54 protein-coding genes (2 of these 54 running past the window's edge) are annotated in these 57671 nt (G+C 30.8%); 30 read left to right on the top strand and 24 right to left on the bottom strand.

The features are described from left to right. The 4 genes from Q7I96_00785 to Q7I96_00770 form a co-directional block, all read left to right on the top strand. On the top strand, nt 1-418 hold the 3' portion of the coding sequence (locus Q7I96_00785; protein ID MDO9626144.1) for a hypothetical protein. 26 nt of this gene lie to the left of the window's left edge; 418 of the gene's 444 nt are visible here — the last part of the coding sequence; its start codon lies off the left edge, out of view; its stop codon occupies nt 416-418. A 480-nt stretch (nt 419-898) separates the two neighbouring features. Then, a complete protein-coding gene (locus Q7I96_00780; GenBank protein MDO9626143.1) occupies nt 899-2443 on the top strand; it encodes an MFS transporter in 1545 nt (514 codons plus the stop codon). Between the two features lie 148 nt (nt 2444-2591). After that, nucleotides 2592-2918, top strand: coding sequence for a heavy metal-binding domain-containing protein (locus Q7I96_00775; GenBank protein MDO9626142.1), 327 nt, complete (start codon nt 2592-2594; stop codon nt 2916-2918). Nucleotides 2919-2954: 36 nt separating this feature from the next. Beyond that, nucleotides 2955-3797, top strand: coding sequence for a heavy metal-binding domain-containing protein (locus Q7I96_00770; protein ID MDO9626141.1), 843 nt, complete (start codon nt 2955-2957; stop codon nt 3795-3797). A gap of 86 nt (nt 3798-3883) precedes the next feature. On the opposite strand, the gene Q7I96_00765 is transcribed toward Q7I96_00770, so the two are convergent. The 5 genes from Q7I96_00765 to msrA form a co-directional block, all read right to left on the bottom strand. Continuing rightward, nucleotides 3884-4066, bottom strand: a complete 183-nt coding sequence (locus tag Q7I96_00765; protein ID MDO9626140.1) for a hypothetical protein — start codon at nt 4064-4066, stop codon at nt 3884-3886. An 86-nt stretch (nt 4067-4152) separates the two neighbouring features. After that, nucleotides 4153-4596: a hypothetical protein gene (locus Q7I96_00760; protein ID MDO9626139.1), complete on the bottom strand. Its 444-nt coding sequence runs from the start codon at nt 4594-4596 to the stop codon at nt 4153-4155. Nucleotides 4597-5237: 641 nt separating this feature from the next. After that, nucleotides 5238-6119, bottom strand: a complete 882-nt coding sequence (locus tag Q7I96_00755) for a thiamine pyrophosphate-dependent enzyme (GenBank protein ID MDO9626138.1) — start codon at nt 6117-6119, stop codon at nt 5238-5240. A 12-nt stretch (nt 6120-6131) separates the two neighbouring features. After that, nucleotides 6132-7880, bottom strand: a complete 1749-nt coding sequence (locus Q7I96_00750) for a 2-oxoacid:acceptor oxidoreductase subunit alpha (protein ID MDO9626137.1) — start codon at nt 7878-7880, stop codon at nt 6132-6134. A 126-nt stretch (nt 7881-8006) separates the two neighbouring features. Beyond that, entirely contained in the window at nt 8007-8522 is a 516-nt protein-coding gene (gene msrA / locus Q7I96_00745) for a peptide-methionine (S)-S-oxide reductase MsrA (GenBank protein MDO9626136.1), read from the bottom strand. A 317-nt stretch (nt 8523-8839) separates the two neighbouring features. On the opposite strand from msrA, the gene Q7I96_00740 reads away from it, so the two are divergent. The 5 genes from Q7I96_00740 to Q7I96_00720 all read left to right on the top strand — a co-directional run bounded on the left by Q7I96_00740 (nt 8840) and on the right by Q7I96_00720 (nt 17880). Continuing rightward, entirely contained in the window at nt 8840-11128 is a 2289-nt protein-coding gene (locus tag Q7I96_00740; protein MDO9626135.1) for a phospholipase D-like domain-containing protein, read from the top strand. A gap of 568 nt (nt 11129-11696) precedes the next feature. Further along, entirely contained in the window at nt 11697-12929 is a 1233-nt protein-coding gene (locus tag Q7I96_00735) for a Mur ligase family protein (GenBank protein ID MDO9626134.1), read from the top strand. Between the two features lie 5 nt (nt 12930-12934). Then, on the top strand, nt 12935-15985 hold the full coding sequence (locus tag Q7I96_00730; protein MDO9626133.1) for a Mur ligase family protein: 3051 nt from the start codon (nt 12935-12937) through the stop codon (nt 15983-15985). A gap of 22 nt (nt 15986-16007) precedes the next feature. After that, the gene (locus Q7I96_00725) at nt 16008-17138 is read left to right on the top strand and encodes a hypothetical protein (protein MDO9626132.1); all 1131 of its coding nucleotides are present in this window, start codon (nt 16008-16010) and stop codon (nt 17136-17138) included. Nucleotides 17139-17208: 70 nt separating this feature from the next. Next, entirely contained in the window at nt 17209-17880 is a 672-nt protein-coding gene (locus tag Q7I96_00720; GenBank protein MDO9626131.1) for an NTP transferase domain-containing protein, read from the top strand. A 143-nt stretch (nt 17881-18023) separates the two neighbouring features. Here Q7I96_00720 and Q7I96_00715 read toward each other — a convergent pair whose 3' ends face one another. Together Q7I96_00715 and Q7I96_00710 are read right to left on the bottom strand one after the other, a co-directional pair. Then, nucleotides 18024-18710, bottom strand: coding sequence for a DUF169 domain-containing protein (locus Q7I96_00715; protein MDO9626130.1), 687 nt, complete (start codon nt 18708-18710; stop codon nt 18024-18026). A 190-nt stretch (nt 18711-18900) separates the two neighbouring features. Then, nucleotides 18901-19608, bottom strand: coding sequence for a hypothetical protein (locus tag Q7I96_00710; GenBank protein MDO9626129.1), 708 nt, complete (start codon nt 19606-19608; stop codon nt 18901-18903). Nucleotides 19609-19823: 215 nt separating this feature from the next. On the opposite strand from Q7I96_00710, the gene Q7I96_00705 reads away from it, so the two are divergent. The 3 genes from Q7I96_00705 to dmpI all read left to right on the top strand — a co-directional run bounded on the left by Q7I96_00705 (nt 19824) and on the right by dmpI (nt 21964). Further along, nucleotides 19824-20420, top strand: a complete 597-nt coding sequence (locus Q7I96_00705; GenBank protein ID MDO9626128.1) for a hypothetical protein — start codon at nt 19824-19826, stop codon at nt 20418-20420. A gap of 621 nt (nt 20421-21041) precedes the next feature. Continuing rightward, complete coding sequence (gene csa3, locus Q7I96_00700; GenBank protein ID MDO9626127.1) at nt 21042-21635, top strand: CRISPR-associated CARF protein Csa3; 594 nt, start codon at nt 21042-21044, stop codon at nt 21633-21635. Between the two features lie 143 nt (nt 21636-21778). After that, on the top strand, nt 21779-21964 hold the full coding sequence (dmpI, locus tag Q7I96_00695; GenBank protein MDO9626126.1) for a 4-oxalocrotonate tautomerase DmpI: 186 nt from the start codon (nt 21779-21781) through the stop codon (nt 21962-21964). Nucleotides 21965-22079: 115 nt separating this feature from the next. Here dmpI and Q7I96_00690 read toward each other — a convergent pair whose 3' ends face one another. From Q7I96_00690 to Q7I96_00675, 4 genes are all read right to left on the bottom strand, one after another. Continuing rightward, nucleotides 22080-24956, bottom strand: a complete 2877-nt coding sequence (locus tag Q7I96_00690; protein ID MDO9626125.1) for an ATP-dependent DNA helicase — start codon at nt 24954-24956, stop codon at nt 22080-22082. A gap of 327 nt (nt 24957-25283) precedes the next feature. Next, nucleotides 25284-25544: a hypothetical protein gene (locus Q7I96_00685; GenBank protein MDO9626124.1), complete on the bottom strand. Its 261-nt coding sequence runs from the start codon at nt 25542-25544 to the stop codon at nt 25284-25286. Nucleotides 25545-25709: 165 nt separating this feature from the next. Next, nucleotides 25710-26081 (bottom strand): DUF6508 domain-containing protein, encoded by a 372-nt coding sequence (locus tag Q7I96_00680; protein ID MDO9626123.1) that lies wholly within the window; start codon nt 26079-26081, stop codon nt 25710-25712. 302 nt (nt 26082-26383) lie between these two features. Then, a complete protein-coding gene (locus tag Q7I96_00675; GenBank protein MDO9626122.1) occupies nt 26384-26743 on the bottom strand; it encodes a protease inhibitor I42 family protein in 360 nt (119 codons plus the stop codon). Between the two features lie 224 nt (nt 26744-26967). On the opposite strand from Q7I96_00675, the gene Q7I96_00670 reads away from it, so the two are divergent. Continuing rightward, on the top strand, nt 26968-27348 hold the full coding sequence (locus tag Q7I96_00670; protein MDO9626121.1) for a hypothetical protein: 381 nt from the start codon (nt 26968-26970) through the stop codon (nt 27346-27348). A 153-nt stretch (nt 27349-27501) separates the two neighbouring features. Here Q7I96_00670 and Q7I96_00665 read toward each other — a convergent pair whose 3' ends face one another. Then, nucleotides 27502-29595 (bottom strand): tetratricopeptide repeat protein, encoded by a 2094-nt coding sequence (locus Q7I96_00665; GenBank protein ID MDO9626120.1) that lies wholly within the window; start codon nt 29593-29595, stop codon nt 27502-27504. A 191-nt stretch (nt 29596-29786) separates the two neighbouring features. On the opposite strand from Q7I96_00665, the gene Q7I96_00660 reads away from it, so the two are divergent. Then, nucleotides 29787-31286 (top strand): MBL fold metallo-hydrolase RNA specificity domain-containing protein, encoded by a 1500-nt coding sequence (locus Q7I96_00660; GenBank protein MDO9626119.1) that lies wholly within the window; start codon nt 29787-29789, stop codon nt 31284-31286. Between the two features lie 190 nt (nt 31287-31476). Here the strand turns inward: Q7I96_00660 and Q7I96_00655 are convergent, their stop codons facing one another. Continuing rightward, nucleotides 31477-34191, bottom strand: coding sequence for a right-handed parallel beta-helix repeat-containing protein (locus tag Q7I96_00655; protein ID MDO9626118.1), 2715 nt, complete (start codon nt 34189-34191; stop codon nt 31477-31479). A gap of 368 nt (nt 34192-34559) precedes the next feature. On the opposite strand from Q7I96_00655, the gene Q7I96_00650 reads away from it, so the two are divergent. Together Q7I96_00650 and Q7I96_00645 are read left to right on the top strand one after the other, a co-directional pair. Further along, on the top strand, nt 34560-34904 hold the full coding sequence (locus tag Q7I96_00650) for a hypothetical protein (protein MDO9626117.1): 345 nt from the start codon (nt 34560-34562) through the stop codon (nt 34902-34904). Further along, nucleotides 34901-35278 (top strand): DUF2283 domain-containing protein, encoded by a 378-nt coding sequence (locus Q7I96_00645; GenBank protein MDO9626116.1) that lies wholly within the window; start codon nt 34901-34903, stop codon nt 35276-35278. The genes Q7I96_00650 and Q7I96_00645 overlap by 4 nt, the downstream gene beginning before the upstream one ends. Nucleotides 35279-35377: 99 nt before the next feature. On the opposite strand, the gene Q7I96_00640 is transcribed toward Q7I96_00645, so the two are convergent. Continuing rightward, the gene (locus Q7I96_00640) at nt 35378-35629 is read right to left on the bottom strand and encodes a hypothetical protein (GenBank protein MDO9626115.1); all 252 of its coding nucleotides are present in this window, start codon (nt 35627-35629) and stop codon (nt 35378-35380) included. A 187-nt stretch (nt 35630-35816) separates the two neighbouring features. Here Q7I96_00640 and Q7I96_00635 point away from each other — a divergent pair, with 187 nt between their 5' ends. Further along, a complete protein-coding gene (locus Q7I96_00635; protein MDO9626114.1) occupies nt 35817-36329 on the top strand; it encodes a hypothetical protein in 513 nt (170 codons plus the stop codon). 76 nt (nt 36330-36405) lie between these two features. Here the strand turns inward: Q7I96_00635 and Q7I96_00630 are convergent, their stop codons facing one another. The 6 genes from Q7I96_00630 to Q7I96_00605 form a co-directional block, all read right to left on the bottom strand. After that, nucleotides 36406-36795, bottom strand: a complete 390-nt coding sequence (locus Q7I96_00630) for a DUF2283 domain-containing protein (GenBank protein MDO9626113.1) — start codon at nt 36793-36795, stop codon at nt 36406-36408. An 11-nt stretch (nt 36796-36806) separates the two neighbouring features. Beyond that, nucleotides 36807-37058, bottom strand: a complete 252-nt coding sequence (locus Q7I96_00625) for a hypothetical protein (protein MDO9626112.1) — start codon at nt 37056-37058, stop codon at nt 36807-36809. Between the two features lie 373 nt (nt 37059-37431). After that, nucleotides 37432-37680, bottom strand: coding sequence for a RhuM family protein (gene rhuM, locus Q7I96_00620; protein MDO9626111.1), 249 nt, complete (start codon nt 37678-37680; stop codon nt 37432-37434). 52 nt (nt 37681-37732) lie between these two features. Further along, nucleotides 37733-38470 (bottom strand): RhuM family protein, encoded by a 738-nt coding sequence (gene rhuM, locus Q7I96_00615; protein MDO9626110.1) that lies wholly within the window; start codon nt 38468-38470, stop codon nt 37733-37735. 360 nt (nt 38471-38830) lie between these two features. After that, the gene (locus Q7I96_00610; GenBank protein ID MDO9626109.1) at nt 38831-39343 is read right to left on the bottom strand and encodes a DUF1802 family protein; all 513 of its coding nucleotides are present in this window, start codon (nt 39341-39343) and stop codon (nt 38831-38833) included. 5 nt (nt 39344-39348) lie between these two features. Then, nucleotides 39349-39762, bottom strand: a complete 414-nt coding sequence (locus tag Q7I96_00605; GenBank protein ID MDO9626108.1) for a DUF365 domain-containing protein — start codon at nt 39760-39762, stop codon at nt 39349-39351. Between the two features lie 264 nt (nt 39763-40026). Between Q7I96_00605 and Q7I96_00600 the strand changes: the two genes are divergently transcribed. Genes Q7I96_00600 through Q7I96_00580 form a run of 5 tightly spaced genes read left to right on the top strand, consistent with a single transcriptional unit; the run spans nt 40027 to nt 51092 of the window. Beyond that, nucleotides 40027-43278 (top strand): helicase-related protein, encoded by a 3252-nt coding sequence (locus Q7I96_00600; GenBank protein MDO9626107.1) that lies wholly within the window; start codon nt 40027-40029, stop codon nt 43276-43278. Between the two features lie 5 nt (nt 43279-43283). Continuing rightward, nucleotides 43284-44027 carry a DUF4391 domain-containing protein gene (locus Q7I96_00595; protein ID MDO9626106.1) on the top strand — a complete coding sequence of 248 codons (744 nt, stop codon included), beginning with the start codon at nt 43284-43286 and terminating at the stop codon, nt 44025-44027. Then, on the top strand, nt 44028-46226 hold the full coding sequence (locus Q7I96_00590; GenBank protein MDO9626105.1) for a hypothetical protein: 2199 nt from the start codon (nt 44028-44030) through the stop codon (nt 46224-46226). After that, nucleotides 46207-48117 (top strand): site-specific DNA-methyltransferase, encoded by a 1911-nt coding sequence (locus Q7I96_00585; protein ID MDO9626104.1) that lies wholly within the window; start codon nt 46207-46209, stop codon nt 48115-48117. The genes Q7I96_00590 and Q7I96_00585 overlap by 20 nt, the downstream gene beginning before the upstream one ends. A gap of 14 nt (nt 48118-48131) precedes the next feature. Continuing rightward, nucleotides 48132-51092 (top strand): DEAD/DEAH box helicase family protein, encoded by a 2961-nt coding sequence (locus Q7I96_00580; GenBank protein ID MDO9626103.1) that lies wholly within the window; start codon nt 48132-48134, stop codon nt 51090-51092. 42 nt (nt 51093-51134) lie between these two features. Here Q7I96_00580 and Q7I96_00575 read toward each other — a convergent pair whose 3' ends face one another. Then, entirely contained in the window at nt 51135-51347 is a 213-nt protein-coding gene (locus Q7I96_00575; protein MDO9626102.1) for a KTSC domain-containing protein, read from the bottom strand. A gap of 171 nt (nt 51348-51518) precedes the next feature. Between Q7I96_00575 and Q7I96_00570 the strand changes: the two genes are divergently transcribed. After that, entirely contained in the window at nt 51519-51686 is a 168-nt protein-coding gene (locus tag Q7I96_00570; protein ID MDO9626101.1) for a hypothetical protein, read from the top strand. A 56-nt stretch (nt 51687-51742) separates the two neighbouring features. Here Q7I96_00570 and Q7I96_00565 read toward each other — a convergent pair whose 3' ends face one another. Continuing rightward, nucleotides 51743-52573 carry a nuclease-related domain-containing protein gene (locus Q7I96_00565; protein MDO9626100.1) on the bottom strand — a complete coding sequence of 277 codons (831 nt, stop codon included), beginning with the start codon at nt 52571-52573 and terminating at the stop codon, nt 51743-51745. A gap of 219 nt (nt 52574-52792) precedes the next feature. Here Q7I96_00565 and Q7I96_00560 point away from each other — a divergent pair, with 219 nt between their 5' ends. From Q7I96_00560 to Q7I96_00545, 4 genes are all read left to right on the top strand, one after another. After that, nucleotides 52793-53047: a hypothetical protein gene (locus Q7I96_00560; GenBank protein MDO9626099.1), complete on the top strand. Its 255-nt coding sequence runs from the start codon at nt 52793-52795 to the stop codon at nt 53045-53047. 145 nt (nt 53048-53192) lie between these two features. Then, complete coding sequence (locus Q7I96_00555; GenBank protein ID MDO9626098.1) at nt 53193-53537, top strand: hypothetical protein; 345 nt, start codon at nt 53193-53195, stop codon at nt 53535-53537. Further along, complete coding sequence (locus Q7I96_00550; GenBank protein MDO9626097.1) at nt 53527-53904, top strand: DUF2283 domain-containing protein; 378 nt, start codon at nt 53527-53529, stop codon at nt 53902-53904. The genes Q7I96_00555 and Q7I96_00550 overlap by 11 nt, the downstream gene beginning before the upstream one ends. A 491-nt stretch (nt 53905-54395) precedes the next feature. Continuing rightward, a complete protein-coding gene (locus Q7I96_00545) occupies nt 54396-55397 on the top strand; it encodes a hypothetical protein (GenBank protein MDO9626096.1) in 1002 nt (333 codons plus the stop codon). Between the two features lie 219 nt (nt 55398-55616). On the opposite strand, the gene Q7I96_00540 is transcribed toward Q7I96_00545, so the two are convergent. Together Q7I96_00540 and Q7I96_00535 are read right to left on the bottom strand one after the other, a co-directional pair. Further along, nucleotides 55617-55937, bottom strand: coding sequence for an HRDC domain-containing protein (locus Q7I96_00540; GenBank protein ID MDO9626095.1), 321 nt, complete (start codon nt 55935-55937; stop codon nt 55617-55619). Nucleotides 55938-56026: 89 nt separating this feature from the next. Further along, complete coding sequence (locus Q7I96_00535; GenBank protein MDO9626094.1) at nt 56027-56422, bottom strand: hypothetical protein; 396 nt, start codon at nt 56420-56422, stop codon at nt 56027-56029. 203 nt (nt 56423-56625) lie between these two features. Between Q7I96_00535 and Q7I96_00530 the strand changes: the two genes are divergently transcribed. The 3 genes from Q7I96_00530 to Q7I96_00520 all read left to right on the top strand — a co-directional run. Next, nucleotides 56626-56772, top strand: a complete 147-nt coding sequence (locus tag Q7I96_00530; protein ID MDO9626093.1) for a hypothetical protein — start codon at nt 56626-56628, stop codon at nt 56770-56772. 9 nt (nt 56773-56781) lie between these two features. Then, nucleotides 56782-57069 carry a type II toxin-antitoxin system RelE/ParE family toxin gene (locus tag Q7I96_00525; protein ID MDO9626092.1) on the top strand — a complete coding sequence of 96 codons (288 nt, stop codon included), beginning with the start codon at nt 56782-56784 and terminating at the stop codon, nt 57067-57069. 313 nt (nt 57070-57382) lie between these two features. Next, on the top strand, nt 57383-57671 hold the 5' end (the start) of the coding sequence (locus Q7I96_00520; GenBank protein MDO9626091.1) for an Ig-like domain-containing protein. 452 nt of this gene lie beyond the right edge of the window; 289 of the gene's 741 nt are visible here — the first part of the coding sequence; its start codon is at nt 57383-57385; its stop codon lies beyond the right edge, outside the window.

Raw genomic sequence — 57671 nt, 5'->3', positions numbered from 1 at the left:
AGGAATATTACCTGTATCATTTGCAGACAATAATCAAGAAAAGACTAAATTTAAATTAAATGAATCTAATACTCACGTTAAAGTTGACAAGGCCGTAGAAGTAAATGGGGCCTATAAATATAAGAAGTACAAAAAGTACAAAAAGTACTCTTATAAGAAATCCAGTGGATATCGTTACAGTAAAATTGGAGACTGTTGGGCAATGAGTAACTACCTTTACAAAAAATTAACCAAAAAAGGTACTAAAGCTAGAATTGTCCAGTATAAAACCAAAATGTCTTCCAGACACAGGTCCGTCCAATTATATAAAAATGGAAAATGGGCAGATTATAATTACAAGGCCAATGGTATTAATAAGATATATAATGCCACTTCCAGTAAACCCGGTATGAAAGTAATTGCCACTTCTAAAGTATGAATTCATACTCTTTAAAGAGAAAGTAAATATATTCTTTCTCTATTTCTATTTATTTTATAAATGAGTTTTAATTCAATCATTAGAATATGATTGATTATTTTTTATTTTACATATTTTTTAATAGGTTCTATTTTTATTCCAATTTTTGAAAAATATTTAGTTCTGATTAAATTGATGAATTAATTTTCTTAGTGTTTTATTTTCAATTTTATTGTTGTTGAAAGTTTTTTTAAATACTTCCGTATTGGTTTTGGGCATTCATAGAGCAATATATTTTTAAATAAGTCTGTATTGGCCTTATAGTAACGTTATAGTAATATATATTAACTTACAAGTTCAAAGATTAATCTATAATTTTAAATTTAGAATAAATATAGTAACCAAATTTGAATTAGGAAATAATCTTTTTGAACTTTGATAAATTGATTCATGTATTATAAAATGAAATTTCAATGATTTTAATGATGATAAGGGGATATCATGGCCGATAACGATCAGTATAAGTGGGGAGTAGTATTAGTTGCCTGTTTGGCAATTTTTATCATAGTTTTAGACACATCTGCAATGAATGTGGCGATAACAACATTGGTAGTAGAATTAAATACAACTTTGTCTGAAATCCAGGGTATTATAGCATTATATGCTCTGATAATTGCTTCTTTTATGTTATTAGGGAGCAAACTCCAGGATATCATGGGAAGAAAAAAGACATTTTTGATAGGATTAGGTATTTATGTTATCGGAACAACTATAGCCACTTTTAGTACCTCTGCAACCATGCTTCTTATAGGATGGGCGATTTTCGAAGGTATTGGTGCTGCTTTGATTTTCCCAGCCACCACAACTCTGGTGGGATCCAGTTATAAAGGCAAAGATAAAATAACTGCTTTTAGTATTTGGGGTGGAGTAGCAGCAATGGGGGCAGCTATAGGCCCTATTATCGGTGGAATATTTACCACATATTTAACCTGGAGATTAGTATTTGGATCAGAAATAGTAATTGTGGCTGTAATTTTCTTGCTCAGACATTACCTATCTGAATCAACACCCACTCTCCAATGGAAAGATTTGGATATTTTAGGAGCAGTGCTTTCCATAATATCTTTAGTATTGATAGTTACGGGTATATTATTCCTCAGCGACCCCATGAACTGGGCATATGTAACTGTGTTACTAGTTTCAGGATTAATTCTCTTTGCAGTCTTTTTATTATGGCAGAGAAGGAGAATTAATAAACATTCACAACCACTAATTGATATATCCCTTTTAAAGAATCGTCTATTTGGTTTAGGTACTATTAACTCAGTTATACAGCAAATACCTCTAGCAGGATTTCTTTTTATTATACCTGTATTCCTCCAGCAAGTCATTAAACTCAATGCTTTCAACACCGGATTTGCTCTTTTACCAGCATCAATTACTATTCTAGTGGTGGCCATAGTAGGTGCCCGGTTATCAACCCTTATGGACTCTAAATATGTGGTTATGATTGGTTTTCTTATCTCAGCAGCAGGAATGATAATACTGGCCCCAGTATTTAATGTAAATACTCAAATATCAGATATCATTCCAGGATCAATAGTCTTTGGTGTAGGAATAGGCCTTCTAATGTCACAGTTAACTAATCTTGCCATGTCCGCTGCCAGAGATGACCAAGAAACTGATGCTTCTGGTTTATTCAACTCATTTAAGAATTTAGGTTATTCTATTGGAACTGCATTAATCGGTGTTTTCCTTATAGTGGGGATGTTTTGGGGAATTAGTGCAGGAATAGCATCTACAGGGCAGGCTGGGAATATGACAAACGAGGAAATACAAAGTAATGTTATATTTAACTACTTTGAAAAGATGCAAACCGGCACACCTCCGGAAGTATCGCCACAATTACAGCCGTATACTACGGAGATTATTAATTCGTCCATTAGTTCTGCAATGAAGCAATCATTCTATGCTATGGCATTAATCATGATCTTAGGATTTATAACCAGTATTTTTATTCCAAAGAGAAAAGAACCTAATCCCTAGTTTGGATAAATTATTTTATCCTATGGACCAAATAAATTAGATATAATCATGAAATAGATAAAATACGAAATATATAAAAGAATTCAAAACAATTGTTAAAAAAATATAATATTATTAAAATAGTTTTATAAATTTTAGGGAGAATTAGATGCTAATTATAACTACACCAAACATTGAAGGGAAAGAAATAACTGAATATCATGGATTAGTAACCGGGGACTCTCTTTTGGGAGCAAACCTCTATAAAGATATGTTTTCAGGAGTCAGAGATGTGGTAGGTGGAAGAACCTCCAAGTATGAGGAAGAGCTTTCCAATGCCAGACACATGGCTCTTAATATTGTGCAAGAAAAAGCAGAGAAAATGGGTGCCAATGCTGTGGTGGGAATTCGGGTGACTTATCATAATCTCGGGGGAACCATGGGAAATACTATAATGGTAACTATATCTGGAACTGCAGTTTCATTTAAGGAATAATTTATCATATTAACTTAATTCTTGAGGTGAATCTTTTTGCTTGCTTCTGAGAGAAATTTTTTCGTAGAAAAACGTTGGGCATTGGTGGCCATAGGCCTGGGAGTTTTAGTAGGTTTTCTTTCCGCCCTAATATGTGTTAGATGGCATTTAATTATTTTTGGATTTAATATAATGTATATTATTTCTCCTTTAATGGCTGGATTTGTGGAGACCGTCATAGCCCGTAAAAAATACGGTAAAAGTACAGGAGCTATTAGTGCTCTTTTAACATTCATTTTAATCAATATTTATGGCTGGTTTGTTTACCCTCGCTTAGCAAAAGAACCAGTTACACTTAGTTTAATTACTGTAGTTGCCATATTACTTACCATACAAGCAGCATTCCCCATATTAGTGAATCATATTCTTTTCGTAGTTGTTCTGGGTACCATCAGGAAGATTATTGAATTTTTAGTCTTTGTTCCTTCAAAAATTATGAGAAAACCTCCTGAAGTCAGGGTATTGGAGGATATTAATGAACAATCTGAGGACCAGATTTTTCTGGATGAACTAAACATACCTTTATTGTCTGTTGCTCCGGCTGATGGAGGAAAAATAAAAAAATATATGGGTTTAGTTGGTGGAGAAGCTGTAGCTCAAGAAAAAGGACCTGAAAATATGGTTTCAAAGATTACCAAGGTAATTGAACCTATGCAACTTGATGATATTGATTTAAGTGAGGCTAGAAAACTGGCCATATCTAGAATGCTTGAAGAAGCTGAATCAATGGGTGCCAATACTGTTGTTGAAGTTTTAATTGGCTATGTTTCCATGGGTGGATTACAAGGAACTGCATTTATTGTAACTGCCACTGGAACAGCAGTTCTATGTGATAAATGAGTAATTAATAGCGTAAGTCATTCAAAAATTATTAATAATATTTTTAAATTTTTTTTGCTTTTTAAAAATAGAAATTATAAAAGAAATTAGTATTTATTTTTATTCCTACTTCGGAATATAAAAAAGGCCACAATGCCCAAAATTATTAAAATTACTACTATAAAAGCTATTATTCCAAAGATTCCTATAAATCCTAATTTTCCCAAGAAGCCCAGTTTTACTAAACCCCCTGATTTCAATCCTCCGATTTTTAGTGCTGTAATAAACATCTAATCACCTCTTTTTATAAAATATAACTTTTTAATAATTAAATTTTATATCAGTATTAACTTATTATCTAAAATATGGGTTCTTATTAAAATTCACAGTACTCATCCACTTCATCATTCAAAAGGCTCTTTATGGATGCTGCAATACAGGATGCACTCCAACCAATAACACCATTACTGAGCTTTTCTAATTCTTCCGGAACATTTTCCATTCCATAGGGCCGAATAAGGAGCACTGGTTTTTCCAACTCCTGGGCCAAATTCAATACAGTCATTATTAGATTTTTATAGGTGGGATACAGTCTTGATAGGACAATTACTTGGTCAGCATCAGTAATCTGGCCTTTAATCACGGTTTTTAACGCATCCATATCTGCTGTTCCAGAAAGACTATTATCTGAATGATTCTCATAGTTAAAATCATGGGCATCTTCCAGCCTTCCAGTAAATCGCCGGTATTCTTCATCAGTTTCCGAAACTTGAGTAATGAACAGATGATAAGTTTTTTGATCCATTTCTTCTTCAAACATGAGTTTTAGCACCTTTTCATTCTTTAGAGCATATTATTTTATAAGTTAATACTATTTATTTGATACGAAGTAATAATAAATATTAAACCTATTTATTAAATTATTAGTTATTATTTATTAACGTATATTGTAAAGATTTTGGTTACAAAAATTAGATTTTAAATATGAATATTACAAAATAAAAAAATTCAAAATAGAATTAACGGGTTAAAAGAAATGCAGAAGCAATATCGAATATTGCAATCAATGTTGCTGCAGCTGCTATAAATGGATTACTATATAATCCTGTCTTTCGTCATCACTTTTTATCCAGGACTCATCAGTTCCTACTATTTTCCTTCAAAAACTAAAGATTATTATATATTTAGTTATAAATATGTTAACTGTAGGTCCATGATTGATATTCTAAACCATATTCTTCATGGATCTGCTATTATAAATTTATTATCATAACTTCTGGTTGTAAATGTTCTTTTATATTGGCCATACACTCTTAGTATAAGATATATTTGATTTTCTTTAATTAAAAAATTGCTTGGCTAATTATCATAATTAATAATTTTTTTGATATGAAAAATAAAAAAGTGTTAAAATAATAGGTTAATATACAACAAATCACATAAAAAATAAAAATTAAAAGATTAAATAGACCTTTTAGACTCAATTAATTCCTTTAATTTATTCTTATCCACGTTCCGAGTAAATAATGGAGAATCATCTTCATTATAAACAGAAATATTCTCTTCAAAGGTCTTAACACCCTCTTTAACATAAAAAATTCCCAATGGAAACTTTCCTTCTCCATCATGAGGGCCTTCAATAGCTCTTTTAAAGGCCTCCACTTTATCATCAGCAACATAAGAGTCTTCCAAATAATAAGAATTCTCTTTAAACCATTGGAATGTATTTACTTTGTTAAAGGTCACACAGGGCTGGAATATATCCACCAAAGCATATCCCTGATGATTAATGGCATTTTTAATGATTTCTTTGGTTTGATTGATATCACCAGAGAAGGCCCTAGCCACAAAGGTAGCTCCTAAGGATATAGCTACTGACAATGGATTGAATGGCTCTTCAAAAACTCCATCCACCTGGAAGGATGTTTTAAAGTGGGATTGGCTGGTGGGTGAGGCCTGTCCCTTGGTTAATCCGTAAACCATGTTGTTGTGGACGATATTGGTAATATTAGGGTTACGTCTTATGGTGTGCATGAAGTGATTTCCACCTTCACCATAGGTACATCCATCTCCACTCACCGCAATAACCGTCATTTTATTATTGGAAGCTTTAATTCCTGTAGCAGGGGAAAGTGATCTGCCGTGCAAACCATTGAATACATTAGCTTTGATATAGTGGGGTAATTTACCGGCCTGCCCTATACCCGAGACCATAACCAGTTCTTCTGGTGGAATCTCCAGCTCACCCAGAGCCATTTTTAATGATTTTAATATAGGGAAATTACCGCAACCAGGACACCAGGCCACATCTGCGTGTTCCATGTCATAAATTTTCGGATCCATTTTAACACCCCTTTAAACTTCTCCTAATTGATATTTTATTATTTCCACTACTTCTTCTACTGAAAATGGCATTCCATTAAATTTCAGGGCCTTTTTACCCACTTTAAAACTAATTTCGGTTTTAATTAAGTTTGCAAATTGTCCTTTAGCATTATTTTCCAGTAAAACCGTTTTCTCAGCCATCTCCAACATTTTCTCTGTTTCTGGATGTAAGGGATATACTTGTTTAAAGTGCAGGAATGCCACATCTTTATTTCCTAATTTTTCCACAGCTTCTCGAATAGGCCAGTAAGTTGATCCCCAGCCAATTACCAGAAGCTTGAACTTTTGCTCTTTTTTCAAATTAGGAGCACCACTATAGAATAATTCTGGTTTAAATGCATCTTCTAGTATTTTATCCATTTTATTCATTCGTTTTTCAACCATAGCAGTTCGGATATCCAGATTTTCAGTGATATGGCCCTCTTCTGTGTGTTCATCAGAATCGACAATGGCCAGGCCAGTGCCATGACCGGGAACTGTACGGGGTGATATGCCGTTTTCAGTGAGTGCATATCTAAGATACTCTGGAGAACTTTCTACCAGGTAATCTTCTACTTCCAGACTATCCAAATCCAATGATGGAGTATTATAATAAATATCGGCAAAATACTGGTCAGTTAAAATAAAAACAGGTATTTGGTATTTTTCTGCCATATTAAATGCATAATGGGCCACTTCCAGGGCATCTTCAAAGTTTCCAGGTGCATAAATTATTCGGGGAAATTCTCCAGGGCTGGAATAAAGGGCCAAATCTAGATCTTCCTGAGCAGTACGGGTGGGAAGTCCCACGGCAGGCCCGGGCCTTTGTGCCAGATAAATAACAATAGGAGTTTCTATCATTCCAGATAATCCCACTGCTTCACTCATGAGGGCAAAACCACTTCCTGAGGTGGCCACTATCGATCTGGCTCCAGCATAAGAAGCACCTAGTCCCATATTAATAGCAGCAATCTCATCTTCAGCCTGTTCAAAAATCATATCAAAATCATGTGCATTTTCAGCAATAAAAACCTGCAGAGGACTGGAAGGAGTCATAGGATAAGAAGACATGAATCTACATCCTCCAGAGATACATCCCAGACCAACTGCTTCGGTTCCATTTATTAAAAGTTCATCTCTCAATTGAAGGGCCTTCGAAATATCAATAGAGATTTTTTTTGAATCTAATATGCTTTGCCCCATTACATAACCAGCACTTCCAGCTTTCAAATCATTATCTAATATTTTCTCTCCCTTCCGGGCAAACATAGCAGTGATACATTCATCAAAGGCCTCTTTTTCAATTCCCAGTAGGCAGGATAGGGCCCCTGCAGCAATTACATTGGAGTAGATGGGACTTCCCAGCTCTCGAGCCTTTTCTAGAAAAGGAACTTTGATTAAATTGTATTTACTACTATCCAGCTCTTTTAAAATATTATCATCACATATAATCACTGTTTCTGGTGATATTCTATTTTCCAAGTGTTTCACAGATTCTTCACTCAAGGCCACCAGGATATCAATCCTATCTACATATGATCTAACTCTTTTTGATGAAGCACGTATCTGGGTGGAGTTCTGCCCTCCTCTAACCCTTGACATGTATTCTTTAGTAGAAAATACGTTATAAGCTCCGGCTTTAATGGCCTTAACCATGATGCTTTCTACGGTTTGAATTCCCTGCCCTGCTTCCCCACAGAGGACAATAGAAACGTCTTCTTCAAGTTTTAAATTAGACATTAGTTCACCTTTTTCCCTTTTTCCATTTTAATCAAACTGAATTAAACAGATTTTAAATTATAAATCCATTAAATTAATATCAATTTAAATTATTAAATCAAAATACCGATTTAACAAATGTTTTGTTTAAAAAAATCCACAACTTTTTAATCCTCGCTTTTTTAGATATTGCTGGTGATAATCTTCAGCCATATAAAATGTTTTTGCTGGTTCGATGACTGTTACTATTTTTTTCCCAAATTGACCAGAGGATTGCATTTTTTCTTTTGATTCTTCAGCGTCTATTTTTTGTTTAGAATTTTGATAAAAAATAACTGATCGATATTGATCCCCAATATCAGGGCCCTGTCTATTTAATGTGGTGGGGTCGTGGCTGACCCAGAAGATATTCAGTAAATCTTGGTAGGAAATTTCCTGTGTATTAAAAAGGATTTCTACTACTTCTACGTGATGAGTATTCTTTTGACACACCTCTTCATAGGTTGGATTTTCGGTTATTCCACCCATATACCCCACGGCAGTTGATTTCACTCCATTCAATTTCCTGAAAGTTTCTTCAACTCCCCAGAAACATCCCGCTCCAAAAGTAGCTCTTTCCAGATTTTCTCCAGATGGATCAACTTCAGATTTTAAATCTTTCATTATTAGCCCCCATGTTTTCCAGTATTTTTCTTATATAATTACAAATTATTTAGATCATGATTTCAACATTATAATTTCAATATTACTATTATGTTTGTTAAGGTACAAATTATTTGAGGAAAAAGATTTTTTGAAAATAAAAAAATTTAAAAAATATACATATTTTAATAGTTCAGATTAGGGGCTATGATTAAAAATATATGGATTATCCAACATATTATTAATTATAAAATAATTTTAAGATGTATATTCTCGTATGGGCCTTATAATCACTTGATTGGTATTGATTAAGTTGAAAGTATTTAAGAGGGATATCTATGGAAAAATGTATTTTGCAGGGACAGCTGGTGGATGATAAAGAAATTCCTATCTATGACATTCAAGTAAAGGTTATTGCTGATTATTCTTCAACTTTTGCAGAGGACCCTGCTCTCGGAGATACCGTAACTGATAAAAATGGTAAATTTGAAATAGATTTCCCTTTAAACCCTGAATTCAAGGAAAATAAGAAAAATAAGATAAAAATAGAATTTTCCATAGATGAAGAGATGATAATGAATATTTCTAAAGATATTCAAAATTCCTATGATGGTATTAAAAATGAAATTGACTTTGGAATTATAAAATTTAATAATGGAAATATTGGAGTTAAAGGGCGAATTATAGATGAAAAAGGAAATCCTATAGTGGGATTACCAGTAATTGCTGAAGATGTTGATTATGGGAAGCTAGAATTAAATGCTCTGGACCTGATTGGGTCTAAGGTTAAATCTTTTATTAAAAATCAAAATATAATTCCTAATGAAGGAGTTTTAGGCAATTCTATGGATTTTATAAAGGATAAATTCCAAGTTTTACTCTTTTTCAGGGATGATTATTTAGGATCCTCAGTTACAGATGAACATGGTTATTACCGCATTGCTTATCCTCAGGAAAAATACAAAGAAATTCTGGACAAGGAACCTGACATAAAAATCATAGTTAAGGATAAACTGGGAGTATTTGAGCTTAGAGAGACCGAAGTTCACCAGAACATAACCAGCACTTTTGAAAAAATAAATGATATTATTATTAACCGGGCTGAGATTGAGGGCTGGCAGGTTACCTTAAATACTGATTCCCCATCCAGAATTAGTGCCCATAATAATTTTGAAATATTGATTGATAATCATCAGGCCTGGGAAAAATTGGTGGAAGTGGTAGATGAAGCAAAATCTTATCTTTATTTAACCCAGTTTGTATTTTACCCAGAATTCATCCCCAAGTTTTTTTCATCTGCAATTGATTCATCTGATTATAAAAGTGACGATACTTTAGCATATAAACTCCTACAAGCTCAAAAACGGGGAGTTGATGTTAAGATTATTATAAATGAGAATCGAGTCGTCCCTGATAATTACGACGAGTTAAGTGATTACTTTAAAGATAGTGATGTGGAAGTAAGAAGATACCCGGCCAAAGGACCTTATTCCATGCACGCCAAGGTTTTTGTTGCTGATGGAGAAAAAGCATTTATAATTGGATCACCATTCACTCAGAGTTACTGGGACACTAGTAAACATGATATTAATGAGCCAAGGCGTCTGGAAAAGAACGAAGGCCCTTACCATGATGTTTCCACCTATTTTGAAGGCCTGGTAATTAATCACTTGGAAGAGTTTTTCAGGGAACTGTGGAATTATCTATCTGACCTTCATTTTAATGGTGAAAATAAGATAACCGATAATAGATCTTTAAATAAGGAAATAATCAATGATAATACCTCAAAAAAACTACCTAATTTCAATCCACTTTTAAGAGTTGAAAACGAGTCTATACAAATAGTAAGATCTATCACTCCTCAATCTATAAGTGAAAAAGGAGAAACAGGGGTATTAGAGGCTTATCGAAAAGCTATAACTAATGCCGAAGATTACATTTATCTGGAAAACCAGTACTTTACCAATAAATACATTATAGGTGCTTTGAAAAAAGCAGTGGAGCTTAAACCAGACTTACAGATAATTTTATTATTAAACGAAGTTCCTGATGTTCCCACCTACCGGAGCTGGCAGCATTACGGTTTTGAATTTATGGGCCTTGATTTAGAAAAATTAATCATTGAACACCCTCAAATTGGAGTTTTTGCCAAGTGGTCAGGTAAATTCCAAAATGGAAAAAATAAACTTCGTAACTGTTACATTCACAGTAAAGTGGCTATTATAGATGATGTATGGGCCACCATAGGTACTTCTAATCTGGATGGTTCTTCTTTAAGTTTTTCTGAGGAGTTTGGAAGCAGTGAATTATCACAAAATCATCGTAACATGGAAATGAATGCTGTAATGTTTGATTTGGAGTCTCCGCGCTCATTTAAAATTGAAAACTTTAGAAAAATACTGTGGGGAGAGCACTTAGGAATGGATATTAGTAATCTGGAAAAACCTCAAGATGGTTGGCTTGATTTGTGGAAAGACAAGGGTTATCACAATATTAGACAGCTAGAAAATGAAGAGATTATTCTCCATGGCGGAATATTACCTTACAGTACTAAGAAAACTCCTAAAGAGCAAATTAAAGATCTAGTGGAACAATACAGAAGAATAAAAGGAAGATTCAATCGTTAATTTAAATTAACATTGAATTTTTTTCGGATTGATGTATGGGACGCAGTGGCCTAATTTTTTAGCATTTTTAAATGGATAACGGTCTTGAATTTATGGTTATTACTAACCATAGAAAATAATTTAAGTTAAAATTATAAATATATCTTTTTATGAATTTGACCGGTTATTTAATTTATTTAGCTTTATTTAGTTCTATTAATGCTCTTTTTAAAAATTAAACATAGTTTATCAGTTAAAATATTATGTTCATTAATATTATATATCTTGTTAAACAAAAAAACTGTATAAAATCTTCAATATTTTGAATTATTTCAAACCATATTAATTCGATTTTTTCAAATTTTCATACAAATTAATTAAAAAAATTTATAGCATTAAAACATTTAATCAAAAATTGTTAATATAATATAAATAAAATTTAAGTATATAATTGGTATTATTATATTATTATAAAAATTTAATTAAGAAATTATCCACTAATTATCTCATAAAATAAATATATAATATTCAAAAATAAATAATTTTTAAACATATTAATTTGTTCAATATTTTAATTTTAGGTGTACTAATGAAAATAGCAGTTCTTGGTCTTGGTGTTGAAGGGAAAAAAGCTGTCAAATCTCTTAAAGTGAGAGATTACAGTGTTTATGCTAGTGACTTAAATAATGAAGTTTCTATGGATGATTTAAAGGAGATTTTAAACGAATCTGAATTTGATTTAGGATTCCATGACATGGAAAAAATACAATCTGCCGATGCGGTGATTGTCAGCCCCGGGTTGTGGAAAAGTGATCTGGCCAATCAAATAAAGGATTCTAAAAAAACTCTCCCTGATGTTCTACAATCCCACAAATCAATATTTACCATTGGAGTTACCGGAACCAACGGCAAAACCACCACCACCTACATGATAAAGGAAATACTTGAAAAATCAGGTTTAAAGGTTCTGGTGGGTGGAAACGCCGGAGGAGGATTTGAAGGATACGCCGAAGTAGTCCTGCAATCCCATGTGGAAGAATACGATGTGATTCTGGTGGAAATCTGTGATATGACTCTTGAATTTTGCGATCATTGTTTTGACATTGATATGGTGGTTCTAACCAACCTGGAACGAGATCACATGGACGTGCATGGCTCTTTAGATAATTATTACCGTAAAATCGATAAATTTCTGAAAGGTAAAAAGGCCATAATGAACAAAAATGATAAAAGCTTACAAAAACTCTCTAAATCCGCTCAATCATGTAATTTTTACGATGAATGCGAAAGTAAGATTCAAGTAGTTGGTAAATTTAATAAATTAAATGCTGGTGCAGCACAGGCCACTGCCCGGGCCATTAATATCGATAAAACAATTATAGAAAATGCTTTAGCTGAATTCCATGGAATTGAAGGCCGTATTAAATCTTATTATATAAATGAAAGTGAAATATTTGCCGGTAAAACAGATAATGCCCATGCCACTTCCGTTGTATTAAAAGAAAGGAAATTCAAGGCAATTTTCCTGGGGACTCCTCGAAAAAATGAAACCTGGAGATTGGATATAATAGATGAAGCTTCTAAATCTCAGCCGGAGGTAATAGTTCTTTTCCCAGGCCTTGAAAATACATTGGATTTGGCGTTGGAAAGATTAAAATCTATTAATTTCAAAGGGAAAGTATTAACTATAACAGATTTAGATAAATTATTAGAAATAATTATGGAAATGACTCAAACTTATAAATATATATTTATTGGTGGAAATGGCCAGAATAAAATCCTGGAAATTCAAAAAAAGCTTGATGTACTGGCTAAAGGTTGATTAACGTGATCAAGGATAAAAAAATTCTCGTAGTAGGGGCTGGAAACGCTGGACGCCCGGCAGCTAATCTTTTAAATTATTTAGGTAATTCGGTAAGAGTATCAGATAATAAAGACTTCAATTCACTTCCTAAAAAAGCCAAAAATAAGATTAAGGAACTGGAAAAGAAAGGAATTGTATTTGAGTTGGGAACTCACATATTTGACAGTGTCCTATGGGCCGATGCCATATTTGTATCTCCCAACATACCCATTGATTCAGATATAAGAAAATTCATTGAAAATTCTCGCTTAAAAAAGGATATTAAGGAAATAAAAACTTCAGATATTGGGGAAATTCTTAATAATCTTATTAAATTGCCCATGATAGGTATTGCTGGTACGGATGGAAAAACAACCACTACCAACATGATAAATCATGTTATGGAATCAGAATCCTTTAGGACACTTGTATTCTCATCATTACAGGATTCACTGGTTATTGAAGGACTGGTGGATATAGTAGTTAATGAAGAAAATCAAAGTAAGGATTTTGCTATTTTTGAATTACCCCACGGAACTATACGCATGGCACAAGGTCTAGAATTATGTGCCGGGGTTGTTACTAACCTAACACCAGATCACATGGATGAATTTAAATCTTATGAGGAATATATTGACCGAAATTTTTCTATAAAAGACCTAATACATTCCCACGGAGTTTTATTGGCCAATGGAAACGATCCCATTATTAGCCAGCGGTTAGATGAAATTAATACAGAATATATTTTATATGGATTAGGAACGCCCCAAACCGTAAAATTCAATGGAAAAACTTATTCTCCAGCAGACATTGACTTAGATATCTCAGTTAAAGATGTTAAACTCAGAGGCCTTGATGGATCTTCATTTAATGTGATTAGTAATGCTATTCCCACAGCAATATGTACAAATTGCGGTGAAATTCTCTGTAATTGTGGAAATTTCCAGAGAAAAATCCTAAAACCTTTTAATATCAATATAAACCTCAATGTCCCGGGATTATTTAATATTGAAAACTCTATTTCCACCATGGCCACAGCATTAATCCTTGGATTTGAATTAGATTATATTAAAAATAAATTAGAGTCTTTCCAGGGTGTTAAAGGACGTTTTGAAAAAATTGATAATGTGAATGGAGTTAATATTTTCATGGACGCAGCCCACAATCCGGAAAGTATGGAAAAATTATTTGAAGGGCTTAAAGTTTCAGGAAGTTTAATAGTAAGTCTGGATAATCCCGATACTCTCACTGTGCGAGATAAATTCAAAATAGGAACTATTCTAGGAAAAAATGCAGATGTTGTGATTGCCAGTGCTAAAAATGAAACCACAGAAATTATTGATATAGAAGCCGCCCAAGAAGTTGCTTCCGGATCCAAGGGTACTGAAACATATCTTACCGAAAATGTGGATAAATCAATTTCTAAAGCATTAGATATTGCCACTGAAGGAGATATAATACTCCATATAGGTCCTGGAGTGGTGAATGCATATTCAAGTGTTAAAGAGGATATTATTAAGGCTATTAAAATTTTTAAAGAGTCTTGTGGAAAAGTTGTGGTAATGGGCGGCTGTGGAACAGTGGGTAGTTTAATGGCCCGAATTTTAAAGCAACACGGCGCGGATGTCACTATTTCTGATTCGGCTACTGATACTCCTCTAAGGGAGGTCTTCACTTCTGAAGGGATTCATCTTGATTTAGGGGGACATAGTGACTCAGTTATAATTGAAGCAGAAACAATTGTGGTGGCACCAAGTTTAATGGAAAACCATAATCTTCTAGAAAATATAAGATCCCTATCAGATGCACCAATTATCAGTGTTAATGAAATTTTAAGTTTCTTTAAAGTTGAAAAACCAGTAGTGGGTATCACCGGAACCAATGGAAAAACTACTACCACCCAAATGCTAAAAAATATTCTTAAAGTGGCAGGTATGTCAGTTCCTGAACATTTTATGAACATGCAGGGAAACACAGAACTGATACCTGCTTTGCAATCCCGATTAAAAGGAGATGCCGCAGTGGTAGAAATAGGAACCTTTGGTCTGGCTGGTGAAATTAAAAATTCGGCCCTAAACTGTGAAGTTTCATTAGGTGTAATTACTAATATCTCCCGGGATCATCTTAGAGGGGATGATTTTAATGAATACATATCCTGTAAAAGAGAAATGGTCGATGCTGCGGATATTCTCATAATAAATGCCGATGATCCATTGGTTGCTGATTTTGCAGGAGAAATTCATCCAGATAATGTGATTTTCTATGGCATTAAAGATATGGAAAACAATGAAAATTCTTTTCCAGAGGGAAGAGAATGTCCAGAATGTGAAAACATCTTAAAATATAAAGAGCATTATTTAGGCCATTTAGGTGATTATCAGTGCATGTGTGATTATAAGCGGCCTGAAATCGATGTTTATGCTACTAATGTCACTGAAAACTTTTTTAAATTAAATATTGGTTCTAACACATCTAAGATACATCTTAAAACAGGTGGAACCTGTAATGTATATAATGCTCTGGCAGCGGCCTCAACTGCCATGGTCATGGGTGTGGATTTTGATGATATTGTAAGTGGCATAGAACAATTTGAAGGTGTAGAGGGTCGATTTGAAAAGATATGTAATAATCCAGAGATTATTATTGATTATGCTCACAATCCTGCAGGAGTTAAAGCAGCCATACAAACCATCAAAACATCGCTAAAATCGCGATTGATTGTTATAAATACCATATCCTCAGAAAGTGGTCTGGATGGGGATCGTGAGATAGCTCAAATTTTAAATAGTGCGGATATAATTGTTCCAGCATCATTCATGGCAAAAGAAGCATCTAATATTATAAAAAAAGATTTAATATTCACTAAAGCCAGCAATGAACAAACTAAAATAGGAACTTTAGGGGCCAATAAAAAACAGGTTTTTGAAGCCTTAAATAAAGCACTGAAAGTTGTTAATGATAATGATATAATTTTAATTATTGGAGAAGGGGGAGTCAAATATTCAAAAGAAATTTTGGAAGAAATCAGCATTTAAAGTATTTTTATGCGTAATTTTAGTGGCCATAGTATTAGTTCCGGTAGGAATTTATATGGGAAATCTTGCTTCTCCCCAAAATCCGGAAGAAATATCCAGCATGGCTATTGGGGATACTGTAGTTAGCGGGATGGATGTTGTAGATGATAATAAAATAAGAAAAGTTCCTTTATTTAGTCAGCCAACTTATATTATGGAATATGTTAAAGATTACCAGTTTGATGATATAATAACTGCTCTTTTAACCGGTGTTGTAAAAACGCCTATTTCTCAGATTACCAGTGGAAGTATAACTCGAACTGGTCTGGCTGGAGACTTTAAAGGTCCAGGAATGATTGAAGTTAATAATGATAAATTAACAATTAAACTTCCAGAATCTTTTATATGGGGATTTAAATCACCATATATGTTTGCGGTTAAAACGGATAATGGAATTAATATTGTTGAGAATAATAAGACTACTAAAATGGTTAATTATGATAATATTAATAATGATACGGTCTTCCATCAATATGTTTCCTCTAAAGAATTAAAAGTGTGGTACAATGATTCTGAAAGTGGAGATAAAATAGCTATTGATTATGAACTTTCTAACTTTAGTGATGGTCGAAATAGTGTGGCCCCTTCAGAAATAAAACAACTATTTGGTGAATCCACAGTGGAATATATGGAAAATTACCCGGCTGGAAATCCTGTAATGGTTTATATGACCAACTATAAAGAAGTTGATGCTGCGAGTTCCGTAAGTTATTTAGGATCCTATCCGGAGTACGGTGATAATAAAAGAGCATTTAATGCACGAGCATTTTCTAAAGCATGGGATGGTACTATTATTCCACCAAATACCATATCCTCTGGAAAAGAAAATGTACAATTCACTTCATCCAGAGACCCGAAAGCACCCGGAGGTTATGCATCGCATGGGTCCTGCCCACCAGCCAGGGCACTACGTGCCATTGTCAATGATGCTGGATTTCCGCTACCTCGAGGAATGACCTGGGAACATGATGCAGTTCTATTTGGCTTTAATCCAGCTACTGGTATTAAATTAGATAATACTGGTAACTCCACTGTTAAAATTGTCATGTGGACCACTGGATCAAATGCCAATACAAAAATATATGCAAAACTGGTTAAATTAGTTCCCAACTAATTTAATTATATTTTTTTTATTAGGTGATGTTTTTTTATGATCTCTTTAGGGTTTTCTGGTGGTGATTAGTATGGGGTTTTTAGTTTCGGCTATAATAACTGCTGCTGGAAAAAATACTAGAATGCTAGAGGATCAAAATAAAAAAAATCTCCTTATTAAAAATAAACTTCTTTTAGATATCCAGGGAAAACCTGTTATTTTAAATACTGTAAATCGAGTTTTAAATTCAGAAGTGGATGACTGCATAATTGTTTTAGGACACTTTAAGGAAGAAATAGTAGTGGTCTTGAATGATTTGGATGATAATAGAATAAAAATAGTTGAAAATAATCGCTTTGATGTTCCCCTATCTCAATCACTTTTAAACGGAGTTAAAAACTCAAAAGGAGATATATGTCTTTGTGTGGCGGGTGATCAGCCTACGGTAACCACTAAAACATTTTGTAAACTTGTTAATAATGTTATATCATTTGAAAATCCAGAAAATATTGTTTGTGTACTATCCAGAGGAAAAACAGGTTATATTGACTCTGCTGAAGGATTGGGAATGCCATTTGCCTGCCATAGGACTCTTTTAGAGAAATATCTTCCAGATTATTCAGGTAATATTAATCCTGTACTGAGGAAAATGATAAAAGACGGTGTGGTTTTTTATGGCCTGGAATGTGAAAATGAATTAGAACTGGTTAATATAAATCGTATGGTGGATTATGAGATAATTTTAAGGGATTTTAAGGACTAGATCTTATAAAAATTGAATAATATTATATTAAATTATTCAGTCAGTATAAAAAGGATATATTACAATAAATTTTTAAACTTATTTAGGATTTAATAGAAAAAAAGTATAAATTTTAATAATATTTGTTAATAATGGTTACGCATTTAACTTATCTCACCTAATGCATTGACCACGCAACCAATATTCTCCCCATTAAGGCCTACAATAACCTCTTCATCTTTAATATCAGCAAATTTACGTGATCCACTGCATCCTAATGTAATATTAGCTGTTTTTCTTAAAAATGGGCCCGCCACTGCATCAGCACATATGGATTGGATCCCAGCAAAGTTGGATTCTACTCTTCCACCAAGGGTGTAAACTAGGGCCTGGGATAATTTCATGGCCTGAGCTGGATTAGAAATAATTACTATTATATCCGGATGGAAATTAGCTTTTTCTAGCGGGGCGTATACTAAAGCATACATCATATTTTCGATTTTAGGAATGGCATCCATGGTTCTTTTGGCCGATCCCAGACTGGAAAATCTTTCTAATTCATAATAGAATTCTCCAGTTTTTACTTTCTCCGGTGCATCCATAAGTCCAATGGCCGTAGCCCCACCTTTACAAAGCTGTTCATCTGAGGTTGCATAAAAAGTCTCTCCTTGAGCAGCTTTTTGCACCATTTCACAGTGCCTAATACTTTCAGATATTTTTGGAATATCTTTCGGTAAATCTTTTTCCCTTAAAACAAATTTTATGGCTACCGGAGATTTTTCTAAACCAAGTGACTTTTTAATCTTTTCTGAAACTTCATCATATCCACTAACTTCACAACTACTTTCCATATTCTCACCATTTTAGTTTTTGTTTGTTTTCCAGCATAAATTTTGGCAATTACTATTGTTATAATACTTTTTGTAGAGGTTGATAGATTAATTTCAATTAGTTATTATAAAGACTATTTAATGATATTTTAAAAGAAATAGATAATATTTATCAACTATATATAAAAAAAAGAATAATTATAAGCTTTAATTAAAATTTAAGCTTATCTACCACATTAACAAAGGCCAAGGCCTGAATTTTTGTTTGGGTATATGGCTGGTACATATAATTTTCATATATTATGGTTTTAGTTCCAGATTTTACTATAGGGATAGTAACGTATTTAGGGCTGGTTTGAGATGGAGGGAAACTGTAACTTAGCCAGCTTAACTTAGATTTAATTTTCAGAGCAATATTTTTAGAGGCCTTATTATTGTTTGGGGCAAAAACAAATCTTTTTTTAGGATAATTTCCTCGGTGGGAGTGTACGTCAATAACCAGATTGTATTTTTGTTTTTTTACATTAGGAACCACATAAGAATGGGCTAATTTCTGTCCGTTCATCCTACTTTTAGCATAATTTTTAGTATCTTTGGTTACACGTACTTTATAAATGTAATAACAATAGTTAAGGGAATTTTGCTTGTTTATGATGGATTCAAATAGTGCGGAGTGGGATTTATATTCTAAAGGATGTACTCCAATTATATAAGCAATTCTAATCTTAGAAGATGTATTCCCAAATGGCCCAATTTTTTCAACAGATCCTAAATTATTGGATCCTAAAAGATTAGAGTTTATATTTTCTACGGCACTGACTCCTCCACCATTATCAGATAAATTAAATGAAATAAAAATTCCGAAAATGAATAAAGACATTATTATTCCTGATTTTAAATATTTTGGTAGATTGGACAAATATATCATCTCACATGATTATTATATTAAATTGTATATAAATATTGAGTTACTATTCTTTTTATTAAATATTAATTTTGTCATAATTAAGTAGTTTTAATCAGATCATTATAGTTTCTATTATCTATCAAGCTAATAATACGAAAACTAATTTTAGGCATAAATTTAATATTATGAAATAATAATTATTTATTATAAATATGGGGGGATTAAATTTGGCGAACGATTTTGAAGAGAAAATAGAGGAAATAGAAAAAGAAAATATTCAGATTATAACTGACATGGATAAGTTAAGCAAAGAATTTATTGAAGAAACAAAAGGTTTCATCAAATATTATATTGATGAAAGTATTGCTGTTACTGTAAAATCTCAATATGAAATAACTAATAATTTAAATAAAGAACAATTAGGAAATTTAAAGGAAAAATGTAACTCTTTAAATAATATCATTGCATCAAAAATAGATGAAGAATTTAATAATGTTACCTATTGGTCACATGCCCTTGAAATTCCGGAACATACAACTAACCATGATTTAGGATATGATAACCATAATAAACAATTTTTAAAAATAAAAGAGACAATAAATAACTTTTATAAATATCCTTTTGAATTAATATCACAATATGGTTATATGAATAATAATTATTCAGAGAGCCCTTCATTATCTGAGTGGTCAGAACCTATGATTTCTATAATACAAAAATATTCAAGTTTAAATAAAAAATTACTCCATACGAAAAGAGAATTAAATATAACTCAAAGAAAAAAGAGAGAATCAGAAGCAAAGAATTTATGGGATAATATCTAACTTTACGATTAGAATTACTATCTGATATAACAATGAACTCCAAAGAAACAAAACAGACCGAGAACAATTCAAAACAACAGTAAACAATTCAAAATAAAGTAACTTAACCATAAATCTTTTTTAAGTGGCCTGGCCCAAGTGGATGTGAGTACTTTTTTTAATCTATTTTACCTGTTTGCATTTTATAATAATAAAACCTTTTTAATTTCCTCGATTAGATTAAATAAACTTTAAAAATCCTATTATTTAATTAGAGAAGCTATAATATATTTTTTATAATATTAATGTTTTTATAGGCTTTATTTAATGTTATGCTATCCTAAAGTATTTATTTAATGAATTACTAAATATCTATACTACAATATGAAATATGAGTAACTAAATGGAATAAAATAATTAACTAATATAATTTATATCTCTTATTGATTATGGAATGAGTATGGAAATTTAAAATGATAAAATGTTTAACATTAACTATTTTTGCATTCAAACAAATTCTACTCAATCAACCCATTAATGGAGATATTTATATTATATAGTTATAACATAACATTAGTATTGTAAAATGTATTGTTCAACCTTCACACATAGAGGGTATGAAAAGCTAAGGAAAGTGGTAATATGGATACAACTTTGATATCCACAATCTACTCCATTGAGCCGGTGATGATTTGCATCACCCAATTTTCTCCAAAAAAAGTTATTCTTTTAAGAGAAGATGATGCGCCTGATGAGAAAACTAAAGTGGAACAGATTTTAAATGATACTGTAGGAAAATTTATAGAAATTGTTCCAAAAGAAACTAGTTTATATAATGTCGTAAAAGTCGCTGAAGATACTACAAGTGTCATCGAGGACGAAAAAGCTAATGGTAGGAGAGTAGTGGTTAATATTAGTGGAGGCCGTAAACCTCAGGCCCTGGGTGCTTTATTTGGCTGCTATGCGCGTCACCATGATGTAGAAAGAATTGTATATGTTACTGAAGAAGACAGTGAATTAATTGATTTACCTATTTTGAATTTTGGAATTTCTAAAACTAAAAAAGAAGTCTTAGAGGAACTGCAAAAAGGCGAAACTTCTGTTAAGAATCTGGCGGTTAAAATAGGGATTAGTAGAGGAATGACTTATAATCATATACGGGAATTAAGGGAAATGGGTTTTATTGCTCGAAATAAACTGGAAATTACCTCCGCGGGGGAACTGGCGGTAATTTAATAATTTTTTTATTTAATATTCATTTTAAATCAAGAATTCTATAAATATAAGATATTTAGATGTATTATTTTTTTAAATAATTTTTTAAAATGTTTAAAATAAAAGGTTAATTGAAATATTATAATAATGTGGAGGAAATTAATATGCCAGTAATCACTATAGATGGGCCCAAATTAACTAAAGAACAAAAAGAAAAACTTGTAAAATCTTTTTCAGAATCTGCAAGTGAAATTATGGGACTACCTGTTCAGGCCATGGTAACCATAATTCGGGAAGTTGAATCTGAAAATGTGGGTAGTGGAAACGTCCTATTGTGTAATAGAGAATAATTATTTTTAATAATTGCTTTATTTGCATTATATTTTAAGAATTAATTTAGATTTATTTTTATATTTTATTTTAATATATCTATATAATGAAATTAAAGACGAATTATATTTATTTTTAATCTAAAGTATCCTCACAAACGAAACTAAAGAAGCAATTCACACATCTTCTGCTGGAAAGGGCAGGGAATTCTTTATTATTAATTCCTTGACAGATGGATTGAACATGTGATTCAATATCTTGAAAATCTTTTTCTGGAGGATAATAGGTCTGATCATTGCTATCAAAGTGATAGGCACACATTTTATGAAATTTATACTTCTTTTGCAAGCCATATTCATAAATATTGAGCTGTAGCTCGACTTGCAATCGTTCTAAGGCTGATTCACCACGGGCCTTAAAATCAACCAGCTCCAACTGGTTTTCTGGATTTTTAATTATTAAATCAGTCCTTCCTGTAATTAGAGTATCAGCTTTAAAGAGTGCAAAGGGCTCTTCAGTAGAAATAACTTCTTTAATATAATTTTTCATATTATCGTAGTAAAATACCAGTTTTTTTACCAGATTGGCTTTATTTAACTGATCTTCTAACTCATTTTCATGTAAAGGGGCCCAAGATTTGTCTACAAAGCACTGAATCTTGTTTTTATCAATATCTTCTTTATCTTGTATGGCCTGATGGACACGATTAAGACAATGGTGGAGTATAGTACCATATTTCTGTTTTTGAGTGGGCTGGTATTCAAATAAATAATAATAAATCAATTTATAACGAAAAGGGCAGGTTTCATAGGTGCTGATAGATGAAAAAGAGACTTGAAGTGGACTGTGAGCTACTTCACGTTCCTCACATTTTTCTATAATTTTATCAACATCAGAAAATTCTTCAATACCAATGTCATGCTCGATGAACTGCGATTTTTTACCACCGGGAGATATAATTAGATTATCCTGGGCACGGGTCATGGCCACATAGAATAGTCGGCGCTCTTCATTTACCTGTCCATCGGGAATGAACTTTAAAAGTTCAGATGGTATAGGGAGAATATCTTTGTACTGACTTTTTAAAGGGAATTTATTTTCAGCTGCCCCACAGATAAATACTACTGGAAATTCAAGGCCTTTGGCCTGATGCACCGTCATTATTTTCAGTGCTCGTGGATCTTCCAGTAATTCCTCGTCGTATTGCATTTTTTTTGGTAATTTGAATAAGAATTTTAGGAAATCCTCCAGTGATGGTTCTTTGGAAAATTCCTGATATCTTTTAATAATTCCAGAGAGTTTAGACAAATTAAAAAGGACGTCTTCCTTTTCTTCTTGTTCAGATGAATCCCATTTGTTTCTTAAGGAAGATTTATCAATTTCTGCTTGATTTTCAACATAATATTTATCCACATCTAATTTTTCAGTATTTATAATCTCATCATAAGTCAACCTTTTAAGATAGGTGGAAATATCCAGTAATTTATAGAATATGGATAAAACATCCATTTGATTAGTCTTTAAATCATTTTTAAAAATATTTAAGGCCATTAGCTTGGTGATATCTTTCTTATTTACTATACCTTTCTGTTTGAATTCTTTTTCAGTTTTTAACTGACTTATATTTATAATATTTTTATTCAAGTCTGTCGTTCTGATTTTTCTATCATTCTCCGGAGCAACATCTTCCATTTTTTTTAGAATATCAACTGTTTCAGGACTTATATCCATGAAATCATTTAAAAATAAGTCCAGGTTCCACCATCGGCCCCATCTGGTTTTAAATTTTTTACTATAATCATCAGAGTCCACATAATGCATTGAAAAAAGGACGGTCTGGATTTCATCCCTCATTAGGAATGACTTATCTCCTCTTATGGTGTAGTTAATTTTCTCTTTTTTTAATTCCCTTAAAATAGCTCCGGCATGATATTTAACGCTTCTAAAAAGTAAAGTGACATAACCATAATGGGGAACAATACCATGTTCCTTCATATCATGAATTAGCTTTACAATTTGATGGGCTTCTTCCCCTTCGGTATTGTTTTTGAGGAGCACCAGTTCATTTCCTTTACTGCGCCATGGTTCAATCTCTTTTTCTACCAGACGGTGCTTACCCATGAATAATTCAGAGGCCTTTATGATATTTTTAGTAGAACGGAAGTTTTTATTCAAGCGAACTACTTTTGTTTCTGGATATTTTTCTGGAAATTTAACAAAATTAAAGATATTAGCCCCTCTAAAGGAATATATGCTCTGATCATCATCACCTACCACGCAGATATTGTTTTGGGGAGTGGCCATTAACTGGAAAATCTTATCTTGCAGAGAGCTGGTGTCCTGATACTCGTCAATAAGTAAAAACTGATATTTATTCCTTAAATCATTTAAAATATCTTGATTATTTTCTAAAATGTCTAAAACAGCAATTTGAAGGCCTGAAAAATCAATTTTATGTTCTCGGCCTAATAATTCCAGGTATTTTTTATAGGAGAGACAGATTTTTTGATAGGTCTTATTATGAGGATATCTTTCTTTGATTTTTTCTATTAAAATATCTGGATCTATTTCATTTTCCCCACATTTATTGTAAAAATCTAATAATTCCACTAATCTATCTTCCCGTATATTATCAAACTCGCCTAAATTACTCCTTAAAAACATCAACTGGCTTTCATCATCCAAAACATCAAAGCCACTACCCAAATTATGATATTCGGGATAATCTTCTAAAATAGATTTACAAAAAGAGTGAATGGTGGAAATATGAACATTTTCCGCCTTCTCACCAATCTCATTACTCAAACGGGCCTTTAACTCTTCTGAGGCTTTGATGGTGAATGTGGTGAGTAAAATATTTTCTGGAGAGACTTTATGATGTCTAATAAGATTAGTTACCCTCTGTATAAGAACCCAAGTTTTACCGGCTCCAGGCCCAGCTATAATCATTAAGGGGCCTTTATAATGGGTGATGGCCTTTTTTTGTGAAGTGGTGAGGGTTTTAGTGGTCATATTTCCATTAAATCCATAATTAAATTAATTAGAATAATATATTTTTTAACTTAATAAATATTTTATTTACTAGTTAATAATAATTATTTAATTTTATAAAATTAAATAAAAGATATTTGAATTTTTTTAATTTAATTAAAAAAGAGAGTAGTTTGAATAATCAAAAATAGCCGATTTTTATATTAATAAAGGAAAATGGTTAAAAAATTAAAAATACTTCATTATTTTTTGAAGTATTTAATTATGCCTATAAAGATATTATTAAAATTATTAAAATTCCTAAAATATTATTTGATTTTGATGTTGTTTAATAAGTATATTATGGGCCTAATCTTCTTCTTCTTCCATTAAATCCCATTTATCACATTTATCATTAAGATAAACTTCAAAGAATAGATCTTTAATTTCAGTTCTTTCTCCAATTCTTTTTTTTAATAATTCATAAAGAAATTCACATTCACCATTGCCACGGTAATCCCAATTATAACTATTTTTACAATTCCAGCAACCATCGACTTCTTTAAAGCCAAATTCTTCTGCTAATTTTTCTTTTTCACTTAAAATCAGTTTAAACTTGGTGGCATCCATCTTATCCCTCTTTTTTCGATTTGACAATTATTTCAAATGCATGGCCTGAAAGTTATCAACCCAGTTTCCATGCTTTGCTTAGTTTTATATTATGTAAATACTGTCATTTAAATAATATTGGAATTAATAATCTTGCGGCATGGGTCAGAATACAAATAATAAGAGCTATTTATTTTTAATTTCTCTTAAACGATATAAAATCCTTAAAAGATGCCCTTCTTTGATAAAATTGGCCACACTACCGCTGGAAAAACGATCTGCTCTAATATATGCTGTTAAAATTTTGACAAGAGTGTCTATATCGGTATGTTCAATGTTTTCTACGCTTTCTAAAGTATTAAATTCAGACCAATCTAGGGCCTGGATAAAATTGTTTTCATAGAGTGCATTTATAAACTCTGAAGTCTTTTCTGAGTAAAAATAGGGATCCATTAGAGATTTATCAGGATCTATCTTGTAGCATTCTTTTTTAAGTGATTCAAAATAGGGAATATATTCCAAAATGGCATCTATATTTTCAAGGGATAGAGTTGACATGATTTTCACGGCTAAATATAATTTAAAGAATATTTAATGATTTACATCAATGATATTAATAATTTTTTATAAGAAATAGAAAAATATTCAGTTTTTTAGATAAATAGTAAAGTATTAGTTTTTATAAGAAATAGAAAAATATTCAGTTTTTTAGATAAATAGTAAAGTATTAGTTTTTATAAGAAATAGAAAAATATTCAGTTTTTTAGAAGAAAAATATGAAATTTTTTTAAGGAATCTAATAATGAATTCAAAAGAAAAAAATGTTTATATTAATCTATCAATTTAAAAAAGAAAAAGTTTTATTTAATATTTATTAAGTAGGTAATTATCTTTGCAGGCATTTCATTGGACCATGGCCTGGATTCAGTCATGATTATTTTGGTTTGACCTGGTTTTTTTGCTGTAAATGTGTATTGCTTTATGTTGCCTCCGATAAAACATGGATCTATTACAGTGTGGATAATTTTTTCATTGGTTAAACTGACCATTGCATAATCATATTGTGTGTTCCAGCAATAACCACTACTGCCTGAAATATCAGGTAATTCTATTTGAAAGTTGTCATTTACATTTACATTAATCTGTTTTTCTTCAAAAACACTGTTAGATGTTGCTGATACTGCTGAAAAAGTACTTAATGAAATGATGCTTAGCAGCAATATCGATGCTATTTTTAAACTTCTCACATTTTCACCTCGTAATGTATAATGTAAAAGTTTGAATATATAAATTTATTGTTTTATTATTATTTATCCATTCACTGGAACTAAGAATTTCAATTTTAAATAACTAGGAAATTATTCACAATAATAGAAAAAATTATATATTTAAACTTTTAAATTATACATTAACCAAATTTTAATTGGTAAAAGGGTGTGAAAGTTTGAAAATAAAATTTATTACAATTTTGACAATTTTGTTTGCTGTATTCTCTCTACAAGTAATAGGGCCAGTAGCAGCAGCTCAAAACGGTGATTTAATAGATCACGGAACTAAATATACAACAACTGATGCTAAATGTATCTGGAAAACATACGGGTACCATGAAAATACCATAAAAATCTTTAAAACATATTATTATAAAGAGAATGGTAAATGGGTTCGTGATTTTGGATATGCACTGACCTTAGAAAAGACTTCCTCCACAGAAATCAAAATAAGTCAGGAAGATGCCTGGGAAACATCAATTAGATATGAAACAACCCAATTCAGTGCAAATGACTATTACTGGAAAGTTTATCGTCCAGAATGGTTAGAAAATTAGCATTTAATTAATTATTTTTATATTTTCATCCAATAAGAAAAAGTAAAAAATTTAATTTTAATGAATCATAACTATAAAATTAACCAGCATAAAATTTTAAGGACTATATAACTACTTAAAATTAAATCAGCCCATAAATATATACAAAACTCCCTATTTTTCATTTTCATTTTTATTTTCTATTACATGATCTTCAATATCTCTTTTAAGATCAAGAGCCTCTTTATTTTCAGGATCAATATCTAATGCATGATTTACCGTCTCTAATGCATTATCAAATTGACCATGTAGGGCTTGACTCACTGCCAGTGAATTCAGGGCCCATTCAAATTCAGGGTTTATTTCAATGGCTTTTTCAAAGGATTCAATGGCCTTTAATTGTTCTTTCATTTCTTGATAAGTTATTCCTAACTCATACCATGCTCCAGCATGATCCGAGTATAGATCCACCAGTTTCTGGAAATATTCCCGGGCTTCATCTAAAAATTCTAAACGACGTAAGGCATCAGCCTTCAAATAAAGAGCATCAAAATCCACTTTATCATATTCTAGAACAATATCCACGGCATCTATAGCATCCATATATCTCCCTATTTGGCCCAAGGATACAGCTTTTTTAATTAAAACTTCTTTATTTTCAGGATCAACTTGTAAAATACGATCAAAACATTCAATAGACCCTTCAAACTCTTTAAATTCAGTTAAAATTATTCCTTTAAATAGGTAAGCCAATAGATTATTTTCATCTTCTGCTATACTTTTATTAAAACATTCTAATGCTTCGGTTTCATTTTCATTCATTAAAAATATTTTTCCCTTCCACACCCATGCTTCCGGGTTGTGGGGATTTATTTCCAGAGATTTATTTATGGAATCTAAAGCCTCTTCAATTTTCCCAGTTTCTATTAAACTCAAACCTTGATAAAACCAGGCTAAATCTAGTTCAGGATCCACTTGAATTATTTCTTTGAGAATCTTTAGGGCATAGTCGTATTTTTCCATATTAAAGAGGGCCTTGGCATATGATAGGCGGGCCATTAAAATTCCCGGCTCAAGTTCCATAACCTTTTTAAAACAATCTGCTGCATCTTTAAAATTCTCACTGGCCATTAAAATATTTCCCTTATTCATCCAAGCAATTATATCATGGGGATTAATTCGAAGGGCCTGATTAAAACACTTTAAACCCTCTACTTCTTCTCCTAACATAACTAAAGTAGCACCCTTATTGGTCCAGGCATCAGAGTATTGGGGATTGTATTCTATGGACTTGTCATAGGAGCGAATTTCTTCTTCGTGTTCTCCTAATTCTAATAAAGATAATGCTCTAGCATTCCAGGCCTCAGGATATATTTCATAAAGTTCCAGGGCTTTATCATAGCTTTCAATGGATTCGGTGAATTGTTTAAGTTCATATAAAGCCAGTCCTTTTCTAAACCAGCCTTCTGGATTTAAATCATTTAAATTCAGTGATGTATCAAAACTATTTAAAGCTCCTTCATAGTCACCCATTTCAAATAGTAATTTACCCTTTAAAAACCAGGGCCATTCATTATCGGGATTTAGAGAAATAGATTTATCATAAGCTTGCAATGATTTTTCAAATTCTTCCATTAGGAAATGCCCAATACCCTTTAAATTCCAGATTTCTGACTCATCAGGATTTATATTGATAGCATCATCAAAGACATTTATAGCTTCTGCATAATCTTCCAAGCCCAATAAAATATTCCCTTTCTGGATTAACAATTCTCCATCATCAGGGGCTTCTTTTAAAAGATAATCATTGCATTCTAATGCTTCTGGGTATTCTCTTAGTTCCATTAAACAGTTAATCTTTTGCTTAAGGAGTTGGGAATCATATTGTTTTTCTAATAAACTGTTGAATATTTCTAATGCTTCATCATATTTTCCCATACTCATGAGCAGGAAACCCAGGTTATTAATGGTAATATCATCTTCTGGATCTTTCTTTAATAGATTTTCTAGATATTCCTGGGCCTCATCATATCTACCCAACATAAATAATGCGTTTGAAATATTTTGCAAGGCCCAATCGAATTCATTATCTATTTCCAATGCCTTCTCAAAGCTTTCCAGTGCTTCAGATGGCTTACTCAATGCTAAAAGGGCCATTCCCCTTCTAGTCCAGGTGTCTGGTGCAGAGGGATTTTCCTGGAGCTGGTCATCGCAGTTTTTTAAAATTTCTTCAAACTCTTCTGAACTTATCTCATTTTCATTGGCCATTATTTTTTGCTCCATATAAAATTAAAAATATTTGCTTTTCGGGTTAAGAATAATTTTATAGAAATTTTATGGGATTGATAGTTTATTGGATAAAATGTATTTGCTTCCTGTGAAATTAATGAATATACTTTCTTATTTTATATTAAGTACTAATTCCATTATATTAGTAATGGTTAAGGAGTGATTATTTTATGGTGCAGATAGATTTTCATGGTGGAGTAGAGGAAATAGGTGGCAATAAGATTCATGTTCGAGGGGTAAAAAATTCATTTTTCCTGGACTTTGGAAAAAGTTTCAATTCAGAAGGAGATTACTTTTCAGAATTTTTACAGCCTAGAAAATTAAATGGAATTATGGATCTGGTGGAATTTGGTTTATTACCTAAAATAAAGGGCCTTTATCGGGAGGATTATATAAGACACCTGGGCCTTAATCACCATCAAAAACCTTCCAGTGATGGAATATTGATATCCCACGCCCATTTGGATCACGTGGGTTATTTGCACCATATAAGGGATGATATTCCATTTTACATGAGTGAAGAAAGCTATTTGATTATCAAAGCCCTGGAAGAGACGGGAATGGCCGGTTTTAATAATTATTTGAATTATGCTGATGATTTTCTTTATTTGGCCAAGACTAGATTAAATAAAAATTCAAAAACCACTCATAAAAAGGCCACAGCTAAAGATACTAAAAAATCAAGGCCTATTGAAATTGTAGAACCTTATAAAGACTTTGAAATTGGGGAATTTATCATAAAATCGGCTCCGGTGGACCACTCACTGCCTGGTTCTTGTGCATTTTTGGTTGATAATGGAGAAGAATCGCTGGTTTATACTGGTGATTTCCGTTTCCATGGTAAAAGAGAATATGAGACTAAAAAATTCATTAAAGAAGCGAAAAAATTTGCCCCTACCACCTTAATTACTGAGGGAACCCGTATTGACCGCGACCATAACACCACCGAAGAAGAAATTGAAAAGAAGGCTCGAGAATTATCCCTTTCCCATAAAGGATTAATAATTGTGAATTATCCGATTAGAGATCTGGATCGTTTTTTAACCTTTTATGAAGCAGCCCGTGATTCAGATAGGACAATGGTGGTCAATACCAAACAGGCCTTTTTATTAAATGCATTTTCTGGTAGAGGATACCCTGAAATTGATGATGTGGCGGTTTATGTACCGCGCAGAACCTGGGGCCTTATGGGTGGAGAGTCACAGGTCTGTTTTGATGAGGAATGGGTGTGCAGCAGTGAAATAGACCGTGAATATATACTGGGAGATTATAAAGGATGGGAGAAAGATTATATCACCTGGGAAAACAATGTGAACTACCTAGATTTGCAAGAGAGACCAGAGGACTACATGTTTCAGTGTGACTACTTTGAATTTAAAGAACTCATTGATATCCAACCAGAAAATGCTATTTACATTAAATCCAAAACAGAGCCCTTCAACGACGAAATGGAGATTGATGGTAGGCGAGAGAGAAACTGGTTGAACCACTTTGGCATTGAAGTCCATACGGGTTACCATGCTTCCGGCCATGCCTGTGGGCCCGAAATACGGGATATGATTAGAGATATCTCTCCAGAAAAGGTTTATCCTATACATACTCGTGAGGTAGGGGCCTTTGACGTTTTAAAAGAAGAAGGAATTGAGGTGTTTCATCCGGAGTTAAAATAATATTTTTTATTTTTTTTATTAAAACTAATTGAAATTTGAAAAATTATCTAAATTTATCTAAATTCATTAGAACAGATTTTTTTAAAAAAATAAGGTATAAATGATTTTTTTTTAAAATAAAAAAGTAATGTGTTTTTTTAGTGTATAAAATATTATTTTTTAAAATATAGAAAAAATAGCCATTTAAAGACTATTTTCTAATATTTCCTTTCTTATTGCCACTGGCCTTATTTTGTACTACTACTGATCCTTTACCTTTGGAATAAATACCATAATATAAATTATTTTTAACAGTATTTCTACCAATCTTAGCCTTTATGCCAGTAGAATAAATTCCATTGTTTTTGTTGTAGGAAGCCGTGTTATCTGCAATTAGTACATATTTGGATGTGGAATATATTCCGTTTTTGTAGTTGCTGTAAATAGTATTGTAATAAATCTGGCTAGATGATCCTGCAGAATATACACCATGGCCCCTGTTGGAGTAAATTTTGTTTTTAACTATCTTAGAAGAAGCACCAATGGAATATACTCCATAATAGGAATTAGAATATATTTTACTCACATAAACAATGGCTTTTGATCCTTTGGCATATACACCATTCATATTTTTATAAATGTTACTGTTGTATACAAAGCCCTCTGAACCATAGATAATGATACCATTTAATCTATTGGAGTAAACAGTTAAATTCTGGAAATAAGGTTTATATCCTGTTGAATATACTCCATTTAAATAATTACTGGATATTACTGAGTTAAAAATCTCTAAAAGACTGCCGCTACTGCAAATTCCGTTTTGTTTATTGTTCTGGGATTGGATATTTTCAATATGGGCCTTTTGTCCTGTGGAGTAAATCCCATTTAATGTATTGAATTTGATTATTGAATTAAATATCCTAACATTATTTCCAGTTGTTAAAATCCCATGATTTTTATTGAATTGGGCATATACTGAGACTAGGGTTGTGTTGAAACCAGATGTATAAATTCCATTTTGATTATTATTGGCCACAATATACCACAAGTAACTATTGTTTCCTAAAGAAGCAATGCCATTTTGAATATTGTTAGTAGCGTTTTCAACCCATAAGATTTGTGCGTTTTTACCACTTATTAAAATTCCGTTTTGCTTATTATTGGCTGCATTCTTAATATAAAATAAATATGCGTTGTTTCCTGTGCTGAGTATTCCGTTTTGTTTGTTGTAATTTGCAGCATTGATATTGTTTATATTTGCACTGTCTCCTGTGGAGTATATCCCATTGTTTCCATTGTATTGAACAGTAATGGAACTGATCTGGTTGTTAGCACCTGTAGAATATATCCCATTTAAAGTGTTATTTTCTGCAGTGGAATATGTTATGGTGTTATTAATTCCATTAATTTGTATTCCATTCATTCCATTAAATTTAGAGTAAACTGAAGTCAGTGAATTAGAATTACCAGTAGAATAAACACCAGAATGCCCATTATAATAAGTATATGAATTATCTATCTTAGTATTGTTTCCAGAAACATATATTCCATGCATCCCATTATAATATGAGCTATCCTGAGATATGGTGGCATTGTTCCCTTTAGAATTTATACCGTGCTCACTGCTATTATAAATATAATTTGAAGTGATGTTGGTCTTAGATCCTTCAGAATGAATACCTGACTTGCGATTATTCATGATAGTGTTGTTGTAGATTACTGAATTATCCCCTGAGGAGTTTATTCCGTTTTTTGTACTATCTGTGATATAATTACTACTAATACTAGCATTACTTCCTGAAGATTCGACCCCATTCTGATTACTGGAAGATATATGATTATTTCTAATAACTACATTATTTCCAGTAGATTTTACACCAGATGAATTACTGTTTTTGATATTATTATTGGATACGGTAACATTACTGGCTGAAATTAGAATACCATCACGGGACGAGTTGACAATAGTATTTTTGTCTATAATAGAATTATTTCCATCTACACTGAGAGAACCATTGATATAGAAACCTGAGACATTAGTGTTGTTGGCAGTATTTAAAACATGTATAATGTCGCTGGCACCATTACTGGTGAGGTTAACACTTCCATTAGCTATGATGGCCACTGGTTTATTCAGGATGATTTTCACATTCTCATAGATTCCTTCTAGGAAGGTGAAGGTATCTCCGTTCTGGAAGGTGTAGTCGATTCCATCTAGGTTGAAATTACTGTTAATTCCAGTACTGTTGAATACATTGGTGTAGGTGCTGTTATTCACGAAGAAGTTTCTGAAGATGTGGTTGTTGTTTATAATTGCATCTGCACCGGTAGAGTTGATACTGCTGTTGTTATAGCAGTAGATAGTGTTTCCAGTGATGGTGGTGTTTCCGCCGGTGGAGGTTACTCCATTTTGCAGATTATATACAAAAGTGTTATTGATGATGTTAGTATTGTTTCCAGCGGTGTTGATACCAGAAAGGGCACTGTTTTTTATTTTATTGTTGAATATAGTGACGTTGTTACTGTTTATGATAATACCATCACGTGTAGAGGCATTAATGGAGTTGTTGTTAAGAGTAACATTATCTGCAGAGACATTTAAGGACCCGTTAATATTGAATCCAGTGATATTGGAATAAATTGAAGTATCCAGGATATTTATAACATAATAATCAGTGGTTTCATTGGTAAAGAAAGCACCATTACTTATGAGATTAATGGTTTTATCCAGGATTATCTGAACATTGGTATAGATACCAGATAAGAAGGTGAAGGTATCTCCATCCTGGAAGGTGTAATCTGTTCCATTGAGGTTGAAATTACTATTAATTCCAGTAGTATTGAACACATTCATATAATTAGTATTATTTACCGTATAATCGGCTGCTGAGGCCGGGCTGGCTATGGCAAATAGGGCCAGGGCCATGATTATGGTGAATATTATTTTCTTTTTAAATGAATTTATTATATTACCCCCATTATTTGATGAATTGTGTAAAAATTAATTTTCTTTAATAGTATATTTTTATGTGATGTTTATATTTAAATATTTTTAATGAGGATAAGTATTACTTTTATTTAGGGAGTATGGTTGATTTAATTTGAAAATAAATAGTTTAAAAGGAGTATTTAATTCAATGGGATGTTTTTACAGTATCTGTACCGTTTTTTATATTTAACAAGCTATTATTCGTAAATATTATATTTTTTATTAAATAGATACATATAATAATTAATACTAATTTATTTATACTTATGATAATATCTAAAATCAATTTTATTCATTGAAAGGTGGTGTTATTAATTCGTGATTTTGATTTAGATCAAGCTTGGGTAATAATTAAGAATCTTAGTATTGAAAATATAGATGAAGATAAAATTAGGGAATCTAGACATGTGATAGATTCTTTTTCATTGAGAAGTTATAATATTGATCGTGATTTGATTTATGATTCTTTAATTAATAAAAAACCAGTATTAATAGGAAAAACGGGTTATAATAGTTTTAAAGTATTATATGAGCACCCTACAAAGAAAAGTGAGGATATTTATATTATTATAAGTATTGATGAGAGAGAAAATATTTTAATAATAACTACCTATACTAATAGCATTAAAAGGAGGATTAGGGCACCATGAAATGTGAAGCTATTTTTGAAATTGAGTACAAATATGACTTGGAAGTTGATGCATTATTTATTAATGTTAAAAATGATTATGAATACGACACTTCAATTGAATTAAATAATGAAGTAATACTAGATTTTGATAAAAATGGTAATCCTGTTGCCTTAGAAATATTAAGTGCTTCTAATATTCTTAAAACTCCAAAATATAGTCTGAAAAGGATTAATAACATAAAAATGAATGTAGACATTAATGAAAAATCTATTGGCCTAAAATTGTTCCTGGGTGTAATAATTCATAATAAGGAGCAAATACACTCAGTTAACACTTTCACGTCTAATGATACGGGTATTCCCAATATTGAAACAGAAATGGCCACAGTATAAAAATTAATGCTATTGTTTTTTTGTTAGGGTTAATTTAAATAAATTAAGTGCTTGTTAATTATATGAATAATTTTTTTTTAAATGAAAACTATGTCCATATTAGAAATCATTTAATTCATCCCATCTAATTTTAGTCATTTTTTTTATTATATTCATTTTTGTAGGGTTTAAACGAATATCTTTGTCATGATGAGTTATATATGGTAAAATAAGATCTTTTTTAATAAAATTTCCAATTTCTTTGGTCACTTTTTTACAATCATATTTACTTAATCTACGGCAAACATTCTTAATGGGAGTGTGTCTGACCCCAATATTTACTGTTCTTCGAAGGGAATATAAAACTTCCACTTGGATTCTATAATTCACTTCATAATAACTAATACTAAACTGTATGATTTATTATTTAATAATTTCTATATTATAAGTATTAATAAATTCTTAATATGTAAAAAAATTATACACTTGATTAAATAATAAGCTTTATAAGATTTAATATGTATAATAAATATACATAGATACATTATGAGGTTACCATATGCTTACTGAAATTTTTGGCAAATGCCCACAAGTAAAAACAATAAATTTTTTACTGGCCCATCCTTTTCACAAATACACCAAAAAAGAGATGGCCCAAGGTTCAGAAATATCCAGAATGACTTTAGATAAGTTCATAGAAGACTTTCTGGAGTTAAAAATACTAATAAAAGATGACGGATTATACTTTCTCAATTCTAAATCAATTTTGGTTAATTTAATGGATAAACTACAAGAAAATTTAGTGGGTTTGGAAACAGAAAAACAGATAGAAACATTCCATGAATCGTCCTCAAAGCTTTCGGATAAAGAATTAAAAGAATTCCTGAAAATTGATGAAAAAGATATTAAATTTGATGAGAATAAAGAATTAATCCTACTGGAGCGAAAAGAATTAAATAGATTACGAGATTTAGAACAGAAATATAATAATTATGCAGAAAAACAGATGGAACTGACCTCAGAATTATTAAAGGCCATTGATTCTTCTAAAAGGGAATTAACTCATGATTAATTATATTCTAAATTAAAATTAAAATTAATGTGAATTTAATTGATACCAATTATATATTTATAATTAAATAAAAAAATTAAATTGCTGCAGCAGCGAAATGAGTTTCTGTAGATGGTAAATTAATACTATTTTCCCCTTCAGCATTGAATTCTAGTGGAGTATTCTTATTTCTAATAATGACGTTAAATGCTGCTTTTATATGAATATAATCTTTACCAACTTCTATATTCATATTAATGTCTATTGGATTTTTTAAATGAATTTTATCGATATTGAACCTTTTAGAAGCATGAAGTATTTCTATAGCTACAGGTGTATTATTTTTATCGAAATCCAGGATTATATCCTTATCTAAACGTAAAGATCTTTTGTATTCATAGTCTTCTGTTATATACAAAAATATAGAATCACTTTGAAAGTCATAATCGTGATCCATGAAAAAAGACTTTTCGACCTGTTTAAGCATTAATTTCACCTTTAGTGACTATATGTAGTAATTATCCTTATAGATTTTTCGGATGAATTATGAGGCACTACAATAATAATTATTTCCTCTGATTTTCTATTTAGATGAGAGTATGTTAATTCAAATTCACCATATTCATTTTTATGGAATTTATTTGGAAATTTTTCTATTATACAATCTTTAATTTCATCATCAGTAAAATTTTGCCTACCTCTTATCCTTATACTGCCATGTGGGGTGATATAAATTCTATCCCGAGTCATATTCCTTAAGTAGTTTTTTTTAAACTCTTGGATTGAAACTTCAGGATTATTAATTATTATTACTCCTCCTAAAATATATCATAACTATTAAAATATATATTTTTCTATAAATGTTTTAGAACAGTATTTTACATAAGTAAATTGTTTATCTTTAATTTAGAGCTTTTTTTAAAAATAGAAATAAGTTATTTAGAAAATAAGTTGATATAGCTCTGAATTAAAGCCATTGATTCTTAAAAAGAATTAAATAACTTATGAATAATTAATTTTAGTTCATGTATTTGCGTATTTAAATTGCTTATGCTAGTTTATAAGCTGCTGATTTCATACTTTATACTGGAAATTAATAAATTAAAAGTTAATAATATCCTATTCAATTCAAGCACTTCTTAACTTCTTTATCAAAATCTGAAGTGTATTCTTTATCCTGTAATTTTCTGAACTCTTCAAATTCTTTATTTGCTATTTCCTTGGCCACTTCAGCAGTAATTTTACCAGAATCCGCTAATATTTCATATTCATTAAATTTCAAAAAAGCATCTAATTTTTCTATCCAGTCTTTCATGGACATTATTTTATGTCTTCTGGCCTGATTTTCAGCATAATCTAAATACATACTCACTATATTGTTTAATTCAGATATCTCTTCTTTATCTAAATAATTCTTAGCAATATTATACGTCTTTTTTTAAGATTTTACCTTCTGGTGAGTTTTTCCAGTTGGTAAGGCCCATATTCTTTTTATTATGATTGGCCTGGCCTATAATTAATTCTGCCGCTGTATGTTCAGTTATGGCCCAATGCAATTTATTTTGAACAGTTGCATAAAAAGTTCTAGTTAATTCTGAATCTTTATCATAATCATGACTACATTGGGAATAAATATCCGTAATTTTTTGATAAAATCTTCTTTCACTAGCCCTTATTTCTTTTATACGATCTAATAATTCATCAAAATAATCTTTGCCAAATCGGGTACTGTTTTTTAAGAGTTCGTCATCCAGGACAAAACCCTTAATGATGTATTCTTTTAAAGTTTGGGTGGTCCATATACGAAATTGGGTGGCCCATATACGAAATTGGGTGGCCTGTTTAGAGTTTACCCGATAGCCGACGGCGATTATGGCATCTAGATTGTAGAATTTCAGTTTTCGTTTAATGTTTCGATTACCTTCCTTTTGAACTTGTTCAAAAATGGAACAAGTTGAGGTTTCATCTAATTCATTATCTGAGAAAATATTGGATAAATGCCTGGTGATGGCCTGACTGTTAACATTAAATAATTCTGCCATTGTTTTTTGGGTTAGCCACATAGTTTCATCTTTTAAAAGTACTTCAACGGTAGCTGCACCTTCATTTCCTTTATAAAGAACTATGGTATTTGTTTGCATATTCGGCAGATTAGAACTCATGATAATTCATCTCTATTCTTATTAAATTTTTATAATAATATGTCACTTGATAATATTATATCCTTGAGGAAGAGCAAATGGAAAGTAAAAGTTCTTTTTAAACAAAATAGATTATTTCTGATAATTAATATTTGAAATAATTAAATATATTGATACTAATAACTATTATTATATACTTATTATATTAAAACTCGGGGGTTTTAAAATAGAAAATAAATCATTAGAAAAGAAAAGAGTAAGTTTTAGAATTGAAGAATCATTGCTTGAAAAATTTAAAGAACATAGCAAAGCTAAAGGATATAAAAGCCTTGGAAAGGCCATTGTTGGTTTGATTAAAAAAGAAATTGAGTAAAAAAATAATTATAGATTATTTTTTATTTTATTAAACTCATTATCCGATAAAATCGGTTTAATTCGTTCTAAAGATACTTCTTGATCAACATTAGCATAAAGCAGGCCTTTAGTCCTATCCACCATAACAGGTTTTTCTAATTCATAAACTCTTAAAACCCAGATATAGGCCTTACCAGAACCAATATATGATTTAACATGTTCATTGGTCCAGATGTGGAATTTATTAAGTGTTCCTATTCTGGAAGATGGTTTTTCAATTATTTTTTCCACGGTGGCAAAGTATTTGACTTCTTTTTTATCTCCATCTTCTTTAGGCAGGGCATTTTCCACTACGAATCCATATTGGTCCTTCTTAAAACTGTCTAAGAAATCATCTTTAGCTGCATAGCTGGTAGTAGGATATAAAAGAAACTTTTCCACAGAAGTATTGTATTTTCTAATTAGAATAGTTTGTTTCCCTTGGCCTAGGGCCTCTAAAGTGGCATTCCATTCATTTAGACATTTAGTTATTGTTTCCATCGGAATCATCCCTTATTTTTCACAATCATCTTGAATTCGTCTTCATAGATGTATTTACCACCAATGGCAATGAATCGTTTAGGAACCACTTTTTTATTGAACAATTGGAAGTTTTCAAATTCAATGATATTCATATCATTTCTTCCTTTAGAATATTCCTTAAATTCTTCAGTAGTTAACATTAATTGATTTTCATAATTTTTTAAAATATCAGATGGCTTCATTTTAACTACCTGGATTACATCGGCCCATCCAGTATATGCCTTGGCCCCATGGGATTCATAGATAATGAATTTATCTCCTTTAGAGACTCTTCCCAGATGTGATTTTCCTACAAAAACAGTTTTTCCCTTTTTATATATCCTTTCTGCATAATCTGTCGGTATGGGATGTGTAACCCCTTTTATTTCTTTTTCCATTTTTTCACCCTAATTTATTTTTATTCAAATTCCATTTCAGCTTTTTTTATTCCCATAAAATGGCTATAAATTCTTATTTTTCCCTTAAATTTTACTAATAATTCTACAAATCTTTGATTTATTTGAATTGTCAATTATTATGTTTATATGTACGATCAAAACGTAAAAATTATAAACATACTATGTTAATCTATTAATAATATCATAAACTTCATATAATAAATATTTTTTATTTATTATCATAAAATGGGACGGGGCTTTAAATTGAAACCACCAAAAATGTTGGATAACAAAAAAAATGGGGCGGTGCACGAAGAGTTACGTGAAAACCTTAAAAAAGATTCTAAACTTTCTGTAATCTCTGCTTATTTTACCATGTATGCCTATTTTGAGCTAAGGAAAGAACTAGGTAAAATTGACAATATGCGATTTATTTTTACTAAACCTAGTTTCTTAAAAAAGGATAATGAGCAAGTAAGGGAATATTTCATTGATAAAAATAATGAAACAGAAATATTTGGAAATGATTTTGAATTAAAACTGCGCAATGAAATGAAACAGGGCCATATCGCCAAAGAATGTGCAGAATGGCTAAAAAATAAAACAGAAATCAAATCATTTAAAAAAGCCAATACTGCTCAACCTAGAATGGTTTATGTTGAAAATGGTGAAGATCATACTTTAATTAGCGGTAGTGTTGATTTTACTACTGATGGATTAGGAATTACTCCTTCTGATCGTTCTGATTTTAATATGTGTACCTATGGGAAAGAGGCAACTCATTTTTATCTTCAAAACTTTAATGATTTATGGAATGATGAAGATGCATTAGAAGATGTTAAAGATAAGGTCCTAGATCAGATGCAGGTAATGTATAAAGAAAATCCTGCTGATTTTATTTATTATGTAACTATGTACAATATTTTCTACGAGTACCTTGATGAACTAACTGAAGAAAATATTGTTAAAACCCGTACTGGCTTTAAAGACACAGAAATATGGAATAAATTATATAAATTCCAAAAAGATGCAGTTATTGGGGCCATAGACAAAATTGAAAAACATAATGGGTGCATTGTGGCAGATAGTGTTGGTTTAGGAAAAACTTTCACTGCACTAGCCATTATCAAATATTATGAGCTTAGAAATGATAGAGTACTGGTTTTAGTACCTAAAAAGCTCAGGGAAAACTGGTCCATTTACACCCAAAATGATAAGAGAAATCTTTTCATTGATGATAGATTTAATTTTGATGTTTTAAATCACACTGATTTAAGCCGAGAAGGTGGGGTTTCCGGTGAAATCAACCTTAAAACAATTAACTGGTCTAATTATGATTTAATTGTTATTGATGAGTCTCATAACTTCCGTAATAATCCATCATTTAAAGATAGAGTCACTCGTTATGAGCGAATGATGGATGAGGTCATAAAAGCGGGGGTTAAAACAAAGATTTTAATGCTTTCTGCCACCCCAGTTAACAACCGTATGAATGATATTAAGAATCAAATAGCGTTTATAACCGAAAATAATGATCATGCTTTTGGTGATGTGGGATTAAAAAGTATTGAAAATATTCTCAGGAAAGCCCAGATGGTTTTTAATCAGTGGTCAGAGCTTCTTGATGAGGATAGAACAGGGGAAGCCTTTGTAGATATGATGGATTTGAATTATTTTAAGTTACTGGATACTATCACCATCGCCCGATCACGAAAACACATAGAAAAATACTATAATTTGGATGAAATTGGAAGATTCCCTATTCGCAGGCCTCCAATTAACCAATACTCGGATATTGATGTTTATGGAGTTTTCCCTCCCTTAAGTGAATTGAATCTTAATATTAAACGGCTTAATTTAGCTATTTATTCTCCTATACTTTATTTAATGCCTGATAAAAGAGAAGCTTACAGTGAGAAATATGATATGGCTGTTGGAGAGGGACACACTGTATTTAAACAAAGTGACCGTGAAAGGCAAGTTGTTAATTTAATGCGAATTAACATGTTAAAACGTATGGAAAGTTCTATCCATTCTTTTAAACTCACTATAAGTACTCTGCTGGAGAAAATTGATGATGTTTTATATAAAATAGATACTCATGATATAAACTATGATCCTCAAATTGACATCTCTCTTATAGATCCCGATGAAGAAGAATATGATGACATGATGTTTGGGAAAAAGAAGAAAGTTCTTTTTAAGGATATGGATATAATTAAATGGAAACAGGATTTATTAGCTGATAAAGATAAATTAGGACGTATTCTCCATGAAGCTGAACAAATTACACCGGATCGTGATTCAAAGCTCCAAGATCTAAAAGAAAAGATTGAATCAAAGATTAAAAATCCTATTAATCATAATAACAAAAAAATTTTAATATTCACTGCTTTTGCTGATACAGCCAACTATTTATATGAAAATTTACATGAATGGGCTTTTAAAAATCATCAAATTCATTCTGCACTGGTCACGGGTTCTGATGTTAATAAATGCACCTTAAAAGAAGTTAGATCTACCGATATAAATGATATTCTAACTAATTTTTCACCAATATCCAAAGAAAGATCTAAAATTAATGATACCATTAAAGAAGAAATTGATATTCTTATTGGAACAGACTGTATCTCTGAGGGTCAAAACCTGCAGGATTGTGACTATTTAATAAACTATGATATTCACTGGAATCCTGTACGTATTATCCAAAGATTTGGAAGGATAGATCGTATAGGATCAACTAATAATGAAATACAACTGGTTAATTTCTGGCCTAACCTGGAATTGGATGAATATATCAACCTAAAAGGACGGGTAGAGAGTAAAATGGTTATGGTGGATGTATCGGCCACCGGTGAGGAGAATATCATTGAAAATGGTGCCCGAAAGAAAATGAATGACCTGGAATATCGTAGAAAACAACTTAAACGTCTTCAAAACGAGGTTATTGATTTAGAGGATGTTTCTGGTGGAATTTCCATCACCGATTTGACCTTTAATGATTTCAAAATAGATCTCATGGAATACATGAAAGATAATCGGAAATTACTGGATGAAGCCCCCAGCGGTATTTATTCCATTGTTAGAATTGAAGGTGAACTTAGAAAAACGATTAAGCCTGGAGTCATCTTTGTTTTAAAACAAGTTAAGGGATATGAAGAAACTAAGGATCAAAATGCTTTATTCCCTCATTATATGGTGTATGTTGGTGAAGATGGATCTGCAGAGCTCAACTACAACCAGGTTAAGAAAATCATGGACTATTATAAAAAGCTATGTTCTGATAAAAAAGAGGTTTTCCCAGATTTAATTCAAGAGTTTAATAAAGAAACACAGGATGGCAGGGACATGGGTAAATATTCAGATCTCTTAGAATCGGCCATTGAAAATATATTGGGTAAAAAAGAAGAAGCAGGAGTGGCCAGCCTCTTTTCCAAGGGTGGAACAACTCCGGTTAAAAATAGTATATCTGGCCTGGAAGAATTTGAACTGGTTACCTTCTTGATTTTAAAGTGATATTTATGGCCCAAATAGAAGAATTCCTGGATATTCCAGCTAGCTGTGAAGTAGGTAATGTCATCTTCAAAAAATTATTTTATGATAACATGGAGCTTAAGAAAGCTGATCGGGATATTTTCATTAAATATGTGGATAAAATAAGATGGTGCTACTCCTTAAAAGAGAATAATATCAATATTAAAAAATTTAAAGATGAAAAACTGGAATATGATGAAATAGAGTTTATAAATGTTTATCTAAAAGCCCCGAATAAATTAAAAAGATTGGCTGATATTATAATGCGAACCATACCTTATCCTATGGTCCTTACTTTTGAATATGAAAATCAAATAAGATTATTCACTGGCCACCAACGGATTAACCTAGCAGATAGTACTAAAAACACCATTGATGAATATATTTTCACCGACTGGATAAATCTAGATAATTTAGATGAAGCAGATCAAAAGCTGTTCGAAGACCTTAAATTAAAGAATCTGAGTTTCACTAACTTTTATACCTTTTATAATGATATTATTGAGAATATAATCCAATATAATGTTTCTAAATTATCTGGTGGAAGTTCAGAACTTCCAATTGATGAGATGAAGGCCATTTATGATGAAGTTAATAGAATTGATTATGAAATTGAATTTATTAAAGGCCAGATGAAGAAAGAAACTCAGTTTAATCATAATGTAAAATTGAATATAAAAATTAGAAGATTGAAAGACAAAAGGGAAGAATTAAGGGGTAGGTTGAGTTAAATGGAGAAAATCAGTGTTAAGCTAAAGAATTGCTATGGAATAAATAAATTAGAACATGATTTTGATTTTTCTGAGAATAATGGTTGTGTGATATATGCTTCTAATGGAACCATGAAAACATCTTTCGCCAAGACTTTTATGGATATTTCTGAAGGAAGTGAACCTAAAGATAGAATTTATGGTCGAGAACCTGTTGTGTTTGATGTTGATAAAATTTCACCTGGAACAATTACTAAAATCGATTCTGAAGAGATTTTTGTAATAGAATCTTTTAAAGATAATTTTAATTTTGAAAAAATTTCTAGACTAGTTGTTAGAAAAGATCTGAAAGATAGATATGATGAAATTTATAACTTTATTGATATTGCTAAAAAAAAACTGGTTAATAAAATGGCCCGTTTATCGGGATTAACACAAAAAAATATTGAAGAAACATTCATGACTGATTTTCAGGATTTAGAATGTAATTTCTTTGATATCTTAGTTTTATTAGAATGTGAAATTGATGGTGATATTTCTATTCCTATCGACGATTTCAAATATAAAATCATATTTGATAAAAATCTCTTAAATTTTATAAAAGATCCCGAAATATTCGATTCAATTGAGAAATATGCTGAAAAATACTCAGATATTATTGATAAGTCTGAAATATTTGAAAAAAATGTTTTTACCCATAATGATGCTGCAAAAGTTGCTGATAATCTTGATAAAAGTAATTTCTTTAAAGCGGAACATCAAATTTCACTTAGAAATGGGGAATTAATCAAAAACAAAAATGAATTGGAAAGTTTGATTCAAAAACAAAAAGAAATTGTGCTTTCTGATGAAACATTAAGAAAGCTTTTTGAAAAAATTGATTCTGCTTTAGATAAAAATGGTGATCTTAGAGAATTTAAAAAAATTTTAAGCAACTATCCTACAATTATTATTCCTAAATTGCATAATATTGATGAATTTAAGAAAAAAGTATGGATATCTATTTTGAACAAGGAAATTGATCTTTATAATGATTTAATTAGTATATATAAATCCGGAAAAGATGAAATTGAAGATATCATAGAAGAAGCCAAATCTGAAGAATCTGCATGGAAAGATGTGGTTGATTTATTTAATAAACGATTTTTTGTGCCATTTGAAATAAAAGTTGTTAATCAGGCCGATGTAATATTAAAAAATGAAGTACCAACTTTAGAATTTACATATTATGATGAAACTGAACGAAAAAAGATGGATAAAGCTGAATTAATGGGAATTTTGAGTAACGGCGAAAAGAGAGCATTATATCTTTTAAATATTATTTATGAACTTGAAGCTCGAAAATTAGATGGAGATCCTGTTTTAATTATAGCTGATGATATAGCAGATTCATTTGATTATCAAAATAAGTACGCAATAGTGGAGTATCTTAGTGATGTTCTAAAAGAAGATTTTTTTAAATTAATTATATTAACACATAATTTTGATTTTTATAGGACTGTTGGTTCTAGATTGGATATCCACAGAAAAAACTGTTTTATGGTACTTAAAAATCATGAAGAAATTAAAATTGTCGATGGACAATATCTCAATAGTGCTTTTGGTTTTTGGAAAAGACAATTAGATGGGAAAGATGCAAATGATTGTAAAAGGATAATAATTGCATCAATTCCATTTGTTAGAAATCTCATTGAGTATATTGATGGTAAAGGAGAACCAGATTATTTTTTATTAACTGATTTATTACATCTCAAAGAGATAAGTGGAAATATTCAATTATCTGACCTTCAAAGAGTTTATTCTGAGGTTTGGAATACAAATTTTAATATAGCTGCTGATAATAGTGTTTTTGATTTTATTTTTGACGAAGCTGATGTTATCAAAGATGAAGAGACTTCTGGAATAAATTTAGAAAACAAAATAGCACTTTCTATAGCTATACGACTCATTGCAGAAGATTATATGATTTATAAAATCACCGATAAAACAGCAATAGCTGAAATTAGATCAAATCAAACTAGAAGATTATTTAACTTGTTTAAAGAGGAATATGGAGATCATTCTACAGTTCCTATCTTAGAAAAAGTGAATTTAATGACACCTGAAAATATACACTTAAATTCTTTCATGTATGAGCCCATTTTAGATATGGATGATAAAAATTTAAAAGATCTTTATCAAGATGTTAAGGAGATTAATGATGCAAGAGACTCAACTTAATGGGGAAAGTTTAGATATCGTTTCAGAAAACGTATCAAAGCTAAAAGAACTATTTCCAGAAATTTTAACCGAAGATAAAATCGATTTTGACAAGTTAAAAGAAGTTTTAGGAAAATACACTGAAGATGACAGTGAAAGGTATAATTTCACTTGGAAGGGTAAGTCTGCTGCTTTGCGTCTTGCTCAGACTCCGTCTACTGGTACTTTAAGGCCTTGTAAAGAGGAGAGTAAGAATTGGGATACGACTGAGAATCTTTATATTGAAGGGGATAACCTTGAAGTGCTTAAATTACTTCAGAAGAGTTATTATGGTAAAATAAAGATGATCTATATAGATCCTCCTTATAACACGGGCAAAGATTTTATTTATCCAGATAATTACAGGGATAATCTTTATAATTATCTTGAAATGACTGGGCAAATTGATGAAGACAGTAAAAAAATTTCTACTAGCACAGATGTTAGTGGAAGATATCATACTAAATGGCTTAATATGATGTATCCTCGTTTACGTCTTGCAAGAAATTTACTGACTGAAAATGGAGTAATACTCATAAGTATTGATGATAATGAGGTTGACAATCTTAAAAAGATGTGTAATGATATTTTTGGTGAAGAAAATTTTATTTCTCAATTAGTTTGGAGAAGTAAATCGGGTGGTGCTAATGATAGTAAATTAGTTGCTGTAGATCATGAATATATCCTTATATTTGCTAAAAATGTTGAAATAACTGAAATGGGAACTTTGCCGTATACTGAAGAGTTACTTAAATTATATAGTTCTAAAGATGAATTTTATGAAGAAAGAGGTCCTTATAGACCTATGTTACTTATGCAAAAAGGATTAAGTTTTTCAAAAAGTTTAACTTATCCAATAGAAGCTCCTGATGGAACAATTTTAAGACCAGATGCTGGAGGCGCGATTTGGAGATGGAGTTCAAAAGTTTTAGAAGAAAGAATGAAAAAAGGGTTTACTGAATTTAAAAATACTTCGGATGGATGGAAAATTTATACTAAACAATATTTAAAAATAGATTATGAAGGAAACCCTATTGAAAGAGGTAAATTATTAAGGTCAGTTATAACTGATTATGATGGAAGAGAAGGCACACGTATCCTACAAAAACTATTTGAAAATAAAATATTCACTAATCCTAAGTCTTTAAAACTTCTATCTTTATTTTGTAGTTTATGTTCGCATGATGATGATATTATTCTAGACTTCTTTTCAGGTTCTGCTACAACTGCTCATGCAGTAATGAATTTGAATTCAGAAGACAATGGTCACCGTAAATTTGTCATGGTTCAACTTCCTGAAAAAACTAATGAAAAGGAGGAGGCTTACAAATCAGGATATAAAAACATTTGTGAAATTGGTAAAGAACGTATCCGTCGAGCAGGAGATAAAATACTTTCTGAAATGAATCAGAACGGCCAAATTTCTCTTGATAACAAAAAAAATATTAATTTAGACATTGGTTTCAAAGTTTTCAAACTTAATTCGTCTAATTTGGCCAAATGGGATCCAGAATACGATAATCTTGAACAAACTCTATTAGATAGTGTAGAAAACCTTGTTACAGGCCGAAATCAACTAGATTTAATCTACGAAATTATGCTAAAATATGGAATTGATTTAACTCTCCCTATTGAAGAATATCAAATTAAAGATAAAACTATTTATTCCATAGGATTTGGGGCCTTAATGGTCTGCCTAGAAGATAATATAGCCACAGAACTATCCACAGAAATAATTAAACTAAAAGATGATCTCTCACCAGAGATAATGAGAGTTGTTTTCAAAGATAATGGGTTTGCCAGTGATAGTGATAAGACTAACATCAAAGAGACTCTAAAAACACATGGAATTGAAGATTTTGTGACCATCTGATGGAGGATTAAAGAATGAAACTTAAATTTAATCCTAATTTAAAATATCAGGATGAAGCTATCTCATCAGCGGTTAATTTATTCCAGGGACAACGATCCATGAAATCAAACTTCACGGTTCCTGGTGCTCAAGTGGGCCTGTACGATGCGGGCCATGGAATTGGAAATAGACTTGAGCTTAGTGAGGATGATATTCTTGAAAACCTTAAAAATGTCCAGTTAACAAATTTTTTACCTCCTAGTGATATTCTAAGCCATAATAATCTTAACTTTGATATTGAAATGGAAACCGGAACTGGTAAAACCTACGTTTATTTAAAATCAGTATTCGAACTTAATAAAAAGTACGGCTTTACTAAGTTCATTATTGTTGTTCCCAGCATAGCCATTAAAGAAGGTGTTTTTAAAGCTTTACAAATGACCAGAGATCATTTCAAAGGATTGTATGATAATGTAATCTATGATTATTTTATTTATGATAGTCAAAAGCTAGAACAGGTTAGAAATTTCGCTGTTAATAGTAACATCCAAATAATGATTATCAATATCGATGCTTTTCGTAAAAGCTTTACAGATCCAAAAAAGGAAAATAAAGCCAATATTATTCACCGAGAAAATGATAAATTAAGCGGTTTGAGGCCTATTGAATTGATACAGGAGACCAATCCTATTGTTATTATTGATGAACCTCAATCTGCTACTAGTACTACCAAAGCAAAGGAAGCTATTGCTTCTCTAAATCCTCTTTGCACTTTACAATATTCAGCTACCCACAAAGAAATTCACAACTTAATTTATAAATTGGATGCTATTGATGCTTATGACAAAGGACTGGTTAAACAAATTGAAGTGGCATCATTTGAATCATTAGATTACCATAATAAGGCCTATTTAAAATTAATCTCTGTGGATAATAAAAAATCACCTATAACTGCTAAAATTGAGCTAGATGCCCATAATAATGGTAAAATTAAGCGGAAAATAGTAACTGTTCGGCAAGGTGATGATTTATCCTCTAAGAAACTGGGAAACAGAGAGATATATGAAGGTTATGTAGTCAGTGAAATTTACTGCGAAGAAGGCAATGAATATGTTGATTTTACCAACAAGCCAGAAGAAATTATCATTGGTAAACCTGTGGGTGATATTGATGATATTAGGATTAAACGTGAGCAAATCAAAAAAACTATAGAAGAACACTTAAATAAAGAGTTAAAACTTAATCCACAAGGAATTAAAGTTTTAAGCTTGTTTTTCATTGATAAAGTGGCTAATTACAGGTATTATGATGAAGAAGGTAATCCTCAAAAGGGGACTTATGCTGAAATATTTGAAGAGGAATATAAAAAATTAATTAGAAAACAGAAATATAACACCCTCCTTAACGAAATCGACGTAGAAACTGCTGCTGAATATATTCATAATGGATATTTTGCCCAGGATAAAAAAGGAGTCCTTAAAGACACTCGTGGAAACACCTTAGCTGATGATGATACCTATAGTTTAATAATGAAAGATAAAGAGAGACTTTTAAGCTTTAGTAGTAAACTTAGATTCATATTTTCACATTCTGCACTTCGAGAAGGTTGGGATAATCCCAATGTATTCCAGATATGTACATTAAACGAAACAAAATCAACCATAAAAAAACGTCAGGAAATTGGAAGAGGTCTTCGTCTATGTGTAAATCAAGAAGGAGAACGAATCAAAGGTTTCCAGACCAATACTCTTACAGTTATGGCCAATGAAAGCTATGAGGATTTTGCTAAAACTCTGCAAAAAGAAATTGAAGAGGATGAAGGAATTAAATTTGGTGTTATTCAGAAGCATAGTTTTGCTAGTATTAGCTTTAAAAATGATAAAGGAGATCTGGAACACCTGGGAAGTCAGTCTTCTGAGGAAATATTTAATTTCTTTAAAGATAAAGGTTATATCGATACTAAAGGAAAGGTTCAGGACAATTTAAAAATAGCTATAAAACAGAATGAAGTAGAAGTTCCAGAAAAACATGCAGAATTTAAAGATCAGATCACTTATACTGCAGAGAAACTCACCAAAACATTGGATATTAAAAACCTTGATGATAAACGGGAAGTTAAACTAAATAAAGAGGTTTATCTTAGTGATGATTTCAAGCAATTCTGGAATAAAATAAAATACAAAACCACTTATGCAGTAGATTTTAGCAGTGAAGAACTTATCAAAGAATGTTCTAAATCTATGGAGGAATATTTGGATGTTAAATCTCCAAAACTTCTTTACACTAAAGTTGATGTAAGTATTAAAAGTAAAGGTGTTGAAACTATTGAAAAACAACGTAGTGTTGTTTATTCAGATAGTGAAGAGATCATTTTACCAGATATTATCACATTTTTACAGAATGAAACTTATCTTACACGGCGTACTATTGTGGATATTCTGATTAAAAGTGAAACATTATGGCAATTCAAGAAAAATCCTCAACAATACATGGATGAAACATTAAAAATTATTTCATCTAAAATGAATCATATGATTGTTGATGGAATCAAATACACTCGTTTAGGAGATAATGAGTATTATGCTCAGGAACTATTTGAAAATAATGAATTATTTGGTTATTTATCAAAAAATATGCTGGAAAGTAAACGTTCTGTTTATGATCATGTGATATATGATTCTGATAATGAAAAAGGTTTTGCAGAAAGATTTGAAGATGATGAAAATGTGATTTTATATGCAAAACTTCCAGGATGGTTTAAAATACCCACCCCAATAGGATCATATAATCCAGATTGGGCAGTTTTAGTAAATAATAATAATGAACAGAAATTGTATTTTGTATTGGAAACTAAAGGAAATATTCAGTATGAATCACTTAGACAAACCGAAGCTGATAAAATAAAATGTGGTAAGAAGCATTTTGAAGCATTAGGTAATAATGTGGAGTTTAAGGCGGTAGATGATTATGATAAGTTCATAAGAAATGTCTTTTAAAAACAGACATGATAACATTCTTAATTAAAAAGGATAATTGAATTATCCAATCTTTTTATATTCATATACATTTCTTATATTTTGATGGAAATATGTTCCATGTGACGATGCAGACATTAATCCAGTGTATATGGCCTGAGGAACTTTATAATATTCGTAAAGTCCACTGTTTAAAAATTTTATTTCCAGAATTTTTGTTTTTGCATCATATCCTACAGATTCTAAATTGCTTGAGCTTACTGGTTTGTGAATCATTTTCATATCACCAATATCAATTAGTAATATTTTATTAATAAATGTTTTTATTTTTTTAATATCAATATTTTAAACTTTTTTCCGTTCAAAATATTAGCAGAAACCAGTTTATTTAAAAAATTTATTTTTTTATCTGAAATATTATAATTATAATTATAATTGTCCGTTATTTTGCCGAAATGTCCGATATATGTCGATGTTATTCCCACAGCAACAGTAAACGCAGTAACTACAACAGAAAAATCAGTGGGAATGCAGAAAACAGGATTACCAATAGCAGGATTAATACTAGCTATGTTTGCGGTTTGTGGTGGGTTTTTAGTGCCAAAAAGGAAATAAACTTTTTTCCTTTTTTTATTTTTCAGGATTATTTTCGTCTCATGAATCTGTAAGGATTACTCAAAAGAAGAATATTCAGCACAATACTTCCTCAATATAAATGCACATTTTTTTATTTTATCATAATCCATATTTCCGTGTTGTTTTAATATAAAACCCTGCAATGTATCATAATAAGTGAAACTATAGTTCTGAGGATTCATTTTTATATCCACATTTTTATTTATAAAGGTCACCACGGGCCTCACACGAACACCAGTTATACCCTGGGCAGATATATATTTTGATAGTCCTGTTGCATTATATCTGGACTGTCTGCCAGGGTTGGTGTGTAATGGTCTTAAATGTCCTTTTTTTATAATTTGTAGGTCATCACCATTGAGCTGGAATCTACCCAGATAATTCTTGGTCTCTATTGCAAAAACGCCAGTAGGCCCCACAACTATATGGTCAAGATTGCCTTTGGTATGGGGTAGGGTTACATCATTAAAAACAAAAAATCCTCTGGGGAGAGTGTTTAGATATCTGGCTACTTTTCTTTCACCCCTCACACCTTTCTTCCAGATTTTTCTCTTTTCAGAGGCTTTTCTGAATAATAATATACCTGCAGCAAATATTCCCGCTGCAATATATACTCTGGTTATAAATATTGCTAATATTCCAATTAAAGCAATTATGGCTCCGAATAACATGGCTACGCCAAAATATGATGTCTGGCGCTCAGCATAGTATCGGCGATTTTTTATAAGCTTCCTTTTAGATTTATAGGATCTCTTTGCACGGGGGGCTCCTTTAAGGTTCCCACCACATTTTGAACATCTTTTGATATTAAGCACAGGCCGGACCTGGTACTGAGCCCCGCATTCTTCACAAGCTACATCTTTCATTTTACTTAAAATCCCCAATAATATTTTTAAAAATTAATATTTCCTATTACTTTGAATATTGACTCAAAGCAGGTTATTTGGATTCAATTTTGATATAATGTATTTAATCTTCCCATATCCATTATAAGTCTACCATTCAAGTATAATAGGATTTGGATAGAGCGTATGAAAAGTAAAAATAATCTAAATCATTATTATAAAAAAAAATATAATGAATATTTGATTAAAAACATTGACATCCTGAAAGCATCACACCATGGAAGAGAAACCGGGTTTATGAACCTGCCGTCAGGTAAATCCTATCTACATCATCATTTATTAACCAAATTCCAATTAACTCCACCACAATTGCACCGAACGGCCTCTGCGGTTGTCCCGTTTTTACTTAGATGTATAATGGATTATTATATTATAATATTTACTATTATCTTCAATAGTTACTATTATAATGTAATTTTAGAAATAGAAAAATAGAATTTTGTAAATTATTTAATTAAATTCTAAACTTTCATCTACAAATAAACTGGAAAATCAACTAATTTTACATATTATTAATTTTTAATAAGTTCTATAGTAATATTTATTATATAGTATGTAATAATATTATTTATGGTAGGTGGTGGGTTTAATTCTTGATTTTAATATTGAACAAGTTCTGAAAATATTAAGGGACCTTAAAACGGGAAATATTGGTGAAAATACCATTAGATCATCCAGACATGTTTTAGATAACTGGTTTTCCAGAGGGACGGATCAAAACTTGGTTTATAGTTCTTTAATTGATAAAACTCCAGTAGGTATATCTAAAACGGGATTAAACACTTTTAAATTAGTTTATGATGAATCTAACAGAAAAAGTCAAGATTTATATGTTATCATAGCCATAGAAGAAAATAGAGAAATAAAAATATTGACTATTTATCGCTTTAGTAAAGAAAGGAGGGAAAGGCACTATGAACCATGAAACTGATTTTCAATTGGAATCATTATATGATTATTCATTTGATGTTTTAGGCATAAGAATTAATGATGATTATGAATACAAAACATCGGTAGAACTCTCTAATGACGTTATACTCGATTTTGATAAAAATAATGTTCCAGTGGCCTTGGAAATTTTAAATGCATCTCGCTTTCTTAAAATTTCTAAGTCCAAGTTGGGCCATATAAACATGATAAAAATGAAAGTTCATGTTGATGATAAATCCATATGTCTTAAGGTCTCTATAGGTGTTAATTTACATAAACAAGAACAAATTCATTCTATTGATACTTTTACTTCTAATGATATGGGTATTCCAAGTATTGAGAGAGAAATGGTTACTGTATAAAATTTTAATTTTTCAATTAAATTCATTTGTCCGATAAGTGTCCGTTATCTGTCCGAAATGTCCGATATATCAATCATTAAATATAACATATTTCCTTCCTTTTTTATCCCCAATGGGCTTTATAATATCTTTATCTACGGATAAATAACGTTGTAAAATCCTATGAAATCAGGGGCAATATAAAATGATTCAAAATAAGTAGATTAAAATAATAATATGAATAAAATACTAACGAGTTTCACGTCTTTCACGTAAACTTTCTCGTATTTTTTCTTTGCTGAAGCTACCATGTAATAGTTTTATACTTTTCACAGGTTTTTCTAGGGGCTTAGCTCCTTTTTTGGTAATCATCATAGTATTTCACCTATATACTTGATTGTATAATAATTTTTACTTAAAAACTTATCTATTTTTCGCATTTAGTATTCATTTAAATCAATATAATTACTATTTATTATAATCGTATTAATATTTAATATTGGTGATTAATTTTGAAAAATCCTGAAATTGAACAAAGCTGGTGGCATATCGAAGATCAACTAAAACCATCAAAGTGCCGTATTTTCAGGCAAGTAATGGATTTATATGTTGAAAACAATTATTTTGAAATAGATTTACCGGCTAGTGATGGGAACATTTCAGGATTACAAATAATAAGTAGGAATAAACCAATGGAGATTCCTTTCATAGTAAAGGATCATAAATTATATGTAAATCTTGGTGAAATCGAACAATGGCCTCCTGAAATGGATATTAATTCTGATAATGTCGAAAATTTAAAAAGACACGTAAAAATCGAGATTAAATATATGGAAGAATATCCTAATCCTCAAATGGGAATAGAACTAAATGAAGATTTAAATAAATCTTATAATGGATATTTATCTATAAAATTACCAATTCGCCCTGAATTTAGAATAACTATACCTCATGGATTAGAAATTGAAAATGATGGTAAAAAATTAGAATTAACTCTTTTTGTATATGGTGGTGAGTATAATTCTGAAAATTGTCTCAATGAAGATTATTATGACGAAATTAGTCTCAAAATCGAAGCTCCCATTATAAATAGGATTGATGGAAAGAAGGCGTATACTTATTTAATTAGTCCAGATTCTCAGAATATAATATTAGATGTCCCAAATGAATGTGAGATGTTACTCCAAGCCACTTATCATGTTCGCAATGAACCTAATTTTTGGGGAATTCCTGTATTTGCAGGGATATTAATCGTTTTCACGGTTGTAGAAGTTTTAAGGGTATTAACTAATGTTTCTGATATTGGAACTCCTGAACTAAGCATGTTAATTTCATTATTTTCTTTCACGGCTTTTGTATTGACATTAAACAAAGAAAATTACGAAATACCCTGCAGTAGGTTTGTGATTGCATCAATTATATTTACTATTATGGGGATGTTTATTATTTTGATGAAATATCTAATTTTTTTAGATTTTAATACAATAATTAATCAGATTATTCAGTTTATGTAATTAAGAAAATGATTTAAATCAGATATTCAAGTAGTTAGTAAAAGGCCATGAACCATCATAGCATAGAAGAAAATAGAGAAAATAAAAATATTGACTACCTAGAAACACCAGGAACAATTTCTTCAGACATGGTTATTGATTCATGCTTTTTAGTCATTTATTAGAATTTTAGAAATTGAACCACATTTAGTTCAATTATCATATTGAACCATATATAGTTCATTTTATAGGATTTTTTAAAAAATTTGAATCTTCACTAATTTCACCACAATAATCTTTTATAACCTTCTGAAAAGCAAGGCCATAATTTTCAAGGAATTTTAAACCCACTCCTCTAATTTTCATCATGGATTTATCATTTTTAGGCATTTTCATGGCCATTTCTTGTAGTGTTGCATTATTGCAAATAATATATGGGGCAAAATTTTTTTCAGAGGCTAATTCATTTCTTAATTTTCTAAGTTTTTCATATAATTCTTCATCATAGACAAATGACTCTTTTTCATTTTTACTAAGTTTATTAGGTGATAATAATTCCAAACTCTTTTCATTTAATGCTAATAATTCTTTTCCAGAGTTACATTTAATTTGAAGATAATTATGTGATATGAGTTCATTAATAAAATTTTTTAGCCATTCTTCACTACAATGGGATAATGCGGCATAAGTTGATAGTTCATCAGGGCCAAAGTAAGTATTTTCTTTGATTTTTCACCTTTTAGAACTTCAAAGGTTTCAGATTTATCTAAAAGTAATGTTGATTCATTTATACCAAAAATAATAATCTTGCTTATTGCTAATTCATATTCTTTTATTAATTTATGGAATTCAGCTTTTTTTGATGTTAATATATTATTTGAAGACTCTAATTGCTCGAGTTCTGAATCAAGGACTAAATGTTTATTTTTTCTTCTTCTGGACTTAATTTCTATTTGGGATTTAGAAGACTCTTTTAATTTTTTATTATAATTATTTACTGCAGAATTAAGGCCCATTGTTTTGTTTAGATCTTTTTCAGAAGACATTTTATATCACTAAAAATAATATTATTAATACCAAATATATAATTATTATGATTATATAAAAAAAGAATTAATTAAAGACATTTGAATTTCCTAAAATTAATATTATACAATAGAAAAGTATTAATATTATTCTTTTAATAATCACATTAATAATTAAATTTTTATAAAATGCTTTTTAAATAAAATATAGATGGAGAATTATAATGAGTATAGTTAAAATGTCAAAAAAGAACACTGCTTCCATTAAAAAGCCTATAAAAGTGGCTGAAGAAAAAGAAGAGATTCGTTCAGATTTTGCTGAAAAAATTAAAAGAAGGTCTAAGCAGAAGCCAGTTGATTTTAAAATTTAATTTGGTTATATGTATGGTATTAAAATCAACCCAAAGCTCCTGGAAGAGCTGGAAAACCTTCGAGAAACGGATTCTAAAAGCTATCAAAACATTGTAAAAAAAGTTCAAAGTATAGCTAATATTTTAGAATTAAACCCTAATCATTGTAAAAATCTCCGAAAACCTTTACAGGACTATAAAAGAGTCCATATTAACAAATCTTTTGTTTTAGTTTTTAAAGTTGATATTAAAAATAAAGCAATGATATTAATGGCATATGATCACCATAGTAAAGTTTACTCCCGAAATGATCTATAACTCCTGGCTTTTTTTATATTTAATGGCAGATGGTAGTATTTATTATATTAATATGGCTAATATGGTAGAACTACCATAATGTTATGGTGATACTACCATAATAAATTCAATAAGTTTCAAATATTTTTTGAAAATAGATTTGAAAGAGTATTATGAATGTTTTTAATTATTTAAACGTTATTTGTTTCTTAAACAATTATTAATTATATATAAATTGCATTATTAATTTCCTATTTATTTAACATTAAATTAATCATAAGTTTATTTATATTTAGACTTCTAAATTATAAATTACTGTATGAGGTAACAAATTATGAAAAAAGAATTTCTAATAGTTGGTCTTGTTTTATGTTGTGTTTTTGCCAGTATGACGGCCATTTCAGCCAGTTATTTACCCTCAGGATATTATAATAATGTTAACATTGGTAACTATCAACCAATAGGTGTTGGTCCTTTCAATACGGTAGGGTTTACCATAACCAGCCCATCATCATCAAGCTTAAAAACAGAATGGCATAGTGAACTAGTTTATATCAGTTATAATGTTCAAATAGACATAGCATATTATACAACTACTGGAACCCTAAAATTTGTTGCAGATG

It is taken from the genome of Methanobacteriaceae archaeon, from assembly GCA_030656015.1.
In the GTDB taxonomy this organism is placed as follows: Archaea; Methanobacteriota; Methanobacteria; order Methanobacteriales; family Methanobacteriaceae; genus UBA349.
Note: the sequence above shows the minus strand (reverse complement) of the source record. Positions and strands in the feature narration are given on the sequence as shown.

Bases quoted from the DNA above. Each gene is read 5' to 3' on its own strand.
- Q7I96_00780 (MDO9626143.1), top strand. From the start codon at position 899: ATGGCCGATAACGATCAGTATAAGTGGGGAGTAGTATTAGTTGCCTGT.
- Q7I96_00775 (MDO9626142.1), top strand. From the start codon at position 2,592: ATGCTAATTATAACTACACCAAACATTGAAGGGAAAGAAATAACTGAA.
- Q7I96_00765 (MDO9626140.1), bottom strand. From the start codon at position 4,066: ATGTTTATTACAGCACTAAAAATCGGAGGATTGAAATCAGGGGGTTTA.
- Q7I96_00760 (MDO9626139.1), bottom strand. From the start codon at position 4,596: ATGTTTGAAGAAGAAATGGATCAAAAAACTTATCATCTGTTCATTACT.
- Q7I96_00755 (MDO9626138.1), bottom strand. From the start codon at position 6,119: ATGGATCCGAAAATTTATGACATGGAACACGCAGATGTGGCCTGGTGT.
- Q7I96_00750 (MDO9626137.1), bottom strand. From the start codon at position 7,880: ATGTCTAATTTAAAACTTGAAGAAGACGTTTCTATTGTCCTCTGTGGG.
- msrA (MDO9626136.1), bottom strand. From the start codon at position 8,522: ATGAAAGATTTAAAATCTGAAGTTGATCCATCTGGAGAAAATCTGGAA.
- Q7I96_00740 (MDO9626135.1), top strand. From the start codon at position 8,840: ATGGAAAAATGTATTTTGCAGGGACAGCTGGTGGATGATAAAGAAATT.
- Q7I96_00735 (MDO9626134.1), top strand. From the start codon at position 11,697: ATGAAAATAGCAGTTCTTGGTCTTGGTGTTGAAGGGAAAAAAGCTGTC.
- Q7I96_00720 (MDO9626131.1), top strand. From the start codon at position 17,209: ATGGGGTTTTTAGTTTCGGCTATAATAACTGCTGCTGGAAAAAATACT.
- Q7I96_00715 (MDO9626130.1), bottom strand. From the start codon at position 18,710: ATGGAAAGTAGTTGTGAAGTTAGTGGATATGATGAAGTTTCAGAAAAG.
- csa3 (MDO9626127.1), top strand. From the start codon at position 21,042: ATGGATACAACTTTGATATCCACAATCTACTCCATTGAGCCGGTGATG.
- dmpI (MDO9626126.1), top strand. From the start codon at position 21,779: ATGCCAGTAATCACTATAGATGGGCCCAAATTAACTAAAGAACAAAAA.
- Q7I96_00690 (MDO9626125.1), bottom strand. From the start codon at position 24,956: ATGACCACTAAAACCCTCACCACTTCACAAAAAAAGGCCATCACCCAT.
- Q7I96_00685 (MDO9626124.1), bottom strand. From the start codon at position 25,544: ATGGATGCCACCAAGTTTAAACTGATTTTAAGTGAAAAAGAAAAATTA.
- Q7I96_00680 (MDO9626123.1), bottom strand. From the start codon at position 26,081: ATGTCAACTCTATCCCTTGAAAATATAGATGCCATTTTGGAATATATT.
- Q7I96_00665 (MDO9626120.1), bottom strand. From the start codon at position 29,595: ATGGCCAATGAAAATGAGATAAGTTCAGAAGAGTTTGAAGAAATTTTA.
- Q7I96_00660 (MDO9626119.1), top strand. From the start codon at position 29,787: ATGGTGCAGATAGATTTTCATGGTGGAGTAGAGGAAATAGGTGGCAAT.
- Q7I96_00655 (MDO9626118.1), bottom strand. From the start codon at position 34,191: ATGGCCCTGGCCCTATTTGCCATAGCCAGCCCGGCCTCAGCAGCCGAT.
- Q7I96_00645 (MDO9626116.1), top strand. From the start codon at position 34,901: ATGAAATGTGAAGCTATTTTTGAAATTGAGTACAAATATGACTTGGAA.
- Q7I96_00635 (MDO9626114.1), top strand. From the start codon at position 35,817: ATGCTTACTGAAATTTTTGGCAAATGCCCACAAGTAAAAACAATAAAT.
- Q7I96_00630 (MDO9626113.1), bottom strand. From the start codon at position 36,795: ATGCTTAAACAGGTCGAAAAGTCTTTTTTCATGGATCACGATTATGAC.
- Q7I96_00625 (MDO9626112.1), bottom strand. From the start codon at position 37,058: ATGACTCGGGATAGAATTTATATCACCCCACATGGCAGTATAAGGATA.
- rhuM (MDO9626110.1), bottom strand. From the start codon at position 38,470: ATGAGTTCTAATCTGCCGAATATGCAAACAAATACCATAGTTCTTTAT.
- Q7I96_00610 (MDO9626109.1), bottom strand. From the start codon at position 39,343: ATGGAAACAATAACTAAATGTCTAAATGAATGGAATGCCACTTTAGAG.
- Q7I96_00605 (MDO9626108.1), bottom strand. From the start codon at position 39,762: ATGGAAAAAGAAATAAAAGGGGTTACACATCCCATACCGACAGATTAT.
- Q7I96_00595 (MDO9626106.1), top strand. From the start codon at position 43,284: ATGGCCCAAATAGAAGAATTCCTGGATATTCCAGCTAGCTGTGAAGTA.
- Q7I96_00590 (MDO9626105.1), top strand. From the start codon at position 44,028: ATGGAGAAAATCAGTGTTAAGCTAAAGAATTGCTATGGAATAAATAAA.
- Q7I96_00585 (MDO9626104.1), top strand. From the start codon at position 46,207: ATGCAAGAGACTCAACTTAATGGGGAAAGTTTAGATATCGTTTCAGAA.
- Q7I96_00580 (MDO9626103.1), top strand. From the start codon at position 48,132: ATGAAACTTAAATTTAATCCTAATTTAAAATATCAGGATGAAGCTATC.
- Q7I96_00575 (MDO9626102.1), bottom strand. From the start codon at position 51,347: ATGATTCACAAACCAGTAAGCTCAAGCAATTTAGAATCTGTAGGATAT.
- Q7I96_00565 (MDO9626100.1), bottom strand. From the start codon at position 52,573: ATGAAAGATGTAGCTTGTGAAGAATGCGGGGCTCAGTACCAGGTCCGG.
- Q7I96_00550 (MDO9626097.1), top strand. From the start codon at position 53,527: ATGAACCATGAAACTGATTTTCAATTGGAATCATTATATGATTATTCA.
- Q7I96_00535 (MDO9626094.1), bottom strand. From the start codon at position 56,422: ATGTCTTCTGAAAAAGATCTAAACAAAACAATGGGCCTTAATTCTGCA.
- Q7I96_00530 (MDO9626093.1), top strand. From the start codon at position 56,626: ATGAGTATAGTTAAAATGTCAAAAAAGAACACTGCTTCCATTAAAAAG.
- Q7I96_00525 (MDO9626092.1), top strand. From the start codon at position 56,782: ATGTATGGTATTAAAATCAACCCAAAGCTCCTGGAAGAGCTGGAAAAC.